The organism is Pseudomonas sp. NBRC 111127 (assembly GCF_001320345.1).
Lineage (GTDB): Bacteria > Pseudomonadota > Gammaproteobacteria > Pseudomonadales > Pseudomonadaceae > Aquipseudomonas > Aquipseudomonas juntendi.
Genome location: NZ_BCBD01000017.1, coordinates 1 through 51,444, shown reverse-complemented (window position 1 = coordinate 51,444; position 51,444 = coordinate 1). Strand labels below are relative to the sequence as shown.

49 protein-coding genes and 1 other RNA gene are annotated in these 51,444 nt (G+C 64.0%); 29 read left to right on the top strand and 21 right to left on the bottom strand.

Features of this window, described 5'->3' with window-relative positions; all coding sequences use genetic code 11:
- Positions 1-2,603: AAA family ATPase (locus tag APH30_RS05520; protein ID WP_156326369.1), on the bottom strand; the 2,603-nt coding region annotated here is incomplete at its 3' end.
- Positions 2,604-2,844: 241 nt separating this feature from the next.
- On the opposite strand from APH30_RS05520, the gene APH30_RS05515 reads away from it, so the two are divergent.
- Together APH30_RS05515 and APH30_RS05510 are read left to right on the top strand one after the other, a co-directional pair.
- On the top strand, positions 2,845-3,837 hold the full coding sequence (locus APH30_RS05515) for a response regulator (RefSeq protein ID WP_054911902.1): 993 nt from the start codon (positions 2,845-2,847) through the stop codon (positions 3,835-3,837).
- Entirely contained in the window at positions 3,834-4,202 is a 369-nt protein-coding gene (locus APH30_RS05510) for a response regulator transcription factor (protein WP_054911901.1), read from the top strand. The genes APH30_RS05515 and APH30_RS05510 overlap by 4 nt, the downstream gene beginning before the upstream one ends.
- 45 nt (positions 4,203-4,247) lie before the next feature.
- Here APH30_RS05510 and APH30_RS05505 read toward each other — a convergent pair whose 3' ends face one another.
- On the bottom strand, positions 4,248-5,738 hold the full coding sequence (locus tag APH30_RS05505) for a YifB family Mg chelatase-like AAA ATPase (RefSeq protein WP_054911900.1): 1,491 nt from the start codon (positions 5,736-5,738) through the stop codon (positions 4,248-4,250).
- Between the two features lie 257 nt (positions 5,739-5,995).
- On the opposite strand from APH30_RS05505, the gene APH30_RS05500 reads away from it, so the two are divergent.
- On the top strand, positions 5,996-8,008 hold the full coding sequence (locus APH30_RS05500; RefSeq protein WP_054911899.1) for a DUF4034 domain-containing protein: 2,013 nt from the start codon (positions 5,996-5,998) through the stop codon (positions 8,006-8,008).
- Between the two features lie 23 nt (positions 8,009-8,031).
- Here APH30_RS05500 and APH30_RS05495 read toward each other — a convergent pair whose 3' ends face one another.
- Positions 8,032-8,298 carry an accessory factor UbiK family protein gene (locus APH30_RS05495; RefSeq protein ID WP_009681642.1) on the bottom strand — a complete coding sequence of 89 codons (267 nt, stop codon included), beginning with the start codon at positions 8,296-8,298 and terminating at the stop codon, positions 8,032-8,034.
- A 384-nt stretch (positions 8,299-8,682) separates the two neighbouring features.
- On the opposite strand from APH30_RS05495, the gene glnK reads away from it, so the two are divergent.
- The 3 genes from glnK (at position 8,683) to sutA (ending at position 11,160) form a co-directional block, all read left to right on the top strand.
- Positions 8,683-9,021, top strand: coding sequence for a P-II family nitrogen regulator (gene glnK, locus APH30_RS05490; RefSeq protein WP_002555808.1), 339 nt, complete (start codon positions 8,683-8,685; stop codon positions 9,019-9,021).
- Positions 9,022-9,067: 46 nt separating this feature from the next.
- On the top strand, positions 9,068-10,399 hold the full coding sequence (locus tag APH30_RS05485; protein WP_029887805.1) for an ammonium transporter: 1,332 nt from the start codon (positions 9,068-9,070) through the stop codon (positions 10,397-10,399).
- A gap of 431 nt (positions 10,400-10,830) precedes the next feature.
- Positions 10,831-11,160 (top strand): transcriptional regulator SutA, encoded by a 330-nt coding sequence (gene sutA / locus APH30_RS05480; protein ID WP_009681644.1) that lies wholly within the window; start codon positions 10,831-10,833, stop codon positions 11,158-11,160.
- 163 nt (positions 11,161-11,323) lie between these two features.
- Here the strand turns inward: sutA and APH30_RS05475 are convergent, their stop codons facing one another.
- Genes APH30_RS05475 through APH30_RS05450 form a run of 6 tightly spaced genes read right to left on the bottom strand, consistent with a single transcriptional unit; the run spans position 11,324 to position 15,944 of the window.
- Positions 11,324-12,019: an HAD family hydrolase gene (locus APH30_RS05475; protein WP_054911898.1), complete on the bottom strand. Its 696-nt coding sequence runs from the start codon at positions 12,017-12,019 to the stop codon at positions 11,324-11,326.
- Positions 12,016-12,915, bottom strand: coding sequence for a tyrosine recombinase XerC (xerC, locus tag APH30_RS05470; RefSeq protein WP_054911897.1), 900 nt, complete (start codon positions 12,913-12,915; stop codon positions 12,016-12,018). The genes APH30_RS05475 and xerC overlap by 4 nt, the downstream gene beginning before the upstream one ends.
- Positions 12,915-13,625 carry a DUF484 family protein gene (locus APH30_RS05465; RefSeq protein WP_009681647.1) on the bottom strand — a complete coding sequence of 237 codons (711 nt, stop codon included), beginning with the start codon at positions 13,623-13,625 and terminating at the stop codon, positions 12,915-12,917. The genes xerC and APH30_RS05465 overlap by 1 nt, the downstream gene beginning before the upstream one ends.
- A gap of 13 nt (positions 13,626-13,638) precedes the next feature.
- Entirely contained in the window at positions 13,639-14,469 is an 831-nt protein-coding gene (dapF, locus tag APH30_RS05460; RefSeq protein WP_009681648.1) for a diaminopimelate epimerase, read from the bottom strand.
- Between the two features lie 4 nt (positions 14,470-14,473).
- Positions 14,474-15,721: a diaminopimelate decarboxylase gene (gene lysA / locus APH30_RS05455; RefSeq protein WP_054911896.1), complete on the bottom strand. Its 1,248-nt coding sequence runs from the start codon at positions 15,719-15,721 to the stop codon at positions 14,474-14,476.
- Between the two features lie 10 nt (positions 15,722-15,731).
- Entirely contained in the window at positions 15,732-15,944 is a 213-nt protein-coding gene (locus tag APH30_RS05450) for a lipoprotein (protein ID WP_054911895.1), read from the bottom strand.
- Positions 15,945-16,194: 250 nt separating this feature from the next.
- Between APH30_RS05450 and cyaY the strand changes: the two genes are divergently transcribed.
- The 3 genes from cyaY to rnk all read left to right on the top strand — a co-directional run bounded on the left by cyaY (position 16,195) and on the right by rnk (position 17,310).
- Positions 16,195-16,527: an iron donor protein CyaY gene (gene cyaY / locus APH30_RS05445; protein ID WP_029887574.1), complete on the top strand. Its 333-nt coding sequence runs from the start codon at positions 16,195-16,197 to the stop codon at positions 16,525-16,527.
- Between the two features lies 1 nt (position 16,528).
- Positions 16,529-16,753 carry a DUF1289 domain-containing protein gene (locus APH30_RS05440; protein ID WP_009681652.1) on the top strand — a complete coding sequence of 75 codons (225 nt, stop codon included), beginning with the start codon at positions 16,529-16,531 and terminating at the stop codon, positions 16,751-16,753.
- 146 nt (positions 16,754-16,899) lie between these two features.
- On the top strand, positions 16,900-17,310 hold the full coding sequence (rnk, locus tag APH30_RS05435; RefSeq protein ID WP_054911894.1) for a nucleoside diphosphate kinase regulator: 411 nt from the start codon (positions 16,900-16,902) through the stop codon (positions 17,308-17,310).
- A gap of 39 nt (positions 17,311-17,349) precedes the next feature.
- Here the strand turns inward: rnk and APH30_RS05430 are convergent, their stop codons facing one another.
- On the bottom strand, positions 17,350-20,199 hold the full coding sequence (locus APH30_RS05430) for a class I adenylate cyclase (RefSeq protein ID WP_054911893.1): 2,850 nt from the start codon (positions 20,197-20,199) through the stop codon (positions 17,350-17,352).
- Between the two features lie 168 nt (positions 20,200-20,367).
- On the opposite strand from APH30_RS05430, the gene APH30_RS05425 reads away from it, so the two are divergent.
- The gene (locus APH30_RS05425; RefSeq protein WP_009681655.1) at positions 20,368-20,820 is read left to right on the top strand and encodes a YaiI/YqxD family protein; all 453 of its coding nucleotides are present in this window, start codon (positions 20,368-20,370) and stop codon (positions 20,818-20,820) included.
- A gap of 194 nt (positions 20,821-21,014) precedes the next feature.
- On the opposite strand, the gene elbB is transcribed toward APH30_RS05425, so the two are convergent.
- Entirely contained in the window at positions 21,015-21,674 is a 660-nt protein-coding gene (gene elbB / locus APH30_RS05420; protein ID WP_054911892.1) for an isoprenoid biosynthesis glyoxalase ElbB, read from the bottom strand.
- Positions 21,675-21,861: 187 nt separating this feature from the next.
- Complete coding sequence (locus tag APH30_RS05415; RefSeq protein ID WP_009681657.1) at positions 21,862-22,464, bottom strand: DedA family protein; 603 nt, start codon at positions 22,462-22,464, stop codon at positions 21,862-21,864.
- A 211-nt stretch (positions 22,465-22,675) separates the two neighbouring features.
- Here APH30_RS05415 and ppk1 point away from each other — a divergent pair, with 211 nt between their 5' ends.
- Positions 22,676-24,925 (top strand): polyphosphate kinase 1, encoded by a 2,250-nt coding sequence (ppk1, locus tag APH30_RS05410; RefSeq protein ID WP_029886227.1) that lies wholly within the window; start codon positions 22,676-22,678, stop codon positions 24,923-24,925.
- On the opposite strand, the gene ppx is transcribed toward ppk1, so the two are convergent.
- Positions 24,912-26,414, bottom strand: a complete 1,503-nt coding sequence (gene ppx / locus APH30_RS05405) for an exopolyphosphatase (protein ID WP_054911891.1) — start codon at positions 26,412-26,414, stop codon at positions 24,912-24,914. The two genes, ppk1 and ppx, sit on opposite strands and share 14 nt — an antisense overlap.
- Before the next feature lie 243 nt (positions 26,415-26,657).
- On the opposite strand from ppx, the gene trxA reads away from it, so the two are divergent.
- From trxA to APH30_RS05380, 5 genes are all read left to right on the top strand, one after another.
- Positions 26,658-26,987 carry a thioredoxin TrxA gene (trxA, locus tag APH30_RS05400; RefSeq protein WP_054911890.1) on the top strand — a complete coding sequence of 110 codons (330 nt, stop codon included), beginning with the start codon at positions 26,658-26,660 and terminating at the stop codon, positions 26,985-26,987.
- Positions 26,988-27,213: 226 nt separating this feature from the next.
- Complete coding sequence (gene rho, locus APH30_RS05395; RefSeq protein ID WP_029886229.1) at positions 27,214-28,473, top strand: transcription termination factor Rho; 1,260 nt, start codon at positions 27,214-27,216, stop codon at positions 28,471-28,473.
- Between the two features lie 205 nt (positions 28,474-28,678).
- Positions 28,679-30,145, top strand: coding sequence for a 4-hydroxy-3-polyprenylbenzoate decarboxylase (ubiD, locus tag APH30_RS05390; RefSeq protein WP_009684150.1), 1,467 nt, complete (start codon positions 28,679-28,681; stop codon positions 30,143-30,145).
- Positions 30,145-31,113: a CDP-6-deoxy-delta-3,4-glucoseen reductase gene (locus APH30_RS05385; RefSeq protein WP_054911889.1), complete on the top strand. Its 969-nt coding sequence runs from the start codon at positions 30,145-30,147 to the stop codon at positions 31,111-31,113. Before ubiD ends, APH30_RS05385 begins: the two co-directional genes overlap by 1 nt.
- A 245-nt stretch (positions 31,114-31,358) precedes the next feature.
- Entirely contained in the window at positions 31,359-32,009 is a 651-nt protein-coding gene (locus tag APH30_RS05380; RefSeq protein ID WP_009684148.1) for a gamma-glutamylcyclotransferase, read from the top strand.
- 70 nt (positions 32,010-32,079) lie between these two features.
- Here APH30_RS05380 and APH30_RS05375 read toward each other — a convergent pair whose 3' ends face one another.
- Positions 32,080-33,057, bottom strand: a complete 978-nt coding sequence (locus tag APH30_RS05375) for an NADPH:quinone oxidoreductase family protein (RefSeq protein ID WP_054911888.1) — start codon at positions 33,055-33,057, stop codon at positions 32,080-32,082.
- A 169-nt stretch (positions 33,058-33,226) separates the two neighbouring features.
- On the opposite strand from APH30_RS05375, the gene APH30_RS05370 reads away from it, so the two are divergent.
- On the top strand, positions 33,227-33,631 hold the full coding sequence (locus APH30_RS05370) for a flagellar basal body-associated protein FliL (RefSeq protein ID WP_009684146.1): 405 nt from the start codon (positions 33,227-33,229) through the stop codon (positions 33,629-33,631).
- Positions 33,632-33,653: 22 nt separating this feature from the next.
- Here the strand turns inward: APH30_RS05370 and APH30_RS05365 are convergent, their stop codons facing one another.
- Positions 33,654-34,103, bottom strand: coding sequence for an EVE domain-containing protein (locus APH30_RS05365; protein ID WP_009684145.1), 450 nt, complete (start codon positions 34,101-34,103; stop codon positions 33,654-33,656).
- Between the two features lie 179 nt (positions 34,104-34,282).
- Here APH30_RS05365 and APH30_RS28995 point away from each other — a divergent pair, with 179 nt between their 5' ends.
- The gene (locus tag APH30_RS28995; protein ID WP_009684144.1) at positions 34,283-34,435 is read left to right on the top strand and encodes a hypothetical protein; all 153 of its coding nucleotides are present in this window, start codon (positions 34,283-34,285) and stop codon (positions 34,433-34,435) included.
- A 19-nt stretch (positions 34,436-34,454) separates the two neighbouring features.
- On the opposite strand, the gene APH30_RS05360 is transcribed toward APH30_RS28995, so the two are convergent.
- The 4 genes from APH30_RS05360 to APH30_RS05350 all read right to left on the bottom strand — a co-directional run bounded on the left by APH30_RS05360 (position 34,455) and on the right by APH30_RS05350 (position 35,840).
- The gene (locus APH30_RS05360) at positions 34,455-35,063 is read right to left on the bottom strand and encodes a 5-formyltetrahydrofolate cyclo-ligase (RefSeq protein ID WP_009684143.1); all 609 of its coding nucleotides are present in this window, start codon (positions 35,061-35,063) and stop codon (positions 34,455-34,457) included.
- Positions 35,064-35,143: 80 nt separating this feature from the next.
- Positions 35,144-35,323: non-coding RNA, 6S RNA (gene ssrS, locus APH30_RS27540), on the bottom strand.
- Positions 35,324-35,340: 17 nt separating this feature from the next.
- Positions 35,341-35,661 carry a cell division protein ZapA gene (locus APH30_RS05355; RefSeq protein ID WP_009684142.1) on the bottom strand — a complete coding sequence of 107 codons (321 nt, stop codon included), beginning with the start codon at positions 35,659-35,661 and terminating at the stop codon, positions 35,341-35,343.
- On the bottom strand, positions 35,658-35,840 hold the full coding sequence (locus APH30_RS05350; RefSeq protein WP_029886233.1) for a TIGR02449 family protein: 183 nt from the start codon (positions 35,838-35,840) through the stop codon (positions 35,658-35,660). Before APH30_RS05350 ends, APH30_RS05355 begins: the two co-directional genes overlap by 4 nt.
- A gap of 181 nt (positions 35,841-36,021) precedes the next feature.
- Here APH30_RS05350 and APH30_RS05345 point away from each other — a divergent pair, with 181 nt between their 5' ends.
- The 10 genes from APH30_RS05345 to gcvP all read left to right on the top strand — a co-directional run bounded on the left by APH30_RS05345 (position 36,022) and on the right by gcvP (position 48,446).
- The gene (locus APH30_RS05345; protein ID WP_054911887.1) at positions 36,022-36,576 is read left to right on the top strand and encodes a YecA family protein; all 555 of its coding nucleotides are present in this window, start codon (positions 36,022-36,024) and stop codon (positions 36,574-36,576) included.
- Between the two features lie 21 nt (positions 36,577-36,597).
- Positions 36,598-37,932 carry a Xaa-Pro aminopeptidase gene (pepP, locus tag APH30_RS05340; RefSeq protein WP_054911886.1) on the top strand — a complete coding sequence of 445 codons (1,335 nt, stop codon included), beginning with the start codon at positions 36,598-36,600 and terminating at the stop codon, positions 37,930-37,932.
- The gene (gene ubiH, locus APH30_RS05335; RefSeq protein ID WP_054905399.1) at positions 37,929-39,128 is read left to right on the top strand and encodes a 2-octaprenyl-6-methoxyphenyl hydroxylase; all 1,200 of its coding nucleotides are present in this window, start codon (positions 37,929-37,931) and stop codon (positions 39,126-39,128) included. Before pepP ends, ubiH begins: the two co-directional genes overlap by 4 nt.
- Positions 39,125-39,607, top strand: a complete 483-nt coding sequence (locus APH30_RS05330; RefSeq protein ID WP_009684137.1) for a DUF4442 domain-containing protein — start codon at positions 39,125-39,127, stop codon at positions 39,605-39,607. Before ubiH ends, APH30_RS05330 begins: the two co-directional genes overlap by 4 nt.
- Positions 39,608-39,615: 8 nt before the next feature.
- A complete protein-coding gene (locus tag APH30_RS05325) occupies positions 39,616-40,833 on the top strand; it encodes a 2-octaprenyl-3-methyl-6-methoxy-1,4-benzoquinol hydroxylase (RefSeq protein WP_177333708.1) in 1,218 nt (405 codons plus the stop codon).
- A 117-nt stretch (positions 40,834-40,950) separates the two neighbouring features.
- Positions 40,951-41,952, top strand: a complete 1,002-nt coding sequence (locus tag APH30_RS05320; RefSeq protein ID WP_047150145.1) for an extracellular solute-binding protein — start codon at positions 40,951-40,953, stop codon at positions 41,950-41,952.
- A 162-nt stretch (positions 41,953-42,114) separates the two neighbouring features.
- Positions 42,115-43,737, top strand: coding sequence for an iron ABC transporter permease (locus APH30_RS05315; RefSeq protein WP_054911884.1), 1,623 nt, complete (start codon positions 42,115-42,117; stop codon positions 43,735-43,737).
- Between the two features lie 124 nt (positions 43,738-43,861).
- Complete coding sequence (gcvT, locus tag APH30_RS05310) at positions 43,862-44,944, top strand: glycine cleavage system aminomethyltransferase GcvT (RefSeq protein WP_054911883.1); 1,083 nt, start codon at positions 43,862-43,864, stop codon at positions 44,942-44,944.
- Positions 44,945-44,995: 51 nt separating this feature from the next.
- The gene (gene gcvH, locus APH30_RS05305; RefSeq protein WP_054911882.1) at positions 44,996-45,379 is read left to right on the top strand and encodes a glycine cleavage system protein GcvH; all 384 of its coding nucleotides are present in this window, start codon (positions 44,996-44,998) and stop codon (positions 45,377-45,379) included.
- Positions 45,380-45,572: 193 nt separating this feature from the next.
- Positions 45,573-48,446, top strand: a complete 2,874-nt coding sequence (gene gcvP / locus APH30_RS05300) for an aminomethyl-transferring glycine dehydrogenase (protein ID WP_054911881.1) — start codon at positions 45,573-45,575, stop codon at positions 48,444-48,446.
- Between the two features lie 45 nt (positions 48,447-48,491).
- Here the strand turns inward: gcvP and APH30_RS05295 are convergent, their stop codons facing one another.
- Together APH30_RS05295 and APH30_RS05290 are read right to left on the bottom strand one after the other, a co-directional pair.
- A complete protein-coding gene (locus tag APH30_RS05295) occupies positions 48,492-48,806 on the bottom strand; it encodes a DUF2388 domain-containing protein (RefSeq protein WP_009684128.1) in 315 nt (104 codons plus the stop codon).
- Between the two features lie 86 nt (positions 48,807-48,892).
- Positions 48,893-50,566 carry a GspE/PulE family protein gene (locus tag APH30_RS05290; protein ID WP_054911880.1) on the bottom strand — a complete coding sequence of 558 codons (1,674 nt, stop codon included), beginning with the start codon at positions 50,564-50,566 and terminating at the stop codon, positions 48,893-48,895.
- A 378-nt stretch (positions 50,567-50,944) separates the two neighbouring features.
- On the opposite strand from APH30_RS05290, the gene APH30_RS05285 reads away from it, so the two are divergent.
- Complete coding sequence (locus APH30_RS05285) at positions 50,945-51,418, top strand: Lrp/AsnC family transcriptional regulator (protein ID WP_054911879.1); 474 nt, start codon at positions 50,945-50,947, stop codon at positions 51,416-51,418.
- Positions 51,419-51,444: the final 26 nt, after the last annotated feature.

Here is a 51,444-nt window from a genome sequence, read left to right as displayed (position 1 = left end):
AGCGACTCCAGGCAGTGAAGGCCTTTCTGCTCGATCAGGCTTTGCACACGGGCATGGCTGGCTTGTACCTGGTGTGGGTCAAGGCCCGGCGCGAGTTCGATACCCAGCATCCGCAGGCCGCCAAGCGCGCTGGCGATGGCAGCCTGGCAGTTACCCTGCAAGGTCTCCAGGCGTGCCTGCAACTGGCACACCCTGGCCCGCTCCAGCGTCGAGCCGGCACGCTGGCGGCATTCAGCCAGGCGGGCCTGGGCGGCGACCGTGCGCGACAGTTGCAAGTCGCACTCCGTTGCCATGCTGGCAATGGCAAAGCCAAGCGTGGCGCGGCTTTCCAGCGTACTGCAGGCTTCGAGCAGCTGTTGTGCCGTGTGCAGGTAGCCGGCGGCCTGCTCATAGGCGCGGCTGTCACGCGCCCGCTGTGCCGCCTCGTACGTAAGCTGCAGGAAGGTTGCGCAGTCATTTGCGGCAAACCCGCACGGGCTGGCGCGTTGCAGCTGATGGGCAATCTCGAACAGCAGCGCCTGCAAGCGGTCTGGCCAAGCCCCGAGCATGGCCACGGCAATGCGCGCATGCAGCGCTTCGCGCTCGTGCCCTGGCGTGAGTTGATACGCCGCTTCCTGCACGCGGTCATGTACGAAGCCCAGGCCGCTCTGGCTCGACAGCAGGAAGCCCGCGGCAATCAGGGCCTGTACCGCAGTGCCTGGCGCCCGCCCCAGCACCCGCTGCAATACGCCATTGTCGCAGCGGCTGCCTGCGGCGCTGGCGATGCGCAGTACGTCGCGCTGTGGCGCGGGAAGGCGCGCCAGGCGGTGGATCATCAGCTCGGCGACATTGTCGGCGTAACGGTGACGGGCCACGGCCTGTGGGCACCACGACCAACGCATGGCCTGGGTATCGAAGAAGAACAACTGGTCTTCGACCATGGCGCGCAGGATCTGGTGGATGAAGAACGGGTTGCCTGCGGTCTTCTCATGTACCTGTGCAGCCAGTGCCAGGGCGGCTTCGGCATCCACGTGGTAGCGCTCGGCGATCAACTCTGCCACCGCGCCAACGGCCAGCGGTCGCAGGTTCAGGGTGGTGCTGCGCAGTGAGTGGGGGACACTGACCGGGCCTTGGGTAGTGCCGGTGTCGCTGCGTTGGGCAAAGATCAGCAGCAGGTTGCCGGGCGCGTTTGCCAGCAGTTGCGCCAGGAGCTGGCGCGAGGCGTCATCGACCCACTGGATGTCGTCGATGAACAGCACCAGTGGCAGGCCGGGGCGGCTGAATACTGCAAGGAATTCGACCACGGCCCGCAGCTCCTTCTGCAGCGCCATGGGGGTAAGTTTGCCTGGCAGTGGCGGCAACGCGCCGAGCACTAGCTGCAGGTCTGGCGCCAGCTTGCCCAGCAGCCGGCCGTGGCCTTGGATGCGGCGCAGGATGTCGTGGCGCAGGGCGTCGAGTTCGTGGCTGTCCTTGGCCAGCAACTGGGTGGTCAGGGCGCCGAGGATTTCCACCCAAGGCGCGTAGGGCGCAGCCTGCGACACGCTGTTGCACTTGCCGATCGCCCAGTACCCTTGAGCATTGGCCTTGAGTGCAGCGGCCACCAGGCTCGACTTGCCCATGCCTGCGGCGCCTTGAATATGCAGCACTTGCGGCGTGCTGTCGCGGCGCAACCCCTTGAGCAGCAGCGCAATGGCCTGCTGTTCGGCATCGCGGCCATACAGGCGGCTGCCATGGGCGGCGACCGGGTCGGCGCAACCTGGTTCAAAGGCCGCCATGTGTTTGCTGGCAGCCCATTGCCGCTGGCAGTAGCCCAGGTCGACGGCCAGGGCGTGTGCGCTCTGGTAGCGTGCGTCCGGTTCCTTGGCCAGGGCCTTGGCCAGCACGCTGCTCAGCGGCTGCGGCACGCGGTTGTCGACTTCGCAGGCGGTCTTGGGTTGTACCCCGGCATGCAGCTGACGCCAGTGCTGGGTATCGCGCCCGGTCAGCGGCAATTCACCGAGCAGTAGCTGGTACAGGATCGCCCCCAGGGCATAGATGTCACTGCGCAGGTCGTTGTTGCTGCCGTGCGGGCAGACTTGCTCGGGCGCCAGGTAGGTCCAGTTGCCGAGCGGCATGCCTTGCTCGCCGAGCGGATGCGCAGGTGTTGCACGGAACCCGCCCAGCCGCACCTGCAAGTTGTCCTGCACATGCACATGGGCTGGCTGCAGGGCGCCGTGCAGTACATTGCTTTGGTGGGCCTGGGCCAAGGCAGTGGCGGCGTTCAGCGCAATCTCCAGGAACGGCTCCAGCGCCAGCCGGCCTTCGCTGAGCAGGTCGGCGATGGAGTGACCGGCCGGGTACACCAGCAGTGGGCCTTCGGGGGAACGCACGAACGCGCACGGCACCACTGCCCACTGTGGGTCCAGTTTCAGCCGGTAGTCGCGCTCCAGGCGCTGACAGGCGGCGGGCGCTTCGAGCGGTGCGCGCATGGCGAGCCAGGCTTGCCCGCTGGTGGGGTCGCACAGGCGGAAGCAACTGAGCTCGCCATCCTGGCCCAACGCTGTGATGTCGCAGTTGTTGAGCCAGCTTTCGTCGACTGTCTGGTCGTAATCGATGGGCCTGTGAGCAAGGCGTTCATCGCGCATGAAACACCCCCCTGCTGGCGACATCCCGAGACGTGAGTATACGCAGCCAGCCCAAGGGGAATGCAGGTTGCAGCCCGCTTGGCAGGAACGGGCACGCTGTTGTCTGTTATCGTCCCCTGGCCTTTTCCGGGCGCTTGTATAGTGCCTTGAACACCCTATCCCTCGGGATAGTTGTTCCACCGCATCCGCTGGCCTAGGCTGTTCGTGGCTGCGCGAATGCCCGTGCCCGTGCGAGGAAGCCATGATCCGAATAGGCAATGCCCTGGTGTCCCTGGAGCGCCGCGAAGTGTTGCGCGACGGTAAGCCCATGCTGCTGGGCGGGCGCGCGTTCGAGGTGCTGGCCACACTGATCAGGGCCAAGGGCCGGGTGGTCGACAAGGAAGAATTGTTCAGCCAGGTGTGGGCCGGCACCGTGGTCGAGGACAACAACCTGCAGGTCCAGGTGTCGTTGCTGCGCAAGGCATTTGGCGACCGTGGGCTGATTCAGACCGTACCTCGGCGTGGCTACCGGTTGGCGGCCGAGATCAGCTTTGCGGCCCCAGGCCGGGCATTGGGGGCTTTGCCGTTGTGCGCAGGCGCCGACACCCTGGAGCCATCCGGCGAAAGTGCGGATGTGCCAGTGCTGGTGGTTGATGACGACCCATCGGTACGCACGGCGCTCGGCCGGCTGCTGCGCTCGCAGGGCATACCCCATCATCTGTTCGCCAGTGCCGAGGCGCTGTTCGAAGCCCGGCTGGAAACCCCTTACGCCTGCCTGTTGCTCGACATGCACCTGCCCGATATCACCGGCTTGCAAGTGCAGGAAACGCTGCGCCAGCTGGCGCTGCCCTGGCCGATCGTGTTCATGACCGGCTTTGGCACCATTGCGATGACCGTGCAGGCGATGCGCGCAGGTGCCGTGGAGTTCCTCACCAAGCCTTTTGACGAGGAGCAGTTGCTGGCCCTGCTGGGGACGCTGCGGGTGCGTGCCGTGGCCGAAGGGCGCAAGTGGCGCCATGCCCGGCTCGTGGCGGAAAAGTACCAGCGCCTGACCCCGCGTGAGCGCCAGGTGTTCTCGCTGGTGGTCGACGGCCTGTCGCACAAGCAGATCGCCAGGCAGATCGGCACCAGTGAGGTGACCACCAAGGTGCACAAGAAGAGCATCATGAACAAGATGCAGTCGCGCTCATTGGTGGAGTTGGTGGCCATGCACAACGTGCTCGGCACACAGCAGGAGGGCATGGGCGGCGCATGAGCAGATGGGTATGCATCGTCGATGACGATGCTTCGGTGCGCAAGAGCCTGGCCAACCTGCTGCGTTCAGCCGGGTTCGAGACCCTAACCTTCGCTGGCGGTGCCCCGTTCCTGGCGTCTGAACGGGCAGGGCAGGCCGGTTGCGTGCTGCTCGATCTGAAGATGCCCGGCATGAGCGGGCTGCACGTGCAGCGTGAGCTGGCGCTTCGGCAATGGCCGATAGTGGTGATCTGCATGTCGGCGCATTGGGATGATGCCGCCATGCAGGCGGCGAGGCGGCTGGGGGCGCTGGAGTGCCTGGGCAAGCCGTTTTCTGAAGAGGTATTGCTGGCGGTGGTTGAACGGGCATTGGCTGGCCGCCAGTAAACCAAGGGGTGGTGCAGGCCCTTGCCTGCAAGGCCACTGCGCAACCTAACTGCTCCCCGGCCGATACTGCAGGGCCTCGGCCAGATGCGCCCGGCCAATGGCCTCGCACCCCTCCAGGTCCGCCAGAGTTCGCGCCACCTTCAACAACCGGTGTGCCGCGCGCAGCGATAGCGTCAGCCGCTCGCAGGCATTTTCAAGCCAGACCTGGTCGGCGGCTTTCAAGGCACAATGCCGGCGTAAACCTTCGAGATCGAGGAAGGCATTCGCGCAGGCCTGACGCCCGTGTTGCAGCGCTCGGGCCTGTGCCACCTTCACAGCCACAGCGGCACTGGTTTCACCGCTAGGCTGGTTGTTCAGCGTGGTGCTTTCGCGGGCCACGGTCAGGTGCAGGTCGATGCGGTCCAGCAGTGGCCCGGACAGTTTGTTGCGGTAGCGGGCGATCTGCTCGGTGCTGCAGCGGCAACGGCCGGTCGGGTCGCCGAGGTAGCCGCACGGGCAGGGGTTCATGGCCGCCACCAACTGAAAGCGCGCGGGAAAGCGTACCTTGTCGCGGGCCCGGGCAATCACGATTTCACCGGACTCCAATGGCTCGCGTAACACCTCAAGCACGCGGCGCTCGAATTCCGGCAGCTCGTCAAGGAACAGCACACCGTGGTGGGCGAGGGTGATTTCGCCAGGTTGCGGCCGGCTGCTGCCCCCCACCAGTGCCGGGCCAGAGGCGGAGTGGTGCGGGTGGCGAAAGGGGCGCTGCGGCCAGCTGCTCAGCGGTGCATGGCCGCTGACCGACTGGATCGCCGCCACTTCCAGCGCCTCGTGCTCGTCCAGCGGCGGCAGCAGCCCGGGCAGCCGGCTGGCGAGCAAGGTCTTGCCGGTGCCGGGCGGGCCGGTGAACAACAGGTTGTGCGCCCCGGCGGCTGCCAGCAGCAAGGCGCGCTTGGCTGCCAGTTGCCCTTGCACCTCGCTCAGGTCCGGGTAAGGCCGTTGCTGCAGGATCAAACCGTTGGCCGCATAGGGCGCCAGGGGCACCTGGCCGTTGAGGTGGGCAACCAGCTCCAGCAAGTGCCCCACGGCATACACCGCCAGGCCGCTGGCCAGGCTGGCCTCCTCGGCGTTTTCCCGTGGCACCACCAGCGCCCGGCCTGCTTCGCGGGCCGCCAGTGCCGCCGGCAATACCCCCTGCACCGGGCGCAACGTGCCAGACAGTGCCAGTTCGCCCAGGCATTCAAGCTCGGTAAGGGCCGCGGTTGGCAGTTGGCCGTCGGCGGCGAGGATGCCCAAGGCAATGGCCAGGTCGTAGCGCCCGCCATCCTTGGGCAGGTCGGCGGGGGCCAGGTTCTGGGTGATGCGCCGTTGTGGGTAGTTCAACCCGGAATTGACGATGGCGCTGCGTACCCGGTCTTTGCTTTCCTTGACGGTGGTTTCCGGTAGGCCGACCAGGGTGAGGTGCGGCAAGCCATTGGTCAGGTGCGTTTCGACGCTGACCGCCGGTGCCTGTACGCCCACCTGGGCGCGGCTATGGACGAGGGCTAGGGACATGGACGCTCCGTTGTCGCGGGTGAAGGCCGCTTCCTGCGGTAGCGCACAGGATAGCCAGCGCTCCTACTGCCGGCGCAAGAAGTGTGCGTCGTGGTTTTTCCGGGCAGGGATTTATCGCGGATTTTTACACCTCTGAGCAAAAGGTGGATCCAATATTCTTTGCGCAGGGGCCGGGTATGGCTTAGTGTTGTTGGGCAACTGCAGTTGCCATGGAATGGCACTGTCCCTTCTTCCAAATGGACTTGAGGAATTGCTCCGTGCAAACGCTCACCCACACTCACCAGGTAATCCGCGAACTGGTGCAGGCCCGCGCATTCGTTGAACTTACCCGTTTTTTCGACCGCCTCGAGGCGCAGTGGTATCAGGCGCCGCCCGGCGAGTTTCCGGCCTACCTGGCGGCCCTGGAAGGCCACATGTTCGCCGACCTCGACAACCAGGGCGACAAAGCCCCGAGCCAGGTGCTCAAAGCCTGGGTCGATGCCTGCCCCAAGGCTTACCACCCGCACGTGGTAATGGGCATGCACTGCTTCCACCGCGCTTGCCGGGTACAGGCTGATGGCCAACCCAACGCTGCGCGTGTGCTGGCCGTAGGGCAGATATGCGAAACCGCGACTGCGCACCTGCTGCAGGCCCTGGAGCGTTCGGCGCAACCGCTGGCAGCGGCCATCGGCATGCTGCGCGTCAGTGCGCAGTTGCGCGAGCCTGGCTGGTTGGCCGAGTTGTTCAACGGGCGGCCTGCGCGCTATCGGCCCAGTGCCCATGCCGACGTGGAGGTGCAGGAAGCCGCCGCGCCGCTGTTGGTCAGGCATGGGGTGCAACCGCTGGCGGAACTGCCAAGCAGCTTGCCCGCGTGCCTGGCCAAGCGGACCTACCAGGACACCCAGGACCCGCGTTACTACTGGCTCCGCCACGCCCTGGACCTGCGCCCCGGTTGCTTCGAAGCCATCCAGGCCCTGGCTATCTACCTGTTGCCGCGGTCGGGCGCCGGTGCCGATGCGCTTGAACTGTTGGCCAGCGGCCCGTTGTGCGCCAGTTGGGACGAGCGCCTGCGTAACGCCTTGCGCTGGATGGCCGTCGAAGAACAGCTACTGTTGCCGGCTGCCGACCAGTTGCAGGCCGTGGCCACCTGGCAGCAGTTGTTCGACGCCTGGGCACAGCGCCCGCTGAGGCCAAGGGAGCGCGCAGTACTGCTGGCCTGGCGGGGGGCGTTGCGCTGTACTGCATTGCACGATCAGGCCGGCGCGATTGGCGACTTTGCCGCAAGCCTGGCATGCAATGCCGATCACGGAGCCATCGGGGCCATGGGCGAGCCGTTCCGTTGCCTGGCCGAGCTGATACTGCGCGACGGCCTGGCGGATCAGCAGCAGTTGCTGCGCCGCGCCCTCGAGCGCCTGTGCGACGGGCGCTGCCATGCGGGCGCCTGTGCCTTGCGCGCCGCAGGGCACTGCTTTGGTCTGTGGGGGCTGCCACGCTCGGCCGAGCAGGCCCGGGCATGGTCGCAGCGGGCGGTGAAACGCCAGCTGGCAGGCCATGCGCCGGGGTTCACGGTGCTTGCGGCGGCGCGCCTGCTGTTGGCTGCCAACCGCCATGAAGCGGCCGTCTACCTGTATGAGCGTTGTGCCGAACTGAACCTGCCGGGGGCAGCCCTTGGCTTGTATGACTTGTACTGTGGTGGCCAGGCGAATACCCCGCAGGAGTACATTAATCGCCAGGCCGCTGAACATTGGCTACGGCGCGCAGTGGCAGCGGGCAGCCGCCGGGCCAAATACAAGCTGGCGTGCCTGCGCATGAAGGATGGCGAGGACCTCAGCGAGCGCAGCGCCATGCTGGCCGTCAGGCACCTGCTGGTCGACGCGCTGGGCGATGCTCAAACCAATGCCCGCGCGCGTTTGCATCTGGGCATCCTGTTGCGCCAGTTCGGCAACTCTCGGGAGCGGGCCGAGGCTGTGGCCTACCTGTTGAGCCTGGTCGAGCACCCTGATCTGGGAATTGCCGCACGCGCCAGTGCCGAGCTGGGGCTGGCCTGGATGCAGGGGCGCGGCACCCGCAAGCAAAGCCGCTTTGCCGCCATCGAATGGGCCAACCGTGCGGCCAGCTTGCAGCCGGCAGACGCCACCATCGCGCGTATCCAGGCCCAGATACTCAACTCGCACAACCGGCTGAAAACAGTGTTCACCCAATGTGGTGCAGCGCTGTTGCGCGGCACCCTGCATGCCAGTGAGCTACCGCCCAGGCCGCCTGAGCTGAACGCCCTGCAGGTTTCCGCCTGACGTGTGGCAGCAGCAGGTCTGGTTCAGTCCTGCTGGGCAGTAGGGGCCAGCCGCGCTTCCAGCTCTGCTACCTGTTGCTCCAGGGCCTCAAGGCGTGCACGGGTGCGCGCCAGCACGACCATCTGGCTGTCGAATTCGTCACGGCTGACCAGGTCCAGTTTGCTGAACGCCCCTTGCATCAGCACTTTGAACTGACTTTCCAGTTCGGCGCGAGGCTGTGCGGTATCGCTGCTGAACAGACGCGAGGCTTGGTCGCTCAGGGCATCGAGAAGGGCTTTGGGCGCGAGCATGGGGCTTTCCATTGAAACTGAGAAATGGCCAGCAGTGTAGCACGCACGCACATGGGCCTTTCTTTCACAGACGCTCGCGCGGTACTGCACGTTTTTCGAGCAGCAGCCCCCGCCCTAGCGCACCGAAACTGTGCATGATCTGCATGCTGGCGACTGGCCAATCCTGACTAAATCACATAACTCGCTGTTTTTCGTGGCTTTGGCGGAACTGGCAAGGTTTCTGCAAAGACCAGTTCGAGCCATGCACTGATGCAGTTCCTTGTGACCAGGCAGTGCGCACGCGGAGCCGGATGCCGACGACGCGTTACAAAGCCAACCGCTGCGCTTAGACTTGAGACGGGTTTGTTTTCCTGGGGCAAGTCCACCAAATCGGGAGAGAGTTTCATGAAGCTAGTCACAGCCATCATCAAGCCGTTCAAGCTGGACGACGTGCGCGAGTCACTGTCGGAAATCGGCGTGCAGGGTATCACCGTCACCGAAGTCAAAGGTTTCGGTCGCCAGAAGGGCCACACCGAGCTGTACCGCGGTGCTGAGTATGTGGTCGATTTCCTGCCCAAGGTGAAGATCGATGTCGCCATCGATGACAAGGACCTTGATCGGGTAATCGAAGCCATCACCAAGGCAGCCAACACCGGCAAGATCGGTGACGGCAAGATTTTCGTGGTGAATCTGGAGCAGGCGATCCGTATCCGTACCGGCGAAACCGATACCGACGCGATCTAAGCAACAACAAAGCCTCACCAAACCCAAAGCCCCAGGAGAAAACAACATGACTCTGCGTAAGATCGCAGGGCTAGGAGCCCTATTGTCCCTCGTAACCCCCGGGCTCGCCCTGGCAGAGGAAGCTGCCCCAGCGCTGAACTCCGGCGACACCGCCTGGATGCTGACCGCGACGGCGCTGGTGCTGTTCATGACCATTCCGGGCCTGGCCCTGTTCTATGGCGGCATGGTGCGTTCCAAGAACGTGCTGTCGGTGATGATGCAGTGCTTTGCAATCACCGGCCTGATGAGCATTCTCTGGGTCGTCTACGGCTATAGCATGGCCTTCGATACCGCCGGTATGGAAAAAGGCGTACTCAATTTCAATTCGTTCGTTGGCGGCTTCTCCAAGGCCTTCCTCAGCGGTGTCACGCCCGAGAGCCTGACTTCGGCCACTGCGCTGTTCCCTGAAGCGGTGTTCATCACCTTCCAGATGACCTTCGCCATCATCACCCCGGCGCTGATCGTCGGTGCCTTCGCCGAGCGCATGAAGTTCTCCGCGATGCTGGTGTTCATGGGTATCTGGTTCACCCTGGTATACGCGCCAATCGCGCACATGGTGTGGAGCGGTGACGGTGCACTGATGTGGGACTGGGGCGTACTGGACTTCGCTGGCGGCACCGTGGTGCACATCAACGCAGGTATCGCCGGCCTGGTCTGCTGCCTGGTACTGGGCAAGCGCAAAGGCTACCCGACCACCCCGATGGCGCCCCACAATCTGGGCTACACCCTGATGGGCGCGGCCATGCTGTGGATCGGCTGGTTCGGCTTCAACGCAGGTTCTGCTGCAGCGGCCAACGGCACCGCCGGCATGGCCATGCTGGTGACCCAGATCGCCACCGCCGCTGCCGCACTGGGCTGGATGTTCGCCGAGTGGATCGGCCACGGCAAGCCGAGCGCCCTGGGCATCGCTTCGGGTGTGGTTGCCGGCCTGGTCGCCATCACCCCGGCCGCGGGTACCGTGGGCCCCATGGGTGCCCTGGTAATCGGCCTGGCTTCGGGTGTGATCTGCTACTTCTGCGCCACCACCCTCAAGCGCAAGCTGGGCTATGACGACTCGCTGGACGCCTTCGGTGTTCACGGTGTGGGCGGCATCATCGGCGCCATCCTCACCGGCGTGTTCGCAGCCCCGGCACTGGGCGGCTTCGGTACTGTCACCGACATCGGCATGCAGGTCTGGGTACAGGCCAAAGGCGTGATCTTTACCGTGGTCTACACCGCCATCGTCACCTACGTGATTCTCAAGGTGCTGGACCTGGTGATGGGCCTTCGGGTCAACGAAGAAGAAGAGTCGGTCGGTCTCGACCTGGCTCAGCACAACGAGCGCGGCTACAACCTGTAACTGCGACGCGGTAAAAACTTGCCCGGCTTGCCGGGCATTTTTTTGCCAGATTTTTAACATTTCCCGCTCGGCAAACGGTTTATCCGGCACGTTCGCGACGTAGGCAAAAAACTTACAAGTCGTAGGGCATTTATGGTGCTTTGCTTTTTCTACCGGCGCGCTAGAATGCGCGCCGAAGGGTGTTTGGCAAGCAGTCCGCGCACTTCAATCAGCCTTTGCTAGGCTTGCCAATAGCGAGTGGCCAGCAGGGGCTAATGGATTTGTCAGGTTCTGCCAGGAGCAGGGCCTGCTGGGTACCGCCTCCCATCAGGAGCGCCGGCCCCAAGGGCAGTGGCCTAACCCACGGCCAGTTGAATTTTCACCGGTAGCTGCCGGTCTACGGCTGCACTGGTCTATAACTAACCTGCTTTTCGCAAGTCATGAGGTAGAACATGAGCGACGACGATCTGGAAAATGATGACCTCGAAGTAGGTGACGAAGACGAGGGCGATGAAGGCCTCGAAGCGGCGGCTGATGACGGCGTCGAAGACGCTGGCGATGACGACAGCAGCCCGGCACCCGCTGCCAAGGGCAAATCCAAGGCGGCAGTCTCGGTAGACGAGATGCCGAGCATGGAAGCCAAGCAGAAAGAGCGTGATGCACTGGCCAAGGCGATGGAAGAATTTCTGTCGCGCGGTGGCAAGGTGCAGGAAGTCGAGGCCAACGTGGTCGCCGACCCGCCCAAGAAGCCGGACAACAAGTACGGCAGCCGCCCTATCTAAGTGGCTGATCGTCAAGAAGCCCGCCGTCGCTGCGGGCTTTTTTGTGCCTGTGCCGGCCGCTTCGCGGGCAAGCCCGCTCCCACAGGTTCACCACAGGTCTTGGGACCTGCACGGTCCCTGTAGGAGCGGGCGTGCCCGCGAATGGGCCGCAAAGCGGCCCCTGTCAGCGCCAGCGTGCGAGCACGTCGGGCAACTGCGACAGGCGCTGAATCTCGGCATCCGGCGCCTGCTCACCCGCCCAGGCCTTGCCCTGCGGGTTGAACCAAACCGCACGCAACCCGGCGCGCTGGGCACCGGCAATGTCGTCAGCCGGGTGATCACCAATGTGCACCGCCGCACCGGCGTCCACCTCACCACGCCGCAAGGCCTCCAAAAACGGCGCCGGGTCCGGCTTGCCAATGCCCAGGTCCTCGGCACACAGGGCAAAGCGGAAGTAATCCGCCAGCCCCAGCCGGCTGACGTCGGCATTGCCATTGGTGACAACGCCCAGGGTGTACTGATGCCGCAGGATCTCCAGCACTGGCTGCACCTCGGGGAAGATCTGCACCTGGTGGCGAGCATGCAGGAACACCTCGAAGCCTTCATTGGCCAGGTCCTGTGCGTGTTTCTCGCTGTAGCCGACCTCTTCGAGGGCATGGAACAGTACCCGCCGGCGCAGGGCACTGATGCGGTGCTTCAGGCCGGGCTCGGCCTGCACCAGGCGTTCGCGGATGGCGAACAGGTGTTCCACCGGCACCCCGCCCAGGAGGGGGGCGTTGGCTTCGAGCCAGTCGCGCAGCACGACTTCCGCACTGGCAATCACTGGCGCGGTGTCCCACAGGGTGTCGTCGAGGTCGAAGGTGATCAGCTTGATGCTCATGAGTCTGTGCCTTTGCTGCGTTTGGCCCGGGGGTGGGCGCTGTCGTACACCGCCGCCAGGTGCTGGAAGTCCAGATGGGTATAGATTTGCGTGGTGCTGATGTCGGCATGGCCGAGCATCTCTTGCACTGCGCGCAGGTCCTGGGACGATTCCAGCACATGGCTGGCGAAGGAATGGCGGAGCATGTGCGGGTGCAGGTGTTGGCCCAGTTCACGTTCACCCACGGCCTTGACCCGCTGCTGTACGGTACGGGGGCTGATGCGGTTGCCCTGGCGGGTGATGAACACGGCGCGGTCGCGCGGGTTGCCGATGCCGCGCAGGCGGTACCATTCCTTCAGCGCTTCGCGGGCCTTGGGGCCGACCGGTAGCACCCGCGCCTTGCCGCCTTTGCCCAGTACCTGCACCAGGCCGGCGGCAAGGTCCAGGTGATCCAGGTCGAGGTTGGTCAGCTCAGACAGGCGCAGGCCCGAGGAATAGAACAGCTCCAGCATGGCCTGGTCACGGCGGGCAATGAAGTCGTCGTCCACGCCGCCATCGAGTAGCTGCAGCGCACGGTCGGTGTCCAGCACCTTGGGTAGCTTGCGCTCGCCCTTGGGGGCGCTCAAGCCGGCGGCAGGGTCGTGCTGGCACAGGCCTTCGCGGTTCAGGTAACGGTACAGGCCGCGTACAGCGGACAGCAGCCGCGCCAGGCTGCGCGAGGCCTGACCATGGTGATGCAGGCGGGCGACCAGCTGACGCAACTGCTGAATCTGCAGCGCTTGCCAGTCGGCAATACCGTGCTCCTTGCAATAGGCAATGACCTTGTCCAGGTCGCGACGGTAGCCCAGCAAGGTGTGCTCCGACACCTGGCGCTCACTGCGCAGGTGTGCGCAATAAGCCTCCAGCTGGCGTTCCATCAGCGTACCGAACGCAGGGTCTGGGTCACCCGTGGCACGACACGGCCGAGCACTTCGGCGATGTAGCCGAGGAACAGCGTGCCGACGCTGCTCTTGTAGTGTTGCGGGTCTCGGCTACCGATTGCCAGCACCCCATGCAACCCCTGGTACTCCAGCGCGGCCACGGCGCTGGAGCCGACCTCGCGGCGCTGTTCCTCGCCGAACAGGAAGGCCAGTTCATGTTCGCGCAGGTTGCCGCTGACCGTCTTGCCACCGCCCAACAGGGCACCGATGGCCTGCTGGGCCTCGGCATTGCTGACCCAGCGCCCCACGGGGGCAACGTTGTCACCGAACAGGATCAGGCTGACAAAGGGCACCTGAAACTCCTGGCGCAGGCTGTCTTCGACGGCCATGACCACTTCTTCCAGGCTACCGGCATCAAGCAGGTCGAGGATCAGCCGGCGCGTCTTGTCGAACAGCCGGTCGTTGTCGCGGGCCACGTCCATCAGTTGTGACAGGCGGTGGCGCATCTCGATGTTGCGGTCGCGCAGCAGCTTGAGCTGGCGCTCGACCAGCGACACGCTGTCGCCGCGCTGGTGCGGAATACGCTGTTCGATCAGCAACTCGTCGTGCTCGCTGAAGAAGGTAGGGTGGGCGCGAAGGTAGGCGACCACCGCCTCGGCATCGAGCTCGGCGGACTGCTGGGGTACAACCTTGGGCTGATCGGTCATGGCGGTTACTCGCTTAGAGACGAACCTGTCCTTCGTAGACGCGTACGGCCGGGCCGGTCATCACCACGGGCTTGCCGGGGCCGGCCCATTCGATGTGCAGGCGGCCACCTGGCAGGTCGAGGGATACCGGGGAGTCCATCCAGCCCTGGCTGATCGCCGCCACGGCGGCGGCGCAGGCGCCGGTGCCGCAGGCCTGGGTTTCGCCCGCGCCGCGTTCCCACACGCGCAGGTTGGCCCGGTGGCGGTCGATGACCTGAAGGAAGCCGGCATTCACCCGCTGCGGGAAGCGTGGGTGGTTTTCGATCTTCGGGCCCAGTTCATGCACGGGGGCAGTACGCACGTCGTCGACACGCAGCACGGCATGCGGGTTACCCATGGACACGGCGGCAATCGAATGCAATTGGCCGTCGACTTCCAGTGGGTAGTTCAGCGCCTGCGCGTCGGCGACGAAGGGGATTTCGGCAGGGGTGAAGCGCGGTGGGCCCATGTCGACACTCACCTGGCCGTCGTTTTGCACGTCCAGCACGATGATGCCGCTCTTGGTTTCCACGCGGATGCGTTTTTTCGCGGTCAGGCGCTTGTCCAGCACGAAACGGGCGAAGCAGCGCGCACCGTTGCCGCACTGCTCCACTTCGGAGCCGTCGGCATTGAAGATACGGTAGCGGAAGTCCACTTCCGGGTTGTTCGGCGCCTCGACGATCAGCAACTGGTCGAAGCCGATGCCGGTGTGGCGGTCACCCCATTGCTTGGCGTGCTTGGGCTGGATGTGGGCGTGCTGGCTGACCAGGTCCAGGACCATGAAGTCGTTGCCCAGCCCATGCATCTTGGTAAAACGCAGTAGCATGGGCTTACTCCGGCAGCAGGCTTTCGCCAGCGTACAGTTCGGCGATGGTCTCGCGGCGGCGTACTTCGAACGCCTGGTCACCGTCAACCAGGATTTCGGCGCATCTACCACGGGTGTTGTAGTTGGAGCTCATGACAAAACCATAGGCGCCCGCCGACTCCACAGCCAGCAAATCACCTTCGGCCAGGTCGAGGACGCGGTCCTTGCCGAGGAAGTCGCCGGTCTCGCAGATCGGCCCGACCAGGTCATAGGCACGGCCTTCACCGCCACGCGGCTTGACCGCACTGACGCCCATCCAGGCCTGGTACAAGGCCGGGCGGATCAGGTCGTTCATCGCCGCATCGATGATGGCGAAGTCCTTGTGCTCGGTGTGCTTGAGGTATTCCACGCGGGTCAGCAACACGCCGGCATTGGCCACGATATAGCGGCCAGGCTCGAACACCAGGGCCAGGTCGCGGTGGCCAACGCGCTCGCGGATGGCCTTGATGTAGTCGGCCACCAACGGCGGCTGTTCGTCACGGTAGCGCACCCCGACCCCGCCGCCCAGGTCCAGGTGGCGCAGGTGAATGCCGCACTCGGCCAGGCGGTCGACCAGCACCAGCAGGCGGTCGAGCGCGTCGAGGAACGGGTCGATGGTGGTCAGCTGGGAGCCGATGTGGCAGTCGACACCGACCACTTCAAGGTTCGGTAACTGCGCCGCACGCACGTAGATGGCTTCGGCGTCGGCAATGGCGATGCCGAACTTGTTTTCTTTAAGGCCAGTGGAGATGTAAGGGTGGGTACCGGCGTCCACGTCCGGGTTGACCCGCAGCGATACCGGGGCAACCTTGCCCATTTCGGCGGCCACCACCTGCAGGCGCTCCAGCTCGTCAGTGGACTCCACGTTGAAGCAGTGCACACCCACTTCCAGGGCGCGGCGCATGTCTTCGCGGGTTTTCCCCACGCCGGAGAACACCACGCGGTCCGCGCGGCCACCGGCCGCCAGCACACGCTCCAACTCGCCGCCGGAGACGATGTCGAAACCTGCACCCAGGCGTGCCAGCACGTTCAGCACGCCGAGGTTGGAGTTGGCCTTGACCGCAAAGCACACCAGGTGCTCGGCGCCTTGCAGGGCGTCGGTGTAGCTGCGGTACTGGGCCTCGATGTGAGCGCGCGAGTACACGTAGGTAGGCGTGCCATGGCGTTCGGCGATGGCCGACAGGGCTACACCCTCCGCGAACAGCTCGCCGTCGCGGTAGTTGAAAGCGTTCATCTGGTTTCCTTTACTGCGCAGGCGACTGCTCTGGCTCGGACTCGGGCGCTGGCGGCTGCTCCTGGACCGCGGTCGGCTTGGCTTTCGACGAGTGCTGGTGCGACTTGTGCGCTTTACCGTTATCGCCGTCGTCCGGCAGATACAGCGGGCCTTTCTGGCCGCAGGCCGAAACGAGGCAGGCAACAGCGACCAGCGCCGCGAAGGAGGAAATCAGGCGCTTCATGGGTGAAATCCTTAGAAAATGCAGTATTGCGCCCGAGTATACCGAGCGACCGGCGGCTTGCCTATGCAAGGGCCGGTCCGCCGGGCGGGCAGCAGACGCGGCAAGCTTCAAGCTTCAAGCGGCAAGAAAAAGCGATCGGGTGTAGGCTGGGCTTTTTCTTGCGGCTTGTAGCTAGCAGCTTGCGGCTGGCGCGTTGCGCCCGTATCTTCCCCGGCTTGCCTGTAATGCCGCCAATTTCGAGGTTCCTGCAATGAGTTTGAGTGAAGCGCGTTTCCACGATCTGGTCGACGCGACCCAACAGGCCCTGGAAGACCTGTTCGACGAGAGCGGCCTGGACCTGGACATGGAGAATTCCGCTGGCGTGCTCACCGTCAAGTTCGAAGGCGGCGCCCAGCTGATCTTCAGCCGTCAGGAGCCGCTGCGCCAACTGTGGCTGGCTGACCGTTCCGGTGGTTTCCACTTCGACTACGACGAAGAGAGTAATAAGTGGGTCTGCGAAAAGAGCGAAGAGCTGCTGGGCGAAATGCTCGAGCGCATCGTCTGGGAGCGGGCTGGCGAGAAGCTGGACTTCGACGAGATCTGACATGAGCAGCGCCCAGCCACGGCCACCCAAGCCGTTGTACAGCAATGTCAGCCCCGCGGTGCCATCACCCTGCATCAGCGTCTGCCGGCTCGACGAGCAGCGTGTCTGCACCGGTTGCCACCGGCATGTCGAGCATATTCGCGAGTGGCGCTCGGCCGATGACGAGCGGCGCCGGCAGATCTGCCGCGAGGCACAGGTCCTGCGTGCGCAGGCAAAGGCACACTGACCGCAGGGGCTTGAGTATTTGCCCGTCTGTGGTAGTGTCGGGTTCTGCGTCGATGACGCCAAAGCCTTTTCAAACCCCGCCCTTGGGCGGGGTTTTGCTTTATCTGTGCATTGAAAATTGCCTGTTCAAAGGAGTCTGACTGGATCATGAGCACCAAGCCTTCCCTTATCCTCACCCGATTGGACGTACAGCGTCTGGAGCGTCTGATCGAGAGCCTCGACGAGAGTACGCCGGGTGTGTTCGCCCTGCAGGAGGAGCTGGACCGTGCCGCACAGGTCGTCGGTCATGAGGAAGTACCCGCAGGCGTGGTGACCATGAACTCGCGCGTGCACTGCCGTGAGGAAGCCAGCGGCAAGGACTACCACCTGACCCTGGTGTACCCGAAGGATGCCGGGGCGGAAGGCAAGGTTTCGGTGCTGGCGCCAATTGGCTGCGCTTTGCTGGGGTTGTCGGTGGGTGAACAGATCGACTGGCCGGCGCCGGGGGGCAAGACCCTCAAGCTGAAACTGCTGGAAGTCGAGTACCAGCCTGAAGCGGCGGGTGATTTCGACCTCTGAGGCCTGGGCCGCCATGCGGCCCATGTTGGAGCAGCCCGGTCATTGGCACAGCACCTGCTCCAACCCCTCGTTCAATGCCTGCTCCAGCACCCGCTTGTAGCTCAGGTAAACCTGCGTTGCCCCCAGCCGGTCATCCAGCAGCTCGGACAAATCCAGGTCGGTGATATAGCACCGGTACTTCCCGGCCCCGCGCCGCTGGCCGATGATCTGCCGCGCCACTACCGCATACAGCTGCGGCCCATGCTCCAGCTCGGAAAACTCCTGCTGGTCGCAGTACAGTGTCACATGCGCAGCACCCCCTACACCGGCCTGGATGATGGCCTGCACTTCATAGTAAGGCTGGTCACTGCCCTCCTGCGGCGCCACGCGCGGTTCGATGCTGCGGGCCTTGCCCGGGCCGCCAGGCAGTAGCTGCGCGTACTGGATATCCAGGGCCGCCTGCCCAAGGTCATCCAGCGGCAGGCGAGCCTCGCGGCGCATCACCACCGAGCGCAAAAAACGATGCAGCGGCAACAGCAGGTGCGCCTCGTCATGCAGCGGCAGGCGTTGTTGCCATAACGCGTTGCATTCATCCAGCACATACAGCTCGGCCCATTCGTCCTGCAGGCGGTAGAACACCTGAATGCACGCCGGTCGACCCTGCTCCAGCACCAGGCGCAGGTCGTGATCTTGCAGGGCGTTGGCGTCCAGGTACAACGGGCTGTAGACGCTGCGTTCTTCGCCCAGGTAGGCCAGCAGGGCATCGTGCTCGGCCAGGGTGCTCAGGCTGACATGCCCCGGTTGCAGCTCCAGCACATGGGTGTGCTGGGCAACCTGTAGCAGGTAGCGGTGCTGCAGGCCCTGGGCTTGCAACAGCTGCACGGTGTCGAAGATCTCTTCCACCCGTTGGCTGATGGCCTGTGCGCGGCTCGGGCAGAAGCAATGCACCCGTACCCGCGGCCGGTGGCCATGCGCCACCGGGCTGTTGAGAAAGTCACGCAGGCAGCGCACCAGCGCGTGTTCGCCGTCAAAGCGCTGAACCAGCACTTCGTTCCAGCTGTTCAGGGTGACCTGGTCCAAGGTCAGCACCAGGTTCTCCCGCACCCCGGCATAGCTCAGTGAGTCGGTGCGCTCGGTGGTCATCAGGATGTTCAGGTCGCGGTGATGGCGCAGTGGGTCGATGGCCACGTTGACCAGTAGCAGCACTTCATCGGCAACGCTGGGTTGCAGCAGGCGCACCTCACTCACGGTCGGCAAGGGCAGGGGGATGCATTGCTGCAGGCAACCGAGCAGGTTGACCAGCTCGAACTCGCTCAGGTCACTGACACCCGGGTGCAGCGCCAAGCGCGTGCCGCTGTCGATGACCCCGTTGCGATGGGCCCAGGCCAGCAGCTCCAGCAGCTCGCGGCAGCGTTTTATCGGGTTGAAGTACTCGACGTCGTGAGAGTTCAGGTTGCCGCTGTACAGTTCCCAGTGGTAGTTACCTGGTTCCTTGCGGTTAGGTAACTGAACCAGGGTGAGGGTGTCTTCGGCGAGGTCCGGAGCGATACCCGGGTTGATTACCTCGACCTTGCCGGCACGGCGCTCGAAGGCCGCATACAGGCGCCTGCCCAGTACGTTGAGCTCGCGTTGGTCGGCACGGCTGCTGGCGTTCCGGGTGCGTGCGAACTGGCCAAGGAAACGATAGCTGTGGTTCAGCTCGGCCACCAGTTCGCGGCGCTCCACGGCAACCTGCTGGACTTTCCATTGGCTGCGGCTGTCCAGTATCGCCAGCTGCCGCTCATCCCACCCCCACTCGTCAGCCAGGCGCTGAAGCAAACGGCGCTGCCAGCCATTGCTACGGTTCTGATCGCTGAGCTTCTTGTTCACTTTCAGGTACAGGCTGCGCCGTACCCGTTCCAGGCGCACAGGCTCGCCCTTTTGCAGCAGGTAGCGTTCGATGCGCCGGTAGACCATGACATACGGGTCCAGCTCGTCCAGGTCCAGCTGGTTGGCGAACACTGCCTGCTTGTAGTCCAGGCTCAGGCAGCGCACGCCAGGGTATTCACTGGCGTAGGCCTCGGTCAGCAGCAGTTTGAGCAGCGACTTGTAGGGTGAGTCGATGCCTTTGAACAGTTGCCACAGGCCGGCACCAATGAACTCGCCGGGCGGAATGTGCGCCAGGTTGCCCAGGTCGAGCACATCCTGGCTGCGGATAAAACGCTTGGCCAGCAGGGTCTGGGTATAGGCCTGGTAATTGCCTTCTTCGTAGACCGGCACTAGCCACCACAGCGGCGTACGCCCGGCCAGCCACACGGTTGTGCGGTAGAACTCGTCCAGCAGCAGGTAATGCTGGGTAGTCCCGCAATTGTCTGAGCCAAGCTGACCATCACGCTGGCCCTGGGCAAACCCTTGGGTGTCGATCAGGAAAAAGTGTGCCTCTGCGCCCAGGCTGGCCGCCCAGGTTTCCAGCAGTTGGCACTTGCGGCGCAGCTCTTCGAGCAACGGCTCGGGCATGCCGGGGGCGTGGCATACCCATACGTCCATGTCGCTGTGCTCGGCCTGCGCCAGCGAGCCCAGGCTGCCCATCAGGAACAGGCCGTGTATCGGCCGTGGCGGGTTGCCGTGCTGGGCCTTGTAGGTGAATGAGCGGGCCAGGCGCTGGGCTTCTGCGACCAGCTCGCTACCGGGCTCGTAGCCCGAGACGCCTGCGGGGGTGCTGCCCGAGACGTAACCCGGCAATAGCGGGTGGTTCACGTGAAACAGCAAGGGCAACAGCAGCAGCACTTGTTGCTGACGTGTCGACAGGCCCTCCATTGCCCGCTGCAGACGAGACTGGTTCAGGTGCAGGAAACGCGCGCGCAGTGTCGCCAGGACTTTGCGGTCGATGCCTTGGTCCAGGTCGGGGCGGATTTCGTGGGGGTGGTTCATTGCGCGCTCGGGCAGGCCAGTGAAGCTGTGGCGAGTTTAGCCTGAGTAACAGGGGCGGATAAGCGCTAATTGGAATATTGGCGCCATTTTTCCAGCGCGCCGGCCGGTTCCGGCTTTTGCCGTGCATGAGGCATCATGAGCACATTGAGCTGATGAAGAGATTATCCGATGCGTGTATGGATCGATGCCGATGCCTGCCCCAAGGCAGCCAAGGATCTGATCGTCAAGTTCGCCCTCAAGCGCAAGTTCGAGGTGGTGATGGTGGCGGGCCAGGCAGTGGCCAGGCCTGCGTTTGCGATCGTGCGGTTGATCGTGGTGCCCAGTGGCATGGATGCGGCCGACGATTATCTGGTCGAGCATGCCGTGCCGGGCGAGCTGGTGATCTGTAGTGACGTGCCGTTGGCCGACCGCCTGGTCAAGAAGGGCGTGGCAGTGCTGGACCCACGCGGGCGCGAGTTCGACGAGCGCAACATGGGTGATCGGCTGGCCGCGCGCAACCTGTTTACCGATTTGCGCGAGCAGGGCCAGGTCGGGGGAGGGCAGGCGGCTTATGGGGAGCGCGACAAGCAGGCGTTCGCCAATGCGCTGGACCGGATCATTTCGCGACTATCGAGGGCCTGAAGTGTAACGCGGCCATTTTGTAGGAGCGGCCTTGTGTCGCGAAAGGGCCGCGAAGCGGCCCCGGCAATTTATGCGGCGAAGCTCAAATCCTGGGGCCGCTTCGCGCCCCTTTCGCGACACAAGGCCGCTCCCACATTGATCGGCGTACGCAGGCCTTTGACCGCGCCGGATTCTGGGCTGCGCGTGGGCGGGCCTTACTCGTGGGTCAGCTCCAGCACCCGGTCCACCAGCTTGTTGATGCCACCAGCCGCCTCGCTGATCGACTTGGCCTCCATGTAAGCCGGGGTCGTCACCAGCTTGCGTTGGGTATCTTCGACGATGTCGTGCACGTCGCATTCTTCATGGGTGCCGCCCATCTTCACCACTGCCGCCGCAGTATCCGCGTCGCTGCCAATGGTGCAGACCACCCCCGGCCCGTAGATCTTCGCCGCCAGTGCCGGCGAAATGCAGATCAGGCCAACCGGCTTGCAGGCAGCGGCAAAGGCTTCGGCCAGGGCCAGCACGTCTGGGTTGACGCTGCAGTTGGCGCCTTCCACGGCGAAGTTGGACAGGTTCTTCGCCGCCCCGAAGCCACCCGGCACGATCAGCGCATCGAAGTCTTCGACCTTGGCCTCGCGGATGTCCTTGACCTCGCCCCGAGCAATGCGCGCCGATTCCACCAGCACGTTGCGCGACTCGGGCATCTCCTCGCCGGTCAGGTGGTTGATCACATGCATCTGCGCAATGTTCGGCGCGAAGCACTGCACTTGCGCGCCGCGCTGGTCCAGGCGCAGCAGGGTGATCACGCTTTCGTGAATTTCGGCGCCGTCGTACACGCCACAGCCGGAAAGAACCACCGCTACTTTTTTAGTCATGTTTGAAGCTCCAGTGTTGTGTCGCGCCTGGGAGATCGAGCGCTGCCTGCGCGGCGCATCGCGAGCGGGCGCTCGCCGGGTTGGTTTTCAGGGCCAGTCATGCTTGTGACAGGCGCGCGGCTGCCTTGTTCGTCCGGCAACCCGACACGCTGTGTGCAACCCGATGCGCCGCAGTGGCGCTTCGGGGTCACTGCTGGTCGCGCTGTTCGCCCGCCGCCTGGGCGGCGGCCTTGCGCTCTGCGCGCAGGGCACGGAAGCGACGGCGCAGCCACAACAGCACGCCCAGCCCCAGCAGGGCGGCCAACACCCATAGTTCGTACCGCTTGACGTTGCCCAGCAGGCCTTCGAGGATGGCGCCGAAGTGATAGGCCGCCGCACCCAGGGCAATGGCCCAGATCGCTGCGCCAATGCCGTTCAGCAGCAGGTAGCGGCGTGGCGGATAGCCCGACAGGCCAATGGCCACGGGCATGACCGTGCGCAGGCCGTAGACGAAGCGGAAACTCAGTACCCAGATGTCGGGGTGGCGGCGAATGTGGGCCAGCGCCCGGTCGCCCATCGCCTGCCAGCGCGGCTTGCGGGCCAGAATCTTGCGGCCGTGACGCCGGCCCATGAAATACCACAACTGGTCGCCGGCATAGCTGCCGAAGAACGCCACCAGGCACACCAGGTTGATGTCCATGTAACCGCGGAATGCAAGGAATCCTGCAAGCACCAGGATGGTCTCGCCTTCGAAGAAGGTGCCTAGAAAAAGGGCAAAGTAGCCGAAATCCTGCAGGAATTGTTGAAGCATTTTCTGAGGTGCTGGCGAAATGAACGCGCAGCCTACCCCTTCGCGGGCATTCGGGAAAGTGTCCAAATGTGTCTCCACATGAACAATTCCTACACCACATTGCCATAGCCACGCGTCATGGCTTGCCCTGCCATGTCACACAGGCGTCATAATGGGCGCTTATCTTGCCGCTCAATCGATGATAGGGCGTTAACGTCCTCAGGAACGTCAGATGAATAATGAAGTGCTTAGCCCTGTCGCGATCAAGGATGCCCAGGAGCTCCCCGAAGAGATGCTGCAGACCCCGCCAGACCTGCCGCCGGCCACCGCGCCGGAAGCCGGGCAGGCGGCCGAGCCTGCCGCCCCGGTGCCTGCGCCGCCGCCGGCCCCGGCAATCGTGGTGCCTGGCCTGGACGACAGCAGCCTGTACATTCATCGCGAACTCTCGCAGTTGCAGTTCAATATTCGCGTGCTGGAGCAGGCGCTGGACGAGAGCTACCCACTGCTGGAGCGGCTCAAGTTCCTGCTGATCTTCTCCAGCAACCTTGACGAGTTCTTTGAAATCCGGGTGGCCGGCCTCAAGAAGCAGATCAATTTTGCCCGCGAACTGGCCGGCGCCGACGGTCTGCAGCCGCACCAGGCGCTGGCGCGCATCAGCGAGCTGGTGCACCTGGAAGTCGACCGGCAATACGCCATTCTCAACGACGTGCTGCTGCCGGAGCTGGAAAAACACCAGATCCGCTTCATTCGCCGCCGTTACTGGACACCCAAGCTCAAGACCTGGGTACGCCGCTACTTCCGCGACGAAATCGCCCCGATCATCACCCCCATCGGCCTCGACCCGACCCACCCGTTCCCGCTGCTGGTGAACAAGAGCCTGAACTTCATCGTCGAGCTGGAAGGGGTGGACGCGTTCGGCCGTGATTCGGGCCTGGCGATCATCCCTGCCCCCCGCCTGCTGCCGCGGGTGATTCGCGTGCCGGAAGAAGTCGGTGGCCCGGGTGCCAACTATGTGTTCCTGTCGTCGATGATCCACGCGCATGCCGACGACCTGTTCCAGGGCATGAAGGTCAAGGGTTGCTACCAGTTCCGCCTTACCCGTAACGCCGACCTGGCACTGGACTCCGAAGAGGTTGACGACCTGGCCCGCGCCTTGCGCGGCGAGCTGTTCTCGCGCCGCTACGGCGATGCCGTGCGCCTGGAGGTCGCCGACACGTGCCCGAAACACCTGTCGGACTACCTGCTCAAGCAGTTCAGCCTCAGCGAAAGCGAGCTGTACCAGGTCAATGGCCCGGTCAACCTCACGCGCCTGTTCAGCATCACCGGCCTGGACAGCCACCCGGAGCTGCAATACACGCCGTTCACGCCGGCGATCCCCAAGCTGCTGCAGAACGCCGACAACATCTTCAGCGTGATCGGCAAGCAGGACATCCTGCTGATGCACCCATTCGAGTCCTTCACCCCGGTGATCGACCTGCTGCGCCAGGCCGCCAAGGACCCGCACGTGCTCGCCGTGCGCCAGACCCTTTACCGCTCCGGGGCCAACTCGGAAATCGTCGATGCCCTGGTCGATGCAGCGCGAAACGGCAAGGAGGTCACCGCGGTGATCGAACTGCGTGCGCGTTTCGACGAAGAGTCCAACCTGCAGATGGCCAGCCGCCTGCAAGCGGCGGGTGCGGTGGTGATCTACGGCGTGGTCGGTTTCAAGACCCACGCCAAGATGATGCTGATCCTGCGCCGCGAGCACGGCGAGATCGTGCGCTACGCCCACCTGGGTACCGGCAACTACCACGCCGGTAACGCTCGCCTGTACACCGACTACAGCCTGCTGACCTCAGACGACGCCCTCACCGAGGACGTTGGCAAGCTGTTCAGCCAGCTGATCGGCATGGGCAAGACCCTGCGCATGAAAAAGCTGCTGCACGCGCCGTTTACCCTGAAGAAGGGCATGCTCGACATGATCGCGCGGGAAACCCAGTTCGCCCTCGACGGCAAGCCGGCGCACATCATCGCCAAGTTCAACTCGCTGACCGACGCCAAGGTGATCAAGGCGCTGTACAAGGCCAGCCAGTCTGGCGTGAAGATCGACCTGGTGGTGCGTGGCATGTGCTGCCTGCGCCCAGGTATTCCGGGGGTTTCGCACAATATCCAGGTGCGCTCGATCATCGGTCGCTTCCTGGAGCACACGCGGGTGTTCTACTTCCTCAATGGCGGCGAAGAGCAGATCTACCTGTCCAGCGCCGACTGGATGGAGCGCAACCTCGACAAGCGGGTCGAGACCTGCTTCCCGGTCGAAGGCAAGAAGCTGTTGCTGCGGGTGAAGAAAGAGCTGGAAGGCTACCTGACCGACAACACCCATGCCTGGACCTTGCAGCCCGACGGGCGCTACGTGCGCAGCACCCCAACCGGCAACCAGAACCCGCGCAGCGTTCAGGCGACCCTGCTGGAGCGCCTGAGCAACCCGGTCCTCAACGTACGCTGAGGACGAAGCCGACCCGGGTCAGCCACTCCGCCTCGTTGGCGAAGTCGGCCTGGGTCAGCTGGTTCTGTTCCAGCCAGCCTTCAGGGAAGGCGATGTCGAGGCTTTCACCGGCAGCCTTGAGCTGGACCTTCGGCATTTGCTGGTTGCCACGGATGTGGTGGAACAGGATGGCGAAGCGCAGCAGCACGCACAGGCGCAGCAGTTTCACGCCTTCCTCGCCCAGTTCGGCAAACTTGTCCTTGGGAATGTTGCGGCGGTGGCCGCGTACCAGCAAGGCCATCATCTGCTGGTCTTCGCGCGAGAAGCCCGCCAGGTCGGAGTGTTCGATCAGGTAGGCGCCATGCTTGTGATAGTGGTAGTGGGCGATATCCAGGCCGATTTCATGCACTTTGGCTGCCCAGCCGAGCAGATCGCGCCAATTTCCATCCTTCAACCCCCATGCATCCGCGACCTGGTCGAAGGCGTGCAAAGCCTTGCGCTCTACGCGCGCTGCCTGGCCCTGGTCGACGTGGTAACGCTCCATCAGTGAGTTCAGGGTGCGTTCGCGCACATCTTCATGGTGGTGGCGGCCTAGCAGGTCGAACAGCACGCCTTCGCGCAGCGCGCCGTCGCAATGGTCCATGCGCTGCAGTTCCAGGGCATCGAAGATGGCTTCCAGAATCGCCAGGCCGGCAGGGAAGATGGTACGGCGGTCCGGCTTGATGCCTTCGAAGTCGATCTTGTCGACGTCGCCCAGCTTGAACAGCTTGCGCTTGACCCAGGCCAGGCCCTCGGCGTTGACCTCGCCGTTGCCCAGGCCGCCGTCCTTGATGGCGGCAGCGATGGCGCGGATGGTCCCGGACGAGCCGATGGCCTCGTCCCAGGTCAGGCGGTGCAGGGCGTTTTCGATGCTCATCAGCTCCAGGCGCGCGGCGGTGTAGGCCTGGGCGTAGCGGGCCGGGGTGATCTTGCCGTCGCGGAAGTAGCGCTGGGTGAAGCTGACGCAACCCATTTGCAGGCTTTCGCGCAGCAGCGGCTCGAAGCGCTGGCCAATGATGAACTCGGTGCTGCCGCCGCCGATGTCGGCGACCAGGCGCTTGCCGGGGGTGTCGGCCAAGGTGTGGGACACACCCAGGTAGATCAGGCGCGCCTCTTCGCGGCCGGAGATGACCTCGACCGGGTGCCCGAGGATGGCTTCGGCACGCTGGATGAACGCGTTGCGGTTGCGCGCTTCGCGCAGGGCATTGGTACCGACGATGCGCACCGAGCCAGCCGGCATGCCGTGGATCAGTTGGGAAAAGCGCTTGAGGCAGTCCAGGCCCCGTTCCATTGCCTCTTCACTGAGCTTGCGCTCTTCGTCGATGCCGGCGGCAAGCTGAACCTTCTCGCCGAGCCGCTCGAGGATGCGGATTTCGGTATGGTGGGCCTTGGCCACGACCATGTGGAAGCTGTTGGAGCCAAGGTCGATGGCGGCGATCAGAGAAAGGTTCTTCGCGATGTTGTGCGGCATGCTGTGTGTTCTCGGTCGTTAACCCGGCAATCGTGCCACGATAGCAGGCTGTCGCCAACGCGTGACATGCCAGGCCTTGATGCAAGGCAATGTGCCATTCGATGCTATGACACGCAGATGACAGTTTCGATTCGTGGCGTCTTGCCCAACTATAGTTACACTCAATCGACCGCAGCTTCCTGTAGAGCGTGGGTGCGGCTATCATGGGCCACGTTTTTTTTGCTTACGACCCTGGAGATATCCATGAGCAGCGATCTGATCAAACATGTCACCGACGCCTCCTTCGAAGCCGATGTCCTGAAGGCCGAAGGCGCGGTACTGGTCGACTACTGGGCTGAATGGTGCGGTCCATGCAAGATGATCGCTCCGGTTCTGGACGACATCGCTTCCACCTACGCGGGCAAACTGACCGTCGCCAAGCTGAACATCGACGATAACCAGGAAACCCCGGCCAAGCATGGCGTGCGTGGCATCCCGACGCTGATGCTGTTCAAGAACGGCAACGTCGAGGCCACCAAGGTGGGCGCGCTGTCCAAATCCCAGCTGGCCGCGTTCCTCGACGCCCACCTGTGATGTGAAAAGGCCCCGCGAATGCGGGGCTTTTCTTTTTCAGAGCACTAGACGCAGAAAAAAGCAAGTGTTACATTCGGCCTCGCACTGCTTCTCCAGTGCCTTCTACATGCCGTCGCCGAAGCATCCCCAATTCGAATCAGTACGCGATCCTGTCGCCATCTAGCGGCGCGGCTTCATTAAGCCAAAGCTTAATTCTCCCTTCTTACATGATTACGTCATTCCCCTTATGAACCTGACTGAACTCAAGCAAAAGCCGATTACCGATCTTTTGGAAATGGCCGAACAGATGGGCATCGAAAACATGGCCCGTTCGCGCAAACAGGACGTGATTTTCGCCCTGCTGAAAAAGCACGCGAAAAGCGGCGAAGAGATCTCCGGTGATGGCGTGCTGGAGATTCTCCAGGATGGTTTCGGTTTTCTGCGTTCGGCTGATGCGTCCTACCTGGCCGGCCCTGACGATATCTACGTCTCGCCCAGCCAGATCCGCCGTTTCAACCTGCGCACCGGCGACACCATCGTCGGCAAGATCCGCCCACCGAAAGAAGGGGAGCGTTACTTCGCGCTGCTGAAGGTCGACACCATCAACTTCGACCGCCCGGAAAACGCCAAGAACAAGATCCTGTTCGAAAACCTGACGCCGCTGTTCCCGAACAAGCGCCTGAAGATGGAAGCCGGCAACGGTTCCACCGAGGACTTGACCGGCCGCGTCATCGACCTGTGCGCCCCGATCGGCAAAGGCCAGCGCGGCCTGATCGTTGCTCCGCCAAAAGCGGGCAAGACCATCATGCTGCAGAACATCGCGGCGAACATCACCCGTAATAACCCTGAGTGCCACCTGATCGTCCTGCTGATCGACGAGCGCCCGGAAGAAGTGACCGAAATGCAGCGTACCGTGCGCGGCGAAGTGGTTGCCTCTACCTTCGACGAGCCGCCAGCGCGCCACGTGCAGGTTGCCGAAATGGTGATCGAGAAGGCCAAGCGCCTGGTCGAGCACAAGAAAGACGTGGTGATCCTGCTGGACTCCATCACCCGCCTGGCGCGTGCCTACAACACCGTGATCCCGAGCTCTGGCAAGGTACTGACCGGTGGTGTCGACGCCCACGCCCTGGAAAAGCCGAAGCGCTTCTTCGGTGCGGCACGTAACATCGAGGAAGGCGGTTCGCTGACCATCATCGCCACCGCGCTGGTCGAAACCGGCTCGAAGATGGATGAAGTGATCTACGAAGAGTTCAAGGGCACCGGCAACATGGAGCTGCCGCTGGATCGCCGCATCGCCGAGAAGCGCGTGTTCCCGGCCATCAACATCAACCGCTCCGGTACCCGCCGCGAAGAGCTGCTGACCGCCGACGACGAATTGCAGCGCATGTGGATCCTGCGCAAGCTGCTGCACCCGATGGATGAAATCGCCGCCATCGAGTTCCTGGTCGACAAGCTCAAGCAAACCAAGACCAACGACGAGTTCTTCCTGTCGATGAAGCGCAAGTAAGCGTTTCCAGACCGGAACTGAATGGGGCCGCTTCGCGCCCCTTCGCGGGCACGCCCGCTGCCACAGGTTCAGTGTGATCCATGTGGGAGCGGGCGTGCCCGCGAAGGGGCGCGAAGCGGCCCCACTGCATTTTTGCCCCCAAACAAACCCCGAACGGCGCTACACTCTGCACCCCCGACCGATACGGCCAATACGAGGCTCCCGCATGCAGTATCGCGACTTGCGCGACTTCATCCGTGGCCTGGAACAGCGCGGCGAGCTCAAGCGCATCCAGGTTCCGATCTCCCCCGTCCTGGAAATGACCGAGGTCTGCGACCGCACCCTGCGTGCCAAAGGCCCGGCGTTACTGTTCGAAAACCCCACAGGCTTCGACATCCCGGTGCTCGGCAACCTGTTTGGCACCCCGGAGCGCGTGGCCATGGGCATGGGCGCCGAGTCGGTCGATGAACTGCGGGAAATCGGCAAATTGCTGGCGTTTCTCAAGGAGCCCGAGCCGCCGAAGGGCCTGAAGGACGCCTGGTCGAAGCTGCCGATCTTCAAGAAAGTCGTGTCGATGGCGCCGAAAGTGGTCAAGGACGCGGTCTGCCAGGAAGTGCTGGTCGAGGGTGACGATGTCGACCTTGGCGCGCTGCCTATCCAGCACTGTTGGCCTGGCGACGTGGCGCCGCTGATCACCTGGGGCCTGACCGTGACCCGCGGGCCGAACAAGGACCGCCAGAACCTGGGTATCTACCGGCAGCAGGTGATCGGCCGCAACAAGGTCATCATGCGTTGGCTCAGCCACCGGGGCGGTGCGCTCGACTACCGCGAATGGTGCGAGAAGAACCCGGGCCAGCCGTTCCCGGTTGCGGTCGCCCTGGGCGCAGACCCGGCAACCATCCTGGGCGCCGTGACGCCGGTACCGGACACCCTCTCTGAATATGCCTTCGCCGGCCTGCTGCGCGGCAACCGCACCGAACTGGTGAAGTGCCGTGGCAGCAACCTGCAGGTGCCGGCCACCGCCGAAATCATCCTGGAAGGCGTGATTCACCCTGGCGAAATGGCCCCCGAGGGCCCGTATGGTGACCATACCGGCTACTACAACGAAGTGGACAGCTTCCCGGTGTTCACCGTCGAGCGCATCACCCACCGGCTCAAGCCGATCTACCACAGCACCTACACCGGTCGCCCGCCTGATGAGCCGGCCATTCTCGGTGTCGCGCTGAACGAAGTGTTCGTGCCGATCCTGCAAAAGCAGTTCCCGGAGATCACCGACTTCTACCTGCCGCCGGAAGGTTGCTCGTACCGCATGGCGGTGGTGACCATGAAGAAGCAGTACCCCGGCCATGCGAAGCGCGTGATGTTGGGTGTATGGTCGTTCCTGCGACAGTTCATGTACACCAAGTTCGTTATTGTCACCGATGACGATATCAACGCCCGGGACTGGAACGATGTGATCTGGGCAATCACCACACGCATGGACCCCAAGCGTGATACGGTGATGATCGACAACACCCCGATCGACTACCTCGACTTCGCGTCGCCGGTTTCGGGGTTGGGGTCGAAGATGGGCCTGGATGCCACGCACAAGTGGCCAGGCGAGACTACACGCGAATGGGGGCGGGTCATCGTCAAGGACGAAGCCGTCACCCGGCGTATCGATGAGCTGTGGGATCAGTTGGGAATAGATTGATGCAGGTAACGTTGCAGCCGTCCGGGGCGGTGCTGGCGCTCGAACCCGGGGAACGGATCCTGGATGGAGCGCGGCGGCTGGGCTATGACTGCCCGAACAGCTGCCGCAATGGCAATTGCCATGTCTGCGCCGCGTTGTTGGTCGAGGGCCGGGTCCGTCAGGACGGCGAAATCCGCGACCATGGCGAGTTGTTCACCTGCATTGCCGAACCGCTGGAGGACTGCGTGTTGCTCTGGGACGGTGTGCTCGCCCTGGGCGAGTTGCCTGTGCGCAAGCTGGCGTGCAGCGTGAGTGAATGCGTCGACGTCGGTGGCGACGTGTGGCGGGTGCGCTTGCGTGCACCGGCGGGCAAACCCCCGCGTTACCACGCCGGGCAGTACCTGATGATCGAGCGTGAGGGCGGCAAGCAGGCGGCCTTCTCGCTGGCGTCTGCGCCGCACGGCGGGCGTGAACTGGAGCTGCACGTACTGGCGCGCGAGCCTAGTGCCCAGCAACTGATCGAGCAGCTCAAGCGCGACGGCCTGGCGCGTATCGAAATGCCGTTTGGCGACACCCACCTGGCCGAGTTGCCCGAGGGCCCGTTGGTATTGATTGCCGCCGGCACCGGCATGGGCCAGATGCACAGCCTGGTCGAGCATTGCCGCGCCAAGGGCTTCCAGTACCCGGTGTACCTGTACTGGGGGGTGCGTCGGCCTGAAGATTTTTACCAGATCGAGCACTGGGACGAATGGCAGCGCCTGCCCAACCTGTACCTGCACCAGGTGGTCAGCGATCTGTGCGGCTGGGAAGGGCGGTGCGGCATGTTGCATGAAGCCGTTTGCGAGGACATCGCCGACCTCAATACTGTGCATGTGTATGCCAGTGGCTCGCCAAACATGATCTACGCCACACTCGACGCCTTGGTCGAAGCCGGCATGGATGCGCACCGTATGCGTGCCGATGTATTTGCCTATGCCCCACGTGGCTAATAACCCAAGTTGGCAAGTCAGGTTATAAGGCGGTAATTGTTACCGCCTTGATTAATAACTTTCCCTGTTGTTGAAACAATCATTTCCAGTCGTCGGCTGCGCGCATGAAACCTGGCTACGAGGGCTTGAGTATTCCTGCGGTTCTGACCTATGGTTAGTGCAAGCGCCTTGGTATAGAGGCCTTGGCGCTTAACCTCATCGAATTTCGCTACATCCGTAGTTCACAGGAATCCTGGCGGCAGCTTATGTCGGCACTTGAAAGCATGTCGTGGAAAGTTTCATATCCACCGACACTCGACTTTGGTCAGCAACATACGCACGAACAGTTGTTCAACTCCATGAAGACCACCATGTCTCGGCACCCGGGTGGGCCGGTGTGGCTGTTTGCCTATGGCTCGTTGATCTGGCGCCCCGAGTGCAATTCGGTGGAGCGCCAGCGCGCACGCGTACATGGTTATCACCGGGGGCTCTACTTGTGGTCGCATGAGCATCGCGGCACCCCGGAAACCCCCGGGCTGGTATTCGGCCTGGACCGTGGCGGGTCCTGCAGTGGCTTTGCCTACCGGCTGGATGAAAGCAACCTGGACGACTCGCTCATGGCCCTGTGGCAACGTGAGATGCCTTACCCGGCCTATCGGCCGCATTGGCTCAACTGCCGGCTGGGCGATGGCACCAAGGTGCAGGCGCTGGGCTTTGTGCTGGAGCGGCATTTACCCTGCTATGCCGGCGATCTGCCGGATACCTTGCTCAGCCATATCCTGGCCAGCGCCAAAGGGCGCTACGGCACCACCCGCGACTATGTCGAACAGACCTTGCAGGCCCTGCGCAGCCACCAGATGCCTGATCGCAACCTGGAGGCGCGGTTCCGCCGTTGCCATAACCCGCGAGAGGTTTGATCAGCCTGTGCCGGCTTTTTCGCGGGCACGCCCGCGAAGAGGCCGGAACTGCAGATGAAGATCTAAAGCCTTACCTGGCCAGCACCACCAACTTACCCACAGCCTGCCGCTGCCCCAGTTTCTCAATGGCAGCCCCGGCCTTGGCCAGTGGATAAGTCTGCGACACCAGCGGTTTCAACTTGCCTTGGGCATGCCAGGCAAACAGCTGCTGGAAGTTGGCCGCATTGTCCTGCGGCTGGCGCTGGGCAAACGCACCCCAGAACACCCCAAGCACCGCCGCGCCTTTGAGCAGCACCAGGTTGGCTGCCAGCTGTGGAATGGTGCCACTGGCGAACCCCACCACCAGCAACCGGCCATTCCAGGCCAGCCCGCGTACCGCCTGCTCGAACAGCTCGCCACCGACCGGGTCGTAGATCACGTCCACCCCCTGGCCGTTGGTCAGGCGCTTGATTTCCTCGCGCAGGCTGGCCTGGCTGTAGTCGATCAGTTCATCTGCCCCGGCTGCCTTGGCCACCGCCAGTTTGTCGGCACTGCTGGCGGCCGCGATTACCCGTGCCCCCATGGCCTTGCCGATCTCCACCGCCGCCAGGCCGACGCCACCGGACGCACCCAGCACCAACAAGGTCTCACCCGCTTGCAATTGGCCACGCTGGCGCAGGGCATGCATCGAGGTGCCATAGGTCATGCCAAACGCCGCTGCCGTGGTGAAGTCCATGCTCGCCGGGATCGGCAGCACATTGTAGAACGGCACTGCCACCTGCTCGGCAAACGCCCCCCAGCCGGTCAGCGCCATGACCCGGTCACCGACCTTGAAGGCGCCGGCCTTTTCCCCGACCGCGGCTACCACACCGGCCGCCTCACCACCGGGGGAGAACGGCAGCGGTGGCTGAAACTGGTACTTGCCTTCGATGATCAGCGTGTCAGGAAAGTTGACCCCGGCCGCCTGCACGTCCAGCAGGATTTCGTTGTTCTTCGGCAGTGGGCTGGCGACTTCTTCCAGCACCAGGTTGCCCGCCGGGCCAAGGGTTTTGCACAACACAGCTTTCATTGGGGCTATTCCTTTGCGGGTCGTGGCCGATAAGTGTAGGAGGGCGGTGTACCGGGTCAACGAGCATGGCCCGCCCTGATGGGCAGGCATAAGCGGCGGCGTGAGCCTGGGCTTGGGTTTGCGCGCAGCGCTGGGTAAGCTGGCGCCAATTGGAATGAGGAGCGAATTCGTGAAAGCGTGGATCTTGATGGTACTGGCGCTGTTGCTGCCAACTGCGGCCATGGCCGAAGAAGCCAAGGAGGGTGCCCCCAAGGTTGCCTACATCACCCTGAGCCCGCCTTTTGTCGGCAACTATGCCCTGGATGGCGGCCCCCGCCTGCGGGTGTACAAGGCCGATGTGGCCCTGCGTGTGACCGGTGATGAAGCCGCCAAGGCCGTTCAGCACCACGAACCGCTGATCCGTAACCAGCTGGTGGCGCTGTTCACCCAACAGACTGTCGACAGCATGAGCAATGTCGAGGCCAAGGAGCACCTGCGCCAGGAGGCACTGAAACAGGTGCAGCAGGTGATGGAAGCCGAAGAGGGCAAGCCGATCGTTGAGGACCTGCTGTTCAACAATCTGATCGTGCAGTAAACGGCGCCGCTGGCGCGCGGTTTCAGCGCAACGCGACAATCACCGCCCATTGCTCGGCGGTTACCGGCATGACCGACAGGCGGCTGCCCTTCTGCACCAGCGGCAGTTCGGCCAGGCCGGCCTGCTGCTTCAGCTGGCCCAGCTCCAGTACCCGTGGCAGGGTTTGCACATGCGCCACATCCACTGCGCTCCACGGGTTCTTCTCGGCTGTGGCCTTGGCATCATGGTATGGGCTTTGCGGGTCCAGGGCAGTCGGGTCGGGGTAAGCCGCACGAATGATTTCGCCAATACCGGCGATGCCAGGCTGCGGGCAGCTGGAATGGTAGAAAAAGAACCTGTCACCCTCGCTCATGGCCCGCAGGAAATTACGCGCCTGGTAATTGCGCACGCCGTCCCAGCGCGCTTCGCCCAGGCGCCCCAGCGCTTCGATGGAGAGTTCGTCGGGCTCGGATTTCATCAGCCAGTAGGCCATGCGTGTCGCTCCTGAAAAGGTTTGTAATAACCTGTTGCACGAAACCGACAGCCGGTTGGCGTCAAGGTTTGCTTGCAGACGCAGGTTGTCGGAAAATGCGCCCCGTTTAATGCGCGATGCTCCGGCGGCACTCAGAAAGCCGCCGAGCCTGAACAGTTTGCCTTGGGGGGCAATCTTCCATGTATCAACGTAAAAAACCGGATCTGCTGTGGGTCCTGGTGTTTATTTTTGGCCTGGGTGTGGTCACTACCGGTTATGCGCAAGGGCTATGGGAGCGCAAGCTGGACAACGCCTACCAAACGTCGGCAGACGCCAGCCAGCCACAACGTTGATGCCCCCTGCTGGCGCCGATTACCGCGGCGCCAGGTACCAGCCACGGTCCGAGACCGTGCCCTGCAACGGTACGTCCCAACTGGCCTGCGCCAGCCGCTCGACCTTCTGGCACTCATGCGCCAAGCCCAGCAGCAACGGTTTTTTCCAGCTTTGCCGGCGCCCCTGGTAGGCCAGGCTGCGGTCATAGAAGCCGCCACCCATGCCCAGGCGCCCGCCCACCTCATCAAAGCCCACCAGCGGTAACAGAATCAGGTCCAGTGCCCAGATGGGCCGTTGGCGTTTGCGCTCGATAACCGGTTCGGGGATACGGAAACGGTTGGGTCGCAGTTTTTCCCCTGGCTCGAAACGCTGGAACACCATGCGCGTGCGCGGCCAGGCATGCAGTACCGGCAGGTAGGTGCGCTTGCCGCGGCGCTGGGCTTCACGCAATAACAGGCGCGGGTCTATTTCGCCGTCGTTGGGCAGGTACAGGGCAATGTGCCTGGCACGGCGGAACAGGGGGTGCTGGGCCAGTTGCCGGTACAGCCCACGGGCCGCCTGGCGTTGCTGGGCGGGGGTGAGGGCGCGACGGGCATTGCGCAGCAAACGGCGAAGCTGAGGGCGGGTAAGCGGCGCGGTGTCGGTCATGGCACAGGCGATCCCAGGCGTGCTGGCCGCCAGACGCGGCACAAACGAATTGCCCGCCACAGGGGGCGGGCAAGGAATTCAGGCTCCCCGATAAGACCGCTATCGGTGTAGCCCTTGAACCCGAAAGTTCAAGGTGGAGATTGCAGGGGGCGTTAAGGCTTTCCGTCGGGCGGACATGCACACCGGCCCCAGCGTGCAACCCCCGTGGTTGTGCGTATCGGCTCAGGGACATAACCGACTGGCGCATCCCCCAGGGAGTGGCGCCAGTATACCAATCTCAGCCGATTTTGGTATCCGTGTCGTCGGACAAAGCCTTGTCCACCCGATCCAGCAGGTCGCGCACCTGTTCGCGGTTGGTGCCGCTGACGGGCGCCGCGCTGCGGTCTTCCTGGCGGTGCAGCATCTCGTGGGTGATGTTCAACGCGGCCATGACGGCAATGCGGTCGGCGCCGATCACCTTGCCGCTGCTGCGGATCTCGCGCATCTTGCTGTCCAGGTAGCGGGCTGCGCTGACCAGGTTGTTGCGCTCTTCCGGCGGGCAGATGATCGAGTAGTCCTTGTCGAGGATCTGCACGGTGACGCTATTGCTTGAACTCATGAGTCTTGCTCCAGAGCCTTGAGGCGTAAAATCATCGACTCGACCTTGCGCTTGGCTATCTCGTTTTTTTCGATGAGGTGGGCGCGCTCTTCGCGCCAGGACTTTTCCTGAGCTACTAGGAGTGCATTTTGCCGTTTTAGTTGCTCGACACGTTCGATCAGCAGCTCGAAACGGCTCATCAGTGCCTGCAGGTCGTTCTCTTGCGTGGGTTGCACTCGATTCGCTCCGTCGTTCGGTCACCTGGCGATGATGCCTCTCCCTGGGTGGCGACGGCCAGTGCCGATGGTCTTGGCGCGCCTGCCGGTGCTAGGATACAAGGCCTCATTCTAGTCATTTGCGCCGTCTGGCGCCTAGCTGCCCATGCCCAATACCCAATCGCCCTACATCGCTTTCGCCATGCTGCTGTCCAGCAATGGCCACCCTGTCACCCCGGCCGAACTGCACGGCCTGCTGATTGGCCGCAGCTGCGCCGGTGCCGGCTTCGATGCCGACGGCTGGCTGGCCGACGCGGCCCAACTGCTGGAAACCGAGCCCGGTGACTCCGTGCGCAACGCCCTGGTTGGCCTGCAGGAAATGGTCAAGGGCGAGCTCACCAGCGACGACATGGCCATCGTTCTGCTGCTGCCTTCCGACGATGCCGCGCTGACCGACCGCGCCACCGCGCTGGGGCAGTGGTGCCAGGGCTTCATCACCGGCTTTGGCCTGAACGCCGGCGGCAAGGACTTGTCCGACGAGGCCAAGGAAGTGCTGCAGGACCTGGTGGCCATTTCCCAGGTGCAGGAAGCCCTCGAAGAATCCGAGGACGGCGAGAGCGACTACATGGAAGTCATGGAGTACCTGCGCGTTGCGCCGCTGCTGCTGTTCTCCGAGCTGGCCAAGCCTTCCGCACCCGCGCCCAAGCCATCGCTGCACTGATCAACCAGGGGTAGTCTGCCCATGAGCCACATTCCCAAGGCCGAGTATGCCCGGCGGCGCAAGGCGCTGATGGCGCAGATGGTCCCCAACAGCATCGCCATCCTGCCCGCCGCCGCGGTTGCCATCCGCAACCGCGACGTCGAGCACGTGTACCGCCAGGACAGCGACTTCCAGTACCTCAGCGGCTTCCCCGAGCCAGAGGCGGTCATTGCCCTGATCCCCGGGCGTGAGCACGGTGAGTACGTGTTGTTCTGCCGTGAGCGCAACCCCGAGCGGGAGCTGTGGGATGGCTTGCGCGCCGGCCAGGAAGGCGCGGTGAGTGATTTTGGCGCCGACGATGCATTCCCCATCGCTGACATCGACGAAATCCTGCCTGGCCTGATCGAAGGCCGCGAGCGGGTGTACAGCGCCATGGGCAGCAACCCTGAATTCGACCGCCGGTTGATGGACTGGATCAACGTGATCCGCTCCAAGGCCCGGCTGGGCGCCCAGCCACCGAACGAGTTCGTTGCGCTGGATCATCTGCTGCATGACATGCGCCTGTATAAATCTGCAGCGGAAGTGAAGGTCATGCGCGCGGCTGCAGACATTTCTGCGCGTGCCCATGTGCGGGCCATGCAGGCCTGCCGGGCCGGGTTGTACGAATACAGCCTGGAAGCCGAGCTGGACTACGAGTTCCGCAAGGGCGGGGCGAAGATGCCGGCCTACGGCTCCATCGTTGCCGCTGGGCGCAATGGCTGCATCCTGCACTACCAGCAGAATGACGCACCGCTCAGGGAGGGCGACCTGGTGCTGATCGACGCCGGCTGCGAAATCGACTGCTACGCCAGTGACATCACCCGCACCTTCCCGGTCAGCGGGCGCTTCTCACCCGAGCAGAAGGCTATCTACGAGCTGGTGCTCAAGGCGCAGGCGGCCGCGTTCGCCGAAATCGCCCCCGGCAAGCACTGGAACCATGCCCATGAGGCGACCGTGCGGGTCATCACCACCGGGCTGGTGGAACTGGGCCTGCTGGAAGGCGATGTGCAGGCGCTGATCGACAGCGAAGCCTACCGCGCCTTCTACATGCACCGCGCCGGCCACTGGCTGGGCATGGATGTACACGATGTGGGCGAGTACAAGGTGGGCGGTGAATGGCGGGTGCTGGAACCGGGTATGGCGCTGACCGTCGAACCGGGTATCTACATTGGTGCCGACAATCAGGCCGTTGCCAAGAAGTGGCGCGGCATTGGCGTAAGGATCGAGGACGACGTGGTGGTGACCAGGCAAGGTTGTGAAATCCTCACTTCGGGCGTGCCACGCACGGTCGCCGAGATCGAGGCGCTGATGCAGGCTGCACGCAAGGATGCCGCATGAACCGGGTAAACCTGGCAATCATTGGTGGCGGCCTGGTGGGTGCCAGCCTGGCGTTGGCCTTGCAGGCCGGGGCCAAGGCCAGAGGCTGGAAGATCCTGCTGATCGAGCCGTTCGCCCCTGGCGACAGTTACCAGCCCAGCTACGATGCCCGCTCTTCGGCGTTATCGTTCGGCACCCAGCAGATCTATCAGCAACTGGGCCTGTGGCAGGCCATTGGCCAGCGCGCCGAGCCGATCCGGCAGATTCACGTCTCCGACCGTGGCCGCTTTGGCGCCACCCGCCTGGATGCCCAGGAAGAAGGCGTGCCGGCGCTGGGTTACGTGGTGGAGAACGCCTGGCTGGGCCAGTGCCTGTGGCAAGGCCTGGACCGCGAGGTGGTCAGCTGGCGCTGCCCGGCAGAAGTGACCGCGCTGCAGGCGGTCGACGGTGGCTACCAGCTGCGCTTGAACGACGACACCCAGCTGCAATGCGACCTGGCAGTGCTGGCCGATGGCGGCCGTTCTGGTTTGCGCGAGCAACTGGGCATCCAGGTGCGCCATACGCCCTACCAGCAAAGCGCCCTGATCGCCAACATCAGCCCAGGCGAGGCCCATGGCGGCCAGGCCTTCGAGCGCTTTACCGAAGACGGCCCCATGGCCCTGCTGCCATTGCCGGATAACCGCTGCGCGCTGGTATGGACCCGCCAGGGCATGGACGCAAAACGCCTGGCCGCCATCGACGAGCGCAGTTTCCTGCGCGAGTTGCAGGGGGTGTTCGGCTACCGGCTGGGCGCGCTGCGCCAGGTGGGTGCACGGCATCTGTACCCGCTGTCGTTGATCGAAGCCCAGGAGCAGGTGCGGCCACAGTTGGTGGTGCTGGGCAACGCTGCGCACAGCTTGCACCCGATTGCCGGGCAGGGGTTCAACTTGTCGTTGCGTGACGTGCAGGCGTTGGCCGAGGCGCTGCTTGCCGGCCCGCAGCGCCCGGGCGACCTGGCCACGCTGCAGGCCTATCACCAGCGCCAGCGCCTGGACCAGGCCATGACCATCGGCTTCTCCGACCAGGTCACCCGCCTGTTCGGCAGCCAGCAGCCGTTGCTGGCCGCCGGGCGCAACCTGGGCCTGCTCGGGCTCGACCTGCTGCCACCGGCCAAAAGCTGGTTCGCTCGCCAGGCCATGGGCCTGGGCACCCGCCCCGACCGGCAGGGCCAGGCATGAGCAACCCACGTAAACGCGCGCGCCGGGCGCGCATGCTGCGCTGGCTGTTGAACCTTTACCCGCCTTACCTGGGGGCAGGTATCCGCGTGCAGCACATCAGCCCGGACCTGCGCAGCGTGAAGGTGGCGATGAAGCTGACGCGCTGGAACCGCAATTACGTCGGTACCCAGTTTGGCGGCAGCCTGTATGCCATGGTCGACCCGTTCTACATGCTGTTGCTGATCGAGCAGCTGGGGCGCGACTACATTGTCTGGGACAAGGCCGCCAGCATCGATTTCATCGCGCCGGGCAAAGGCCCGGTGTTTGCCGAATTCCACGTCGATGACGCGCTGCTGGACGACATTCGCCAGCAGACCGCTACCGGCAAGAAGTGCCTGCCGCGTGTGCAGGTCGATATCCGCGATGGCGCCGGCGAACTGGTGGCGCGGGTCGATAAAACCCTATATGTGCGGCTCAAGCCGCAAGCGAGGCTGGCGTAGGCATGGAAATGCGCGCAGATCTGTTGATTGTCGGTGCCGGTATGGTCGGCAGCGCCCTGGCCCTGGCGTTACGCCACAGTGGCTTGCAAATCCTCTTGCTCGACGGCGGCCCGCTGACGGTCAAGCCGTTCGATGCCCAGGCGCCGTTCGAACCGCGTGTCAGCGCTTTGTCGGCCGCCAGCCAGCGCATTCTCGAACGCCTCGGTGCCTGGGAGGGCATTGCCCAGCGGCGTGCCACGCCGTATTCCGACATGCATGTGTGGGACGGCAGCGGCACCGGGCAGATCCACTTTTCGGCCGCCAGCGTGCACGCCCAGGTGCTCGGCCATATCGTCGAGAACCGGGTGGTGCAGGACAGCCTGCTGGAGCGCCTGCACGACAGCGATGTCGGCCTGCTGGCCAACGCGCGGCTGGAACAACTGCGCCGCTCTGGCGATGACTGGCTGCTGACCCTGGCCGATGGCCGGCGCCTGCGCGCGCCGTTGGTGGTCGCGGCCGATGGCGCCCATTCGGCCGTGCGGCGGCTGGCCGGTTGCGACACCCGCGAATGGGATTACCTGCACCACGCCATCGTGACCAGCGTGCGTTGCAGCGCCGGGCACCAGGCCACAGCCTGGCAGCGCTTCACCGATGAGGGGCCGCTGGCCTTCCTGCCGTTGACCCGAGGTGGCCAGCAAGACTGGTGCTCGATCGTCTGGTCGACCACGCCGGAGCAGGCCGAGCGGTTGATGGCGCTGGATGACGCTGCCTTCGTGCAGGCCCTGGAGCGGGCCTTCGAGGGGCGCCTGGGGAGCGTGTTGCAGGCCGACCCACGGGTGTGTGTACCGCTGCGTCAGCGCCACGCCAAGCGCTACGTGGAGCACGGCCTGGCGTTGGTGGGTGATGCGGCCCACACCATCCACCCCTTGGCCGGGCAGGGCGTCAACCTGGGGTTTCTGGATGCGGCGGTACTGGCCGACGTACTGGGCAAGGCCTGCGAGCGTGGCGAACGGCTGGCGGATGTGAAGGTACTGAGCCGTTACGAGCGCCGGCGCATGCCGCATAACCTGGCGCTGATGGCGGCGATGGAAGGGTTCGAGCGGTTGTTCCAGGCCAACCCGCTGCCGTTGCGCTGGTTGCGCAACAGTGGGCTGAAGCTGGTGCAGCAGATGCCCGAAGCCAAGGCGATGTTCGTGCGCCAGGCGTTGGGGCTGTCCGGGGATTTGCCGGAATTGGCCAGGGCTTGAGATGGCCGGGGCCGCTTTGCGGCCCCTCTGCAACATCCGGTAACGGCTCAAAGGATGAGCAAGAAAATGGGATTCACTACCATTTGCGCCTCTCATACCTTCCGAGGAGCGCTTTCCATGTTGCCACGCAAGCCCCTACTGGCCGCCCTGGCCCTGACTTTGTTCGGCGGCACCGCCCAGGCAGCGGAAGAAGTGGTGGTGTACTCCTCGCGCATCGATGAGCTGATCAAGCCGGTGTTCGATGCCTATACCGCCAAAACCGGCGTCAAGATCAAGTTCATCACCGACAAGGAAGCGCCGCTGATGCAGCGCATCAAGGCCGAGGGCGACAATGGCGTGGCCGACCTGCTGTTGACCGTCGATGCCGGCAACCTGTGGCAGGCCGAGCAAATGGGCATCCTGCAGCCGATCAAGTCCGCCACCATCGACCAGAACATTCCGCCGCAGTACCGCGCCTCGTCCCATGACTGGACCGGCCTCAGCTTGCGCGCGCGCACCATCGTCTACTCCAGCGAGCGGGTCAAACCGGCAGAGTTGAGCACCTACGAGGCCCTGGCCGACAAGCAATGGGAAGGCCGCCTGTGCCTGCGCACGGCGAAAAAGGTCTACAACCAGTCGCTGACCGCCACCCTGATCGAAACCCATGGCGAGGCGAAGACCGAGCAAATCGTCAAAGGCTGGGTCAACAACCTGTCCACCGATGTGTTCTCCGACGACAACGCGGTGATTCAGGCCATCGAGGCCGGCCAGTGCGACGTGGGCATCGTCAACACCTACTACTACGGCCGCCTGCACAAGCAGAACCCGCAGTTGCCGGTGAAGCTCTTCTGGCCCAACCAGGGCGACCGTGGCGTGCACGTGAACCTGTCGGGCATTGGCCTGACCAAACATGCACCGCACCCCGAGGCAGCGACCAAGCTGGTGGAATGGATGACGGGTGAAGAAGCGCAGAAACTGTTCGCCGACATCAACCAGGAATTCCCGGCCAACCCGAAGGTCAGGCCATCGGAAGAAGTGGCGGCGTGGGGCAGCTTCAAGGCTGACAGCATTCCGGTGGAAATTGCCGGCAAACGCCAGGCTGAAGCCATCCGTCTGATGGATCGGGCTGGCTGGAATTAAGCGCCGGGCTTTATCCTCTCGGGGCCTGAAAGGGCCTCTTCGCGGGCTCGCCCGCTCCCACAGGATCTGCACTGCCCTTGAGATATGGGCAGTCCCTGTGGGAGCGGGCGAGCCCGCGAACGACCGCAAAGCGGTCGCAAACCAGCCATAGAGACATTCACCTTGTCCCACACCCCCCAACGCCGCTGGTACTTGCCGGTATCGCTGATCGCTGCCCTGGTGCTCCTGCCCCTCAGCGTGCTGCTGCTGTCGTGGCAATCCATAGACGTGCAGATCTGGTCGCACCTGCTCGATACCCAGATGACTCGCCTGCTGGGCAATACCCTGACGCTGGTGGTGGGTGTGGGCATCGGCGTCACCGTGCTGGGCGTCAGCCTGGCCTGGCTCACCAGCCTCTGTGAGTTCCCCGGCCGGCGCTGGCTGGACTGGGCGCTGATGTTGCCGTTCGCCATACCCGCCTATGTGCTGGCTTTCGTGTTCGTCGGCCTGCTGGACTTCGCGGGCCCGGTGCAGACCGTACTGCGCGAGGTATTCGGCCCCATGCGCCTGCCCCGGGTGCGCTCTACCGGCGGGGTCATCATCGTGCTGGTGCTGGTGTTCTACCCCTATGTCTACCTGCTGGCGCGCACGGCGTTCCTGGCACAGGGCAAAGGCTTGATGGAGGCCGCGCGGGTGCTTGGGTTATCACCCTTGCAGGCCTTCTGGCGGGTGGCGTTGCCGATGGCGCGGCCGGCGATCGGCGCCGGTGTCGCCCTGGCGCTGATGGAAACCTTGGCCGATTTCGGTGCGGTGGCGGTGTTCAATTTCGACACCTTCACCACGGCCATCTACAAGACCTGGTACGGGTTTTTCAGCCTGTCCAGCGCAGCCCAGCTGGCCAGCCTGTTGCTGCTGGCGGTGATGCTGGTGCTGTACGGCGAGCGCCGCGCCCGCGGCGCCAGCCGCAGTGGCAACGAGCGGCCACGCGGGCAGGCGCTGTACCGCTTGCGCGGGCTGAAGGCGTTGCTGGCCAGCGGCTGGTGCCTGCTGGTGTTCGCCTGCGCCTTCGTCATCCCGCTGCTGCAACTGCTGGCGTGGTTCTGGCAGCGCGGGCGGCATGACCTGGACGAGCGCTATGTCGGCCTGGTGTCGCACACCTTGTACCTGGGCGCCATGGCCGCGCTGCTCACCGTGAGCGCAGCATTGCTGCTGGCCTTCGCCCGGCGCCAGGCGCCGAGCGCCGGCATACGCGCCGGGGTCGGCCTGGCCAACCTGGGCTATGCCTTGCCCGGTTCGGTGTTGGCGGTGTCGATCATGCTGGCCTTCAGTTACCTGGACAACCAGCTGGTCATCCCGTTGTCCGGCTGGTTGGGCGGGGCCGGCAAACCGTTGCTGCTGGGCAGCCTGTCGGCCTTGCTGCTGGCTTACCTGGTGCGCTTTATCGCCGTGGCTTACGGGCCACTGGAAAGCAGCCTGGAGCGCATTCGGCCTTCTTTGCCCGAGGCTTCACGCAGCCTGGGTGTCGGCGGTGCCAGGTTGTTCCTCAAGGTCTACCTGCCGCTGTTGCTGCCTGGCGCCCTCAGCGCCGCCTTGTTGGTGTTTGTCGACGTACTCAAGGAAATGCCGGCCACCTTGCTGATGCGGCCGTTCGGCTGGGACACGCTTGCGGTGCGGGTTTTCGAGATGACCAGTGAAGGCGAATGGGCGCGAGCGTCGTTGCCCGCCCTGACGCTGGTGCTGGTGGGCCTGTTGCCGGTCATCGGCCTGATCCGCCGTTCGGCCCGTCGACCCGGCCACGGTCACTGAGGGTGCCAGCGCGCGGGCTTGCGGCTACAATGCGCGGCATTCGCGCGGCGGGTGTCAAACAACAAGAGCTGACGCGCAACGTCATCGACCGCCGCCGCTTCGCCACGCCCGGAAGGAGAAACCCATGGGACAGCGCACGCTTTTGTACGACCTGCACCTGGCGCTAGGCGCCAAAACGGTCGATTTCGGTGGCTGGGACATGCCCCTGCACTATGGCTCGCAGGTCGAGGAGCACCATCAGGTGCGCAGCGATTGCGGGGTGTTCGATGTTTCCCACATGACTGTGATCGATGTCGATGGCAGCGATGCCACCGCCTGGCTGCAGCGCCTGCTGGCCAACGATGTGGCCCGCCTCGACGACACCGGCAAAGCGTTATACAGCCCGCTGCTGCAGGCGCAGGGCGGAGTGATCGACGACCTGATCGTATACCGCACGGAAGATGGCTATCGCCTGGTCACCAACGCCGCCACCCGCGCCAAGGTGCTCGGCTGGCTGCAGCAGCAGCGTGACGGTTATGCCGTGGACTTCAAGGTCCGCCCCGACCTGGCCATCCTCGCCATCCAGGGCCCGCGTGCCCGAGAAAAGGTTGCGCCCCTGCTTAGCGCCGCGCGTGCCGCGCTGATCCGCGAACTGCGCCCGTTCGAAGGCTTTGCCGAAGGCGACTGGTTCATTGCCCGCACCGGGTATACCGGTGAAGACGGCCTCGAGATCATCTTCCCTGGCGACCAGGCCGTGGGCTTCTTCAACGACCTGGTGGGTGCTGGCATCGCCCCCAGCGGCCTTGGCGCCCGCGACACCCTGCGCCTGGAAGCCGGCATGAACCTGTACGGCCAGGACATTGACGAGCAGCACACCCCGCTTACCTCCAACCTGGGCTGGAGCATTGCCTGGGAGCCTGCCGAGCGTGACTTCATTGGCCGCGCTGCCCTGTTGGCGGAAATCGAGCACGGTGTGCAGGAAAAACTGGTCGGCCTGGTACTGGAAGAGCGCGGCGTGCTGCGCGCCCATCAGGTCGTGCGTGTCGCCGGTATTGGCGAAGGGGAGATCACCAGTGGTAGTTTCTCGCCTACGCTGAGCAAGTCCATTGCCTTGGCGCGCGTGCCCATGGCCACTGGTGACCGGGCCGAGGTGGAAATTCGCGGCAAGTGGTACCCGGTGCGGGTGGTCAAACCGACCTTCGTGCGCCACGGCAAGATCCTGATCTGAACCATTATTTACCGGCGGGCGTACCGCTGAGCCAATCGAGGAATTCAAGACATGAGCAATATCCCCGCCGAACTGCGTTTCGCCGAAAGCCACGAGTGGGCCCGCCTGGAAGCTGACGGCAGCGTTACCGTGGGCATCAGCGACTACGCCCAGGAGGCCTTGGGTGACGTAGTGTTCGTCGAACTTGCCGAAGTCGGCAAGGTATTCGCCGCGGGTGACGCTGCCGGCGTGGTCGAGTCGGTCAAGGCCGCTTCGGACATCTATGCCCCAGTGGGTGGCGAAGTGATCGCGGTGAACGAAGAGCTGGCTGACAGCCCGGAGCTGCTCAACGAAAAGCCTTACGAATCGTGGATCTTCAAGCTGAAGCCAAGCAACGATGCCGAGCTGGACAAGCTGCTGGATGCTGCCGGTTACAAGGCTGCGATCGGCGAATAAGACCGCGTCGCCTGCTTCGCGGCTAAAGCCGCTCCTACAGGTATTGCATGGCCCTGCGTCTTGCGCGACCCCTTGTAGGAGCGGCTTTAGCCGCGAAGAGGCCGGACCTGCAACCAACTTTCCCCGCACAACCGGCAATCCCTTCCTAGACTTGTAGTCTCCATGAGAGCTGTTCCAGGAAGAGAGCGTGGTCATGTCCCAGTCGCCGTCCCTGCATCAACTGCAAGAGCTCAACCCGTTCCTGCGTCGCCACCTGGGCCCGGATACCGCCGAGCAGCAGGCCATGCTCAACGCACTGGGCGTGGCGAGCCGCGCCGAGCTGATCGAGCAAACCGTTCCGCCAGGCATCCGCCTCAAGCGCCCCCTCGACCTGCCACCGGCCCTCGATGAGCAGGCGGCCTTGGCCAAGCTCGCGGGTTACGCCGCGCAAAACCAGATATGGACCAGCCTGATCGGCATGGGCTACCACGGCACCATCACCCCCACGGTCATCCTGCGCAACGTGCTGGAAAACCCCGGCTGGTACACCGCCTACACGCCTTACCAGCCTGAAATAGCCCAGGGCCGGCTGGAGGCGCTGCTGAACTACCAGCAGATGGTCATCGACCTGACCGGGCTGGCCCTGGCCAACGCCTCGCTGCTGGACGAGGCGACTGCCGCCGCCGAGGCCATGGCCCTGGCCAAGCGCGTGGCGCGCAGCAAGAGCAACGCATTCTTCGCGGATGAGCACTGCCACCCGCAAACCCTGTCAGTGCTCAAGACCCGCGCCGAAGGCTTCGGCTTCGAACTGATCATCGACTCTGTGGATAACCTGAACACGCATGCGGTATTCGGCGCCTTGCTGCAGTACCCCGATACCCACGGCGAGGTGCGCGACCTGCGCCCGCTGATCGAGCACTTGCATGGCCAGCACGCCCTGGCCTGCGTAGCTGCCGACCTGCTCAGCCTGGTACTGCTCACGCCGCCCGGCGAGCTGGGCGCCGATGTGGTGTTAGGTTCCAGCCAGCGCTTTGGTGTACCGATGGGTTACGGCGGGCCACATGCGGCGTATTTCGCCTGCCGCGACGATTACAAGCGGGCCATGCCTGGGCGCATCATCGGCGTGTCGCGTGATGCCCGTGGCAACACCGCGCTGCGCATGGCCCTGCAAACCCGCGAACAGCATATCCGCCGTGAAAAAGCCAACTCCAACATCTGCACGGCGCAGGTGCTGCTGGCCAACATCGCCGGCTTCTACGCGGTCTACCACGGCCCGCAAGGCCTTAAGCGCATTGCCCAGCGCGTGCACCGGCTGACGGTCATTCTGGCGGCCGGCCTTGCGGCCAAAGGCATCAAGCGCCTCAACCAGCACTTCTTCGACACCCTTACCCTCGACGTGGGTGGCGCACAGGCAGCCATCATCGAGAGCGCTGAAGCCGCACAGGTCAACCTGCGCATACTGGGCCGCGGCCACCTGGGCGTGAGCCTGGATGAAACCTGCAACGAGCAGACAGTGCTGCGCCTGTTGGACATTTTCGTGGGGGTTGACCACGGGCTGGACATCGCCGCGCTTGACCAGTCGGCCCTGGCCGAAGGCATTCCGCCCAGCCTGGTGCGGCATTCCCCGTTCCTTGCCCACCCGGTGTTCAACCTGCACCACAGCGAAACCGAGATGCTGCGCTACCTCAAGCAGTTGGAGAACAAGGACCTGGCGCTGAACCAGTCGATGATTGCGCTGGGCTCCTGCACCATGAAGCTCAATGCTACCAGCGAGATGATCCCGATCACCTGGCCTGCTTTCGCTCAGCTGCACCCGTTCGCCCCGGTGGGGCAGGCCGTCGGGTACAAGGCGATGATCGACGAGCTGGAAAGCTGGCTGTGCACCATTACCGGCTTCGATGCCATCTGCATGCAGCCCAACTCCGGGGCCCAGGGTGAGTACGCTGGCCTGATGGCGATTACCCGCTACCACCGCAGCCGCCAGCAGCCGCAGCGTACCTTGTGCCTGATCCCGTCGTCGGCACACGGCACCAACCCGGCGTCGGCACAGATGGCCGGCATGGAGGTGGTGATAGTCGATTGCGATCAGGGCGGCAACGTCGACCTGGCAGACCTCAAGGCCAAGGCCGGTGCAGCCGGTGAGCGCCTGTCGTGCCTGATGATCACCTACCCCTCAACCCACGGCGTGTACGAAGAGGGCATTCGCGAAATCTGTGACGTGGTGCACCAGCACGGCGGCCAGGTGTACATGGACGGCGCCAACCTCAATGCCCAGGTGGGGTTGGCGCGCCCTGCCGACATCGGTGCCGATGTGTCGCACATGAACCTGCACAAGACCTTCTGCATCCCCCACGGCGGTGGTGGTCCGGGCATGGGGCCGATCGGTGTTCGCGCTCATCTGCAACCCTTCGTCGCCAGCCACCCGGTGGTACCGGTCCCCGGCCTGGATCCGAACAACAGTGCGGTCAGCGCTGCGCCCTGGGGCAGCGCCAGCATTCTGCCGATCAGCTGGATGTACATTGCCATGATGGGCCCGCAACTGGCTGACGCCAGCGAGGTGGCGATCCTCTCTGCCAACTACCTGGCCAGCCAGCTGGCTGGGGCCTTCCCGGTGCTCTACCGCGGGCGTAACCAGCGCGTGGCGCATGAGTGCATACTCGACCTGCGGCCGTTGAAGGCGCTGACGGGCATCAGCGAGGAGGACGTGGCGAAGCGCCTGATGGACTACGGCTTCCATGCACCGACCATGTCGTTCCCGGTGCCGGGTACGCTGATGGTGGAACCGACCGAAAGTGAGTCCAAGGCCGAGCTGGACCGCTTTATCGAAGCGATGCTGGCAATTCGCGCGGAGATAGCGGACGTTCAGGATGGCAAGTGGCCGGCAGAGAACAGCCCGCTCAGGCATGCGCCGCATACCTTGGCCGATGTCTTGGGCATATGGGACAGGCCCTACAGCCTGGAGCAGGCGGTGGCACCGGCTGCGCATGTGCGCCAACACAAATACTGGCCGGCGGTTAACCGGGTCGACAACGTGTATGGGGACCGCAACCTGTTCTGTGCCTGTGTGCCGGTGGAGGCTTATCGCTGAAAGCGCAGGGTGACCGATTGGGCGCGCAGCGCGCGCCCCGGGGTTTTACTCGGCTACCGCATTCTTGGCCAGGATGGCATTGGCCAGCTCCATGTCCGAGGCCTGCAGCCCCGGGTTCTCGGCCCGTGCCTGGTGCATGGCGGCTTCCAGGAACGGCCCACGAATCGCACCTTCGCTGGCAACGAAGCTGCTGGCGTCGTCCTGCGCGGCGAGGACAAGCTTGTGGTCCCGCGACGTCAGGTAGGTCGAACCAGTCGTTGCCCCGGAAGAAATCACGTTACGCCAAAAGGTATCAGCCATGGCCGAGCCCATAGGCAGCGAGAGCAGGGCAGCGGCGGCAACGGCAGTTTTGAGACGCATGTTGAAACACCTCGAAGGGTGGGGGTTGAAGATGCGCCGTTGGATCTTTTCCAATGGGGCAAGTTCCTGAATGCCGGGGCTTTTCGTCAGCCGCACACGCGCAATACCTCATGCATGCAGGTCTGCCCAGTGATCACCTTGGCCTCGCCACAACGGCGAAGATCCACCAGGCCATCGGCCCGGGCCTGTTGCCGCAGAATGGTCAGGTCGGCATCCCGGCCGATCAGCGCGCGCAGCTGGTCGCTGGGCTCGAGCAGTTCAAATAAACCGGTGCGGCCATGAAAGCCGGTGCCTCGGCAGGTACGGCAGTGGGCGCAGGTATTCGCTTGGCAGTCCGGGCACAGGGTGCGTACCAGGCGCTGGGCCATGACGCCGACCAGCGTCGCCTTGATCAGGTAGTCGGCCACGCCCAGTTCCTGCAGGCGGGTGATGGCCGCGCAGGCATCGTTGGTGTGCAGGGTAGACAGCACCAAATGTCCGGTCAGGGCGGCCTGTACCGCCACCAGGGCCGTTTCGCGGTCGCGAATTTCGCCGATCATGATGATGTCCGGGTCCTGACGCAGCAGGGCGCGTACCCCGGCGGCAAAACCAAGGTCCAGGGCGGGCTGCACCTGCAACTGGTTGAACGCCGGCTCCAGGCGCTCGATGGGGTCTTCGATGGTGCACAGGTTGACCTGTGGCGTGGCCAATAGCTTGAGGCTGGTATACAGCGTGCTGGTCTTGCCGGAGCCGGTGGGGCCGGTCACCAGGATGATGCCCTGGCGCTTGGCCAACAGGCGCTGCCACTGGGCCAGTTGCTGGCCTTGCAGGCCGAGGCGGTCGAAGCCCTCGTGCAGTTGCTGCGGGTCGAACAGGCGCAGCACCAGCTTTTCGCCGTAGGCGGTTGGCAGGGTCGACAGCCGTAGCTCGACCTCACCGCCGCCGGGCAGGCGGCTGTGCAGGCGGCCGTCCTGTGGCCGGCGCTTTTGCGCCACATCCATGCGCCCCAGGTGCTTGAGGCGGCTGACCAGTGCCAAGGTCACGCCGGCAGGAAAGGCGTACACGTTATGCAGCAGGCCGTCGATGCGGTAGCGCAACTGGCCCTGATCGCGGCGGGGTTCCAGGTGAATGTCGCTGGCACGTTGTTCGATAGCGTACTGCAGCAACCAGTCGACGATGTGCACGATGTGCGCGTCGTCGGCGCTGGCTTCGGCCTGGCGCTTGCCCAGTTCCAGCAGTTGCTCGAGTTCGCCCAGGCCGGCGGCCTGCTGGTATTGCGCGCCTTTTACCGACTGGGCGAGGTGCTGGAATGACTGCCCTGCCTGGCGGATCTGCAACGGGCTGGCCAGCACCCGACGAATCGGCCGGCCCAGGCTGCGGGCCAGGTCGGCCTGCCAGTCGTTCTGGTAGGGATCGGCACTGGCGACGGTAACGCCGAGGGCGTCGGCTGCGACGATGAGGATGCCGTGGCGCTGGGCGAAGGCCGGCGCGATCAGGCCGCTGACTTGGGGCAGGTCGAGCTGCATGGGGTCGATGCGCAGGTAAGGCTGGCCGACCTTGCGGGCCAGCCATTGGCAAAGGTGCTCAAGGTCCAGCTGCTGGCCAGGCTGTTGGCGGTGTTCCAGGCTGCAGGCGGCGATCTGTTCGAGCGGATGGCAAGCGGGGTGGGCGGCGGCGTGATCGCGCACGTGCTGGGTGTCGTTGGCGTGCAGGTGCTGGTCGGCGACCAGGGCGGCGAGCACGTGTTCAAGGTCGAGGGTCATTGTGTGCGGGCTATGCATGCTGGGCGTCCGTGCCTGATCGGGAATGTGCCGGTCAGGCTAGCCGGGCGGGGCGCGGGCATCACGGGGGAAGGGTTTCGGGGTTTTACACGTACGGTGTAGAGGCATTCCGCGAGGCTATAGGCCAATGCCAGTCAGTTAAGTAATTTGGGGCCGCTTTGCGCCCCTTCGCGGGCACGCCCGCTCCCACAGGGGATCGCGCATTTCTTGAGTTCAGCGCCTAACGTGTGGGAGCGGGCGTGCCCGCGAAGGGCTGCAAAGCAGCCCCAGTAACGCTTAACTGACAGGCATTAGGCAGCCTTTATTCGCTATGATTTGACCATTTTGCTTGGCTACCGAATTGAGCAATTCGTCAGCACCCACTATGGAGAAACAGCAATGCATAGCGAGCTGGACGCCTACGATCGGCGCATTCTTGAACTGCTGCAAGAGGACGCTTCGCTTTCCAGCGCGCAGATTGCCGAGCGTGTGGGGCTGTCACAGTCACCGTGCTGGCGGCGTATCCAGCGTTTGAAGGAGGAGGGGGTGATTCGTGGGCAGGTGACCTTGCTCGACCGCAAGAAGATCGGCCTGAACACCCAGATATTCGCCGAGGTGAAGCTCAATGCCCACGGGCGCTCCAACTTCACCGAATTCACCGAGGCCATTCGCGGCTTCCCGGAGGTGCTGGAATGCTATGTGCTGATGGGCGCGGTGGATTTTTTGCTGCGCATCGTTACCTCGGATATCGAGGCCTATGAGCGGTTCTTCTTCGAAAAGCTGTCGAACGTGCCGGGGATTCAGGAAGTAAACTCGATTGTGGCGCTTTCAGAGATCAAGTCCACGACCAGCCTGCCGCTCAAGACCCGCTGACGTGGTTTCGTGTAGGAGCGGCCTTG

Coding starts and splice junctions, on each gene's coding strand:
- APH30_RS05515 (WP_054911902.1), top strand. CDS start 2,845: ATGATCCGAATAGGCAATGCCCTGGTGTCCCTGGAGCGCCGCGAAGTG.
- APH30_RS05510 (WP_054911901.1), top strand. CDS start 3,834: ATGAGCAGATGGGTATGCATCGTCGATGACGATGCTTCGGTGCGCAAG.
- APH30_RS05505 (WP_054911900.1), bottom strand. CDS start 5,738: ATGTCCCTAGCCCTCGTCCATAGCCGCGCCCAGGTGGGCGTACAGGCA.
- APH30_RS05495 (WP_009681642.1), bottom strand. CDS start 8,298: ATGCTCGCGCCCAAAGCCCTTCTCGATGCCCTGAGCGACCAAGCCTCG.
- glnK (WP_002555808.1), top strand. CDS start 8,683: ATGAAGCTAGTCACAGCCATCATCAAGCCGTTCAAGCTGGACGACGTG.
- APH30_RS05485 (WP_029887805.1), top strand. CDS start 9,068: ATGACTCTGCGTAAGATCGCAGGGCTAGGAGCCCTATTGTCCCTCGTA.
- sutA (WP_009681644.1), top strand. CDS start 10,831: ATGAGCGACGACGATCTGGAAAATGATGACCTCGAAGTAGGTGACGAA.
- APH30_RS05475 (WP_054911898.1), bottom strand. CDS start 12,019: ATGAGCATCAAGCTGATCACCTTCGACCTCGACGACACCCTGTGGGAC.
- xerC (WP_054911897.1), bottom strand. CDS start 12,915: ATGGAACGCCAGCTGGAGGCTTATTGCGCACACCTGCGCAGTGAGCGC.
- APH30_RS05465 (WP_009681647.1), bottom strand. CDS start 13,625: ATGACCGATCAGCCCAAGGTTGTACCCCAGCAGTCCGCCGAGCTCGAT.
- dapF (WP_009681648.1), bottom strand. CDS start 14,469: ATGCTACTGCGTTTTACCAAGATGCATGGGCTGGGCAACGACTTCATG.
- lysA (WP_054911896.1), bottom strand. CDS start 15,721: ATGAACGCTTTCAACTACCGCGACGGCGAGCTGTTCGCGGAGGGTGTA.
- APH30_RS05450 (WP_054911895.1), bottom strand. CDS start 15,944: ATGAAGCGCCTGATTTCCTCCTTCGCGGCGCTGGTCGCTGTTGCCTGC.
- cyaY (WP_029887574.1), top strand. CDS start 16,195: ATGAGTTTGAGTGAAGCGCGTTTCCACGATCTGGTCGACGCGACCCAA.
- APH30_RS05440 (WP_009681652.1), top strand. CDS start 16,529: ATGAGCAGCGCCCAGCCACGGCCACCCAAGCCGTTGTACAGCAATGTC.
- rnk (WP_054911894.1), top strand. CDS start 16,900: ATGAGCACCAAGCCTTCCCTTATCCTCACCCGATTGGACGTACAGCGT.
- APH30_RS05430 (WP_054911893.1), bottom strand. CDS start 20,199: ATGAACCACCCCCACGAAATCCGCCCCGACCTGGACCAAGGCATCGAC.
- APH30_RS05425 (WP_009681655.1), top strand. CDS start 20,368: ATGCGTGTATGGATCGATGCCGATGCCTGCCCCAAGGCAGCCAAGGAT.
- elbB (WP_054911892.1), bottom strand. CDS start 21,674: ATGACTAAAAAAGTAGCGGTGGTTCTTTCCGGCTGTGGCGTGTACGAC.
- APH30_RS05415 (WP_009681657.1), bottom strand. CDS start 22,464: ATGCTTCAACAATTCCTGCAGGATTTCGGCTACTTTGCCCTTTTTCTA.
- ppk1 (WP_029886227.1), top strand. CDS start 22,676: ATGAATAATGAAGTGCTTAGCCCTGTCGCGATCAAGGATGCCCAGGAG.
- ppx (WP_054911891.1), bottom strand. CDS start 26,414: ATGCCGCACAACATCGCGAAGAACCTTTCTCTGATCGCCGCCATCGAC.
- trxA (WP_054911890.1), top strand. CDS start 26,658: ATGAGCAGCGATCTGATCAAACATGTCACCGACGCCTCCTTCGAAGCC.
- rho (WP_029886229.1), top strand. CDS start 27,214: ATGAACCTGACTGAACTCAAGCAAAAGCCGATTACCGATCTTTTGGAA.
- ubiD (WP_009684150.1), top strand. CDS start 28,679: ATGCAGTATCGCGACTTGCGCGACTTCATCCGTGGCCTGGAACAGCGC.
- APH30_RS05385 (WP_054911889.1), top strand. CDS start 30,145: ATGCAGGTAACGTTGCAGCCGTCCGGGGCGGTGCTGGCGCTCGAACCC.
- APH30_RS05380 (WP_009684148.1), top strand. CDS start 31,359: ATGTCGGCACTTGAAAGCATGTCGTGGAAAGTTTCATATCCACCGACA.
- APH30_RS05375 (WP_054911888.1), bottom strand. CDS start 33,057: ATGAAAGCTGTGTTGTGCAAAACCCTTGGCCCGGCGGGCAACCTGGTG.
- APH30_RS05365 (WP_009684145.1), bottom strand. CDS start 34,103: ATGGCCTACTGGCTGATGAAATCCGAGCCCGACGAACTCTCCATCGAA.
- APH30_RS28995 (WP_009684144.1), top strand. CDS start 34,283: ATGTATCAACGTAAAAAACCGGATCTGCTGTGGGTCCTGGTGTTTATT.
- APH30_RS05360 (WP_009684143.1), bottom strand. CDS start 35,063: ATGACCGACACCGCGCCGCTTACCCGCCCTCAGCTTCGCCGTTTGCTG.
- APH30_RS05355 (WP_009684142.1), bottom strand. CDS start 35,661: ATGAGTTCAAGCAATAGCGTCACCGTGCAGATCCTCGACAAGGACTAC.
- APH30_RS05350 (WP_029886233.1), bottom strand. CDS start 35,840: ATGAGCCGTTTCGAGCTGCTGATCGAACGTGTCGAGCAACTAAAACGG.
- APH30_RS05345 (WP_054911887.1), top strand. CDS start 36,022: ATGCCCAATACCCAATCGCCCTACATCGCTTTCGCCATGCTGCTGTCC.
- pepP (WP_054911886.1), top strand. CDS start 36,598: ATGAGCCACATTCCCAAGGCCGAGTATGCCCGGCGGCGCAAGGCGCTG.
- ubiH (WP_054905399.1), top strand. CDS start 37,929: ATGAACCGGGTAAACCTGGCAATCATTGGTGGCGGCCTGGTGGGTGCC.
- APH30_RS05330 (WP_009684137.1), top strand. CDS start 39,125: ATGAGCAACCCACGTAAACGCGCGCGCCGGGCGCGCATGCTGCGCTGG.
- APH30_RS05325 (WP_177333708.1), top strand. CDS start 39,616: ATGCGCGCAGATCTGTTGATTGTCGGTGCCGGTATGGTCGGCAGCGCC.
- APH30_RS05320 (WP_047150145.1), top strand. CDS start 40,951: ATGTTGCCACGCAAGCCCCTACTGGCCGCCCTGGCCCTGACTTTGTTC.
- gcvT (WP_054911883.1), top strand. CDS start 43,862: ATGGGACAGCGCACGCTTTTGTACGACCTGCACCTGGCGCTAGGCGCC.
- gcvH (WP_054911882.1), top strand. CDS start 44,996: ATGAGCAATATCCCCGCCGAACTGCGTTTCGCCGAAAGCCACGAGTGG.
- gcvP (WP_054911881.1), top strand. CDS start 45,573: ATGTCCCAGTCGCCGTCCCTGCATCAACTGCAAGAGCTCAACCCGTTC.
- APH30_RS05295 (WP_009684128.1), bottom strand. CDS start 48,806: ATGCGTCTCAAAACTGCCGTTGCCGCCGCTGCCCTGCTCTCGCTGCCT.
- APH30_RS05290 (WP_054911880.1), bottom strand. CDS start 50,566: ATGCATAGCCCGCACACAATGACCCTCGACCTTGAACACGTGCTCGCC.
- APH30_RS05285 (WP_054911879.1), top strand. CDS start 50,945: ATGCATAGCGAGCTGGACGCCTACGATCGGCGCATTCTTGAACTGCTG.